At 70.5% G+C, this 57671-nt stretch carries 51 protein-coding genes (2 of these 51 running past the window's edge); 17 read left to right on the top strand and 34 right to left on the bottom strand.

What is annotated here, in order from left to right:
* The 5 genes in view from hisH to hisD are tightly spaced (at most 3 nt apart) and all read right to left on the bottom strand, a layout consistent with a single transcriptional unit that may run on beyond the window.
* On the bottom strand, window positions 1–536 hold the 5' portion of the coding sequence (hisH, locus tag ABZ855_RS33825) for an imidazole glycerol phosphate synthase subunit HisH (protein WP_360813337.1). 121 nt of this gene lie to the left of the window's left edge; 536 of the gene's 657 nt are visible here — the first part of the coding sequence; its start codon is at window positions 534–536; its stop codon lies beyond the left edge, outside the window.
* The gene (locus ABZ855_RS33820) at window positions 527–691 is read right to left on the bottom strand and encodes a hypothetical protein (RefSeq protein WP_360813336.1); all 165 of its coding nucleotides are present in this window, start codon (window positions 689–691) and stop codon (window positions 527–529) included. The genes hisH and ABZ855_RS33820 overlap by 10 nt, the downstream gene beginning before the upstream one ends.
* A gap of 3 nt (window positions 692–694) precedes the next feature.
* On the bottom strand, window positions 695–1288 hold the full coding sequence (hisB, locus tag ABZ855_RS33815) for an imidazoleglycerol-phosphate dehydratase HisB (RefSeq protein WP_006377508.1): 594 nt from the start codon (window positions 1286–1288) through the stop codon (window positions 695–697).
* On the bottom strand, window positions 1285–2394 hold the full coding sequence (locus ABZ855_RS33810) for a histidinol-phosphate transaminase (protein WP_360813335.1): 1110 nt from the start codon (window positions 2392–2394) through the stop codon (window positions 1285–1287). Before ABZ855_RS33810 ends, hisB begins: the two co-directional genes overlap by 4 nt.
* Entirely contained in the window at window positions 2391–3716 is a 1326-nt protein-coding gene (gene hisD, locus ABZ855_RS33805; RefSeq protein ID WP_360813334.1) for a histidinol dehydrogenase, read from the bottom strand. The genes ABZ855_RS33810 and hisD overlap by 4 nt, the downstream gene beginning before the upstream one ends.
* Window positions 3717–3924: 208 nt before the next feature.
* On the opposite strand from hisD, the gene ABZ855_RS33800 reads away from it, so the two are divergent.
* The 4 genes from ABZ855_RS33800 to ybaK all read left to right on the top strand — a co-directional run bounded on the left by ABZ855_RS33800 (window position 3925) and on the right by ybaK (window position 7979).
* Window positions 3925–5523: an oxidoreductase gene (locus tag ABZ855_RS33800; RefSeq protein ID WP_360813333.1), complete on the top strand. Its 1599-nt coding sequence runs from the start codon at window positions 3925–3927 to the stop codon at window positions 5521–5523.
* Window positions 5524–5632: 109 nt separating this feature from the next.
* Complete coding sequence (locus ABZ855_RS33795; RefSeq protein WP_360813332.1) at window positions 5633–6697, top strand: hypothetical protein; 1065 nt, start codon at window positions 5633–5635, stop codon at window positions 6695–6697.
* Window positions 6698–6708: 11 nt separating this feature from the next.
* Window positions 6709–7449, top strand: coding sequence for an LON peptidase substrate-binding domain-containing protein (locus ABZ855_RS33790; RefSeq protein ID WP_319199545.1), 741 nt, complete (start codon window positions 6709–6711; stop codon window positions 7447–7449).
* Window positions 7450–7460: 11 nt separating this feature from the next.
* A complete protein-coding gene (ybaK, locus tag ABZ855_RS33785) occupies window positions 7461–7979 on the top strand; it encodes a Cys-tRNA(Pro) deacylase (RefSeq protein WP_360813331.1) in 519 nt (172 codons plus the stop codon).
* 98 nt (window positions 7980–8077) lie between these two features.
* On the opposite strand, the gene ABZ855_RS33780 is transcribed toward ybaK, so the two are convergent.
* The 4 genes from ABZ855_RS33780 to ABZ855_RS33765 all read right to left on the bottom strand — a co-directional run bounded on the left by ABZ855_RS33780 (window position 8078) and on the right by ABZ855_RS33765 (window position 12087).
* Window positions 8078–8818 carry a hypothetical protein gene (locus ABZ855_RS33780; RefSeq protein ID WP_360813330.1) on the bottom strand — a complete coding sequence of 247 codons (741 nt, stop codon included), beginning with the start codon at window positions 8816–8818 and terminating at the stop codon, window positions 8078–8080.
* A 34-nt stretch (window positions 8819–8852) separates the two neighbouring features.
* Window positions 8853–9680 (bottom strand): ABC transporter permease, encoded by an 828-nt coding sequence (locus ABZ855_RS33775; protein ID WP_319199542.1) that lies wholly within the window; start codon window positions 9678–9680, stop codon window positions 8853–8855.
* Between the two features lie 103 nt (window positions 9681–9783).
* Window positions 9784–10755, bottom strand: coding sequence for an ABC transporter ATP-binding protein (locus tag ABZ855_RS33770; RefSeq protein WP_360813362.1), 972 nt, complete (start codon window positions 10753–10755; stop codon window positions 9784–9786).
* 111 nt (window positions 10756–10866) lie between these two features.
* A complete protein-coding gene (locus tag ABZ855_RS33765) occupies window positions 10867–12087 on the bottom strand; it encodes an NYN domain-containing protein (protein ID WP_360813329.1) in 1221 nt (406 codons plus the stop codon).
* 236 nt (window positions 12088–12323) lie between these two features.
* Between ABZ855_RS33765 and ABZ855_RS33760 the strand changes: the two genes are divergently transcribed.
* A complete protein-coding gene (locus tag ABZ855_RS33760; protein WP_319199540.1) occupies window positions 12324–12497 on the top strand; it encodes a hypothetical protein in 174 nt (57 codons plus the stop codon).
* Window positions 12498–12599: 102 nt separating this feature from the next.
* Here ABZ855_RS33760 and dnaE read toward each other — a convergent pair whose 3' ends face one another.
* Window positions 12600–16139 (bottom strand): DNA polymerase III subunit alpha, encoded by a 3540-nt coding sequence (gene dnaE / locus ABZ855_RS33755; RefSeq protein ID WP_360813328.1) that lies wholly within the window; start codon window positions 16137–16139, stop codon window positions 12600–12602.
* 236 nt (window positions 16140–16375) lie between these two features.
* Here dnaE and ABZ855_RS33750 point away from each other — a divergent pair, with 236 nt between their 5' ends.
* The 4 genes from ABZ855_RS33750 to ABZ855_RS33735 all read left to right on the top strand — a co-directional run bounded on the left by ABZ855_RS33750 (window position 16376) and on the right by ABZ855_RS33735 (window position 21266).
* Window positions 16376–17701: a DUF2252 domain-containing protein gene (locus tag ABZ855_RS33750; RefSeq protein ID WP_360813327.1), complete on the top strand. Its 1326-nt coding sequence runs from the start codon at window positions 16376–16378 to the stop codon at window positions 17699–17701.
* Window positions 17702–17785: 84 nt separating this feature from the next.
* Entirely contained in the window at window positions 17786–18487 is a 702-nt protein-coding gene (locus tag ABZ855_RS33745) for a hypothetical protein (protein ID WP_360813326.1), read from the top strand.
* Between the two features lie 120 nt (window positions 18488–18607).
* The gene (locus tag ABZ855_RS33740) at window positions 18608–19456 is read left to right on the top strand and encodes a thioredoxin domain-containing protein (protein ID WP_360813325.1); all 849 of its coding nucleotides are present in this window, start codon (window positions 18608–18610) and stop codon (window positions 19454–19456) included.
* 136 nt (window positions 19457–19592) lie between these two features.
* The gene (locus tag ABZ855_RS33735; protein ID WP_360813324.1) at window positions 19593–21266 is read left to right on the top strand and encodes an alkaline phosphatase D family protein; all 1674 of its coding nucleotides are present in this window, start codon (window positions 19593–19595) and stop codon (window positions 21264–21266) included.
* A gap of 19 nt (window positions 21267–21285) precedes the next feature.
* Here ABZ855_RS33735 and ABZ855_RS33730 read toward each other — a convergent pair whose 3' ends face one another.
* Entirely contained in the window at window positions 21286–21855 is a 570-nt protein-coding gene (locus ABZ855_RS33730) for a dienelactone hydrolase family protein (protein WP_360813323.1), read from the bottom strand.
* A 125-nt stretch (window positions 21856–21980) separates the two neighbouring features.
* On the opposite strand from ABZ855_RS33730, the gene ABZ855_RS33725 reads away from it, so the two are divergent.
* Window positions 21981–23081, top strand: a complete 1101-nt coding sequence (locus ABZ855_RS33725) for a mechanosensitive ion channel domain-containing protein (protein WP_360813322.1) — start codon at window positions 21981–21983, stop codon at window positions 23079–23081.
* Between the two features lie 97 nt (window positions 23082–23178).
* Here ABZ855_RS33725 and ABZ855_RS33720 read toward each other — a convergent pair whose 3' ends face one another.
* The 4 genes from ABZ855_RS33720 to ABZ855_RS33705 form a co-directional block, all read right to left on the bottom strand.
* Window positions 23179–23649, bottom strand: coding sequence for a GNAT family N-acetyltransferase (locus tag ABZ855_RS33720; protein ID WP_360813321.1), 471 nt, complete (start codon window positions 23647–23649; stop codon window positions 23179–23181).
* On the bottom strand, window positions 23646–24590 hold the full coding sequence (locus ABZ855_RS33715) for an RluA family pseudouridine synthase (protein ID WP_360813320.1): 945 nt from the start codon (window positions 24588–24590) through the stop codon (window positions 23646–23648). Before ABZ855_RS33715 ends, ABZ855_RS33720 begins: the two co-directional genes overlap by 4 nt.
* Window positions 24591–24656: 66 nt before the next feature.
* Window positions 24657–25229, bottom strand: coding sequence for a signal peptidase II (gene lspA, locus ABZ855_RS33710; protein ID WP_360813319.1), 573 nt, complete (start codon window positions 25227–25229; stop codon window positions 24657–24659).
* 63 nt (window positions 25230–25292) lie between these two features.
* A complete protein-coding gene (locus ABZ855_RS33705; RefSeq protein ID WP_360813318.1) occupies window positions 25293–26081 on the bottom strand; it encodes a TraR/DksA family transcriptional regulator in 789 nt (262 codons plus the stop codon).
* 581 nt (window positions 26082–26662) lie between these two features.
* Here ABZ855_RS33705 and ileS point away from each other — a divergent pair.
* Window positions 26663–29812, top strand: a complete 3150-nt coding sequence (ileS, locus tag ABZ855_RS33700) for an isoleucine--tRNA ligase (RefSeq protein WP_360813317.1) — start codon at window positions 26663–26665, stop codon at window positions 29810–29812.
* Window positions 29813–29977: 165 nt separating this feature from the next.
* Here the strand turns inward: ileS and ABZ855_RS33695 are convergent, their stop codons facing one another.
* The 16 genes from ABZ855_RS33695 to rsmH form a co-directional block, all read right to left on the bottom strand.
* Window positions 29978–31255 carry a DivIVA domain-containing protein gene (locus ABZ855_RS33695; RefSeq protein ID WP_319199527.1) on the bottom strand — a complete coding sequence of 426 codons (1278 nt, stop codon included), beginning with the start codon at window positions 31253–31255 and terminating at the stop codon, window positions 29978–29980.
* Between the two features lie 46 nt (window positions 31256–31301).
* Complete coding sequence (locus ABZ855_RS33690) at window positions 31302–31592, bottom strand: YggT family protein (RefSeq protein ID WP_319199526.1); 291 nt, start codon at window positions 31590–31592, stop codon at window positions 31302–31304.
* Between the two features lie 85 nt (window positions 31593–31677).
* Window positions 31678–32337 (bottom strand): cell division protein SepF, encoded by a 660-nt coding sequence (gene sepF, locus ABZ855_RS33685; protein WP_319199525.1) that lies wholly within the window; start codon window positions 32335–32337, stop codon window positions 31678–31680.
* 128 nt (window positions 32338–32465) lie between these two features.
* Window positions 32466–33185: a YggS family pyridoxal phosphate-dependent enzyme gene (locus ABZ855_RS33680; RefSeq protein WP_360813316.1), complete on the bottom strand. Its 720-nt coding sequence runs from the start codon at window positions 33183–33185 to the stop codon at window positions 32466–32468.
* A 6-nt stretch (window positions 33186–33191) separates the two neighbouring features.
* Window positions 33192–33929 carry a peptidoglycan editing factor PgeF gene (pgeF, locus tag ABZ855_RS33675; RefSeq protein WP_360813315.1) on the bottom strand — a complete coding sequence of 246 codons (738 nt, stop codon included), beginning with the start codon at window positions 33927–33929 and terminating at the stop codon, window positions 33192–33194.
* Window positions 33926–35119: a cell division protein FtsZ gene (ftsZ, locus tag ABZ855_RS33670; protein WP_360813314.1), complete on the bottom strand. Its 1194-nt coding sequence runs from the start codon at window positions 35117–35119 to the stop codon at window positions 33926–33928. Before ftsZ ends, pgeF begins: the two co-directional genes overlap by 4 nt.
* A 275-nt stretch (window positions 35120–35394) precedes the next feature.
* A complete protein-coding gene (locus ABZ855_RS33665; protein ID WP_360813313.1) occupies window positions 35395–36213 on the bottom strand; it encodes an FtsQ-type POTRA domain-containing protein in 819 nt (272 codons plus the stop codon).
* A gap of 25 nt (window positions 36214–36238) precedes the next feature.
* Window positions 36239–37330, bottom strand: a complete 1092-nt coding sequence (gene murG, locus ABZ855_RS33660; RefSeq protein WP_319199520.1) for an undecaprenyldiphospho-muramoylpentapeptide beta-N-acetylglucosaminyltransferase — start codon at window positions 37328–37330, stop codon at window positions 36239–36241.
* A gap of 6 nt (window positions 37331–37336) precedes the next feature.
* Window positions 37337–38707, bottom strand: a complete 1371-nt coding sequence (gene ftsW, locus ABZ855_RS33655; protein WP_360813312.1) for a putative lipid II flippase FtsW — start codon at window positions 38705–38707, stop codon at window positions 37337–37339.
* Window positions 38708–38885: 178 nt separating this feature from the next.
* Window positions 38886–40304, bottom strand: a complete 1419-nt coding sequence (murD, locus tag ABZ855_RS33650; protein WP_360813361.1) for a UDP-N-acetylmuramoyl-L-alanine--D-glutamate ligase — start codon at window positions 40302–40304, stop codon at window positions 38886–38888.
* Window positions 40301–41389: a phospho-N-acetylmuramoyl-pentapeptide-transferase gene (mraY, locus tag ABZ855_RS33645; RefSeq protein ID WP_360813360.1), complete on the bottom strand. Its 1089-nt coding sequence runs from the start codon at window positions 41387–41389 to the stop codon at window positions 40301–40303. Before mraY ends, murD begins: the two co-directional genes overlap by 4 nt.
* The gene (murF, locus tag ABZ855_RS33640; protein WP_360813311.1) at window positions 41389–42804 is read right to left on the bottom strand and encodes a UDP-N-acetylmuramoyl-tripeptide--D-alanyl-D-alanine ligase; all 1416 of its coding nucleotides are present in this window, start codon (window positions 42802–42804) and stop codon (window positions 41389–41391) included. The genes mraY and murF overlap by 1 nt, the downstream gene beginning before the upstream one ends.
* A 4-nt stretch (window positions 42805–42808) precedes the next feature.
* Window positions 42809–44482, bottom strand: coding sequence for a UDP-N-acetylmuramoyl-L-alanyl-D-glutamate--2,6-diaminopimelate ligase (locus tag ABZ855_RS33635; RefSeq protein WP_360813310.1), 1674 nt, complete (start codon window positions 44480–44482; stop codon window positions 42809–42811).
* Between the two features lie 31 nt (window positions 44483–44513).
* Window positions 44514–46466 carry a penicillin-binding protein 2 gene (locus ABZ855_RS33630; RefSeq protein ID WP_360813309.1) on the bottom strand — a complete coding sequence of 651 codons (1953 nt, stop codon included), beginning with the start codon at window positions 46464–46466 and terminating at the stop codon, window positions 44514–44516.
* A gap of 5 nt (window positions 46467–46471) precedes the next feature.
* The gene (locus tag ABZ855_RS33625) at window positions 46472–47086 is read right to left on the bottom strand and encodes a hypothetical protein (RefSeq protein WP_360813308.1); all 615 of its coding nucleotides are present in this window, start codon (window positions 47084–47086) and stop codon (window positions 46472–46474) included.
* 96 nt (window positions 47087–47182) lie between these two features.
* Complete coding sequence (gene rsmH, locus ABZ855_RS33620) at window positions 47183–48139, bottom strand: 16S rRNA (cytosine(1402)-N(4))-methyltransferase RsmH (protein WP_360813307.1); 957 nt, start codon at window positions 48137–48139, stop codon at window positions 47183–47185.
* Between the two features lie 381 nt (window positions 48140–48520).
* Here rsmH and ABZ855_RS33615 point away from each other — a divergent pair, with 381 nt between their 5' ends.
* The 4 genes from ABZ855_RS33615 to ABZ855_RS33600 all read left to right on the top strand — a co-directional run bounded on the left by ABZ855_RS33615 (window position 48521) and on the right by ABZ855_RS33600 (window position 54114).
* A complete protein-coding gene (locus ABZ855_RS33615; protein ID WP_360813306.1) occupies window positions 48521–49075 on the top strand; it encodes a carbonic anhydrase in 555 nt (184 codons plus the stop codon).
* 250 nt (window positions 49076–49325) lie between these two features.
* The gene (locus tag ABZ855_RS33610) at window positions 49326–50366 is read left to right on the top strand and encodes a MoxR family ATPase (RefSeq protein ID WP_319199511.1); all 1041 of its coding nucleotides are present in this window, start codon (window positions 49326–49328) and stop codon (window positions 50364–50366) included.
* Complete coding sequence (locus ABZ855_RS33605; protein ID WP_360813305.1) at window positions 50363–51730, top strand: DUF58 domain-containing protein; 1368 nt, start codon at window positions 50363–50365, stop codon at window positions 51728–51730. Before ABZ855_RS33610 ends, ABZ855_RS33605 begins: the two co-directional genes overlap by 4 nt.
* On the top strand, window positions 51727–54114 hold the full coding sequence (locus ABZ855_RS33600) for a DUF3488 and transglutaminase-like domain-containing protein (RefSeq protein WP_360813304.1): 2388 nt from the start codon (window positions 51727–51729) through the stop codon (window positions 54112–54114). Before ABZ855_RS33605 ends, ABZ855_RS33600 begins: the two co-directional genes overlap by 4 nt.
* 105 nt (window positions 54115–54219) lie before the next feature.
* Here ABZ855_RS33600 and ABZ855_RS33595 read toward each other — a convergent pair whose 3' ends face one another.
* The 3 genes from ABZ855_RS33595 to ABZ855_RS33585 form a co-directional block, all read right to left on the bottom strand.
* Entirely contained in the window at window positions 54220–54630 is a 411-nt protein-coding gene (locus ABZ855_RS33595; protein ID WP_318321074.1) for a DUF3040 domain-containing protein, read from the bottom strand.
* A 274-nt stretch (window positions 54631–54904) separates the two neighbouring features.
* Window positions 54905–55675, bottom strand: coding sequence for a methyltransferase (locus ABZ855_RS33590; RefSeq protein WP_360813303.1), 771 nt, complete (start codon window positions 55673–55675; stop codon window positions 54905–54907).
* A gap of 137 nt (window positions 55676–55812) precedes the next feature.
* On the bottom strand, window positions 55813–56382 hold the full coding sequence (locus ABZ855_RS33585) for an SAV_6107 family HEPN domain-containing protein (RefSeq protein WP_360813302.1): 570 nt from the start codon (window positions 56380–56382) through the stop codon (window positions 55813–55815).
* 176 nt (window positions 56383–56558) lie between these two features.
* Here ABZ855_RS33585 and ABZ855_RS33580 point away from each other — a divergent pair, with 176 nt between their 5' ends.
* Both ABZ855_RS33580 and ABZ855_RS33575 read left to right on the top strand, forming a co-directional pair.
* Entirely contained in the window at window positions 56559–57353 is a 795-nt protein-coding gene (locus ABZ855_RS33580; protein ID WP_360813301.1) for an ATP-binding cassette domain-containing protein, read from the top strand.
* Window positions 57325–57671, top strand: partial view of a YhgE/Pip domain-containing protein gene (locus tag ABZ855_RS33575; RefSeq protein WP_360813300.1) — the 5' end (the start) only. 1738 nt of this gene lie beyond the right edge of the window; the window shows 347 of its 2085 coding nt (coding positions 1–347); it begins with the start codon at window positions 57325–57327; its stop codon lies off the right edge, out of view. Before ABZ855_RS33580 ends, ABZ855_RS33575 begins: the two co-directional genes overlap by 29 nt.

Genomic DNA, 57671 nt, shown 5'->3' with positions numbered 1-57671 from the left:
GTGGACCAGGTGACCTTGGGGGCGCGCATCACGGGGTTCGCGGTCTCGAGGGACCAGTCGTGGACGGCGTACGAGTGGACGAAGTAGAAGCGCGCGTCGGCGTCCAGGCCCGCGAAGAGCTGGGAGTCCGCCGGGGCTTCGACGGTGTTCCAGCCCATGTGGGGCACGATGTCGGCCTGGAGCGGCTCGACGGAGCCGGGCCACTCGTCGAGGCCCTCGCTCTCGACGCCGTGTTCGATACCGCGCGCGAAGAGGATCTGCATGCCCACGCAGATGCCCATCACGGGGCGCCCGCCGGACAGCCTGCGCCCGACGATCCAGTCGCCGCGCGCCTCCCTGAGACCCTGCATACAGGCGGCGAAGGCGCCGACGCCCGGCACCAGCAGCCCGTCCGCGTTCATGGCCGTGTCGAAGTCACGCGTTATCTCGACGTCGGCACCCGCGCGCGCGAGAGCACGCTCGGCCGAGCGCACGTTCCCGAACCCGTAGTCGAAGACGACGACCTTCTTGGACGCCTTGGACGCGCTCAATTCCATACCTCCAGCCTCAGGACGCCGGCGACCAGACACATCGCGGCGCCTATCGAGAGCAGCACGATGAGGCTCATCGGCATCTTCTGCTTGACGAAGGAGTAGATCCCGCCGAGCAGGAAGAGGCCGAGGACGATCAGTACGGTGGACAGGCCGTTCATGCTCTACAGGGCGCCCTTCGTGGAGGGGAGGATGCCCGCCGCGCGCGGGTCGCGTTCGGAGGCGTAGCGCAGGGCCCGGGCGAGCGCCTTGAACTGGCACTCCACGATGTGGTGGGCGTTGCGCCCGTAGGGCACGTGCACGTGCAGCGCGATCTGGGCCTGGGCGACGAAGGACTCCAGGATGTGCCGGGTCATCGTGGTGTCGTACTCGCCGATCATCGGCGCCATCTTCTCGGGCTCGGTGTGCACGAGGTAGGGGCGGCCGGACAGGTCCACCGTCACCTGGGCGAGGGACTCGTCCAGCGGGACCGTGCAGTTGCCGAAGCGGTAGATGCCGACCTTGTCGCCGAGTGCCTGCTTGAAGGCGGCTCCGAGGGCGAGGGCGGTGTCCTCGATGGTGTGGTGCGAGTCGATGTGCAGGTCGCCCTCGGTCTTCACGGTGAGGTCGAACAGACCGTGCCGGCCGAGCTGGTCGAGCATGTGGTCGTAGAAGCCGACGCCCGTCGACACCTCGACCTTGCCGGTGCCGTCGAGGTCGATCTCGACGAGGACCGATGTCTCCTTGGTGGTGCGCTCCACGCGTCCGACGCGGCTCATGACTCGTCCTGCTCCTTCTTCAGTTCGCGTACCGCGTTCAGGAACGCGTCGTTCTCGGCGGGGGTTCCCGCGGTGACCCGCAGCCATCCCGGTACGCCGTTGTCCCGGACCAGGACGCCCTGGTCGAGGATGCGCTGCCAGGCCGCGTGGGAGTCGGCGAAGGTGCCGAACTGCACGAAGTTGGCGTCGGACTCGGTGACGTCGAACCCGATGGCGCGCAGTTCGGCGACGAGCCGGTCCCGCTCGGTCTTGAGCTGCTCGACGTACTTCAGCAGCGTGTCGGTGTGCTCCAGGGCGGCCAGGGCGGTCGCCTGGGCCACGGCCGACAGGTGATAGGGCAGTCGTACGAGCTGCACGGCGTCGACGACGGCCGGGTGCGCGGCGAGATAGCCGAGGCGCAGGCCCGCCGCCCCGAACGCCTTGGACATCGTCCGGGAGACGACGAGATTCGGCCGTCCCTCGAGCAGCGGCAGCAGTGAGTCGCCGTGGCTGAACTCGATGTACGCCTCGTCGACCACGACCATCGAGGGTCTGGCGGCCTGCGCCGCCTCGTACAGCGCGAGGACCGTCTCGCGCGGGACCGCGTTGCCGGTGGGGTTGTTGGGCGTGGTGACGAAGACGACGTCGGGCCGGTGCTCGGCGATGGCCTTCTCGGCCGCCGCGAGATCGATGGTGAAGTCCTCGTTGCGGGGGCCGGAGATCCAGCCGGTGCCCGTCCCGCGCGCGATGAGGCCGTGCATCGAGTACGAGGGCTCGAAGCCGATCGCGGTACGGCCGGGCCCGCCGAAGGTCTGGAGCAGCTGCTGGATGACCTCGTTGGAGCCGTTGGCGGCCCACACGTTGGCGAGGCCGACCTCGTGGCCCGAGGTGTCCGTCAGATACCTGGCGAGCCGCGTACGCAGCTCCACGGCGTCCCGGTCGGGGTAGCGGTTGAGGTTCCGGGCCGCCTCACGCACCCGCTCGGCGATCCGCTCGACGAGCGGTTCGGGCAGCGGGTAGGGGTTCTCGTTGGTGTTCAGCCGTACGGGGACGTCGAGCTGGGGCGCGCCGTACGGCGACTTGCCGCGCAGTTCGTCCCGTACGGGAAGATCGTCGATGCCGGTCACTTGCCCTGGGGAACCTTCCATCCGAACCTTGCCTTGACCGCCGCGCCGTGCGCGGGCAGGTCCTCCGCCTCCGCCAGCGTCACCACATGGTGTGCCACGTCGGCCAGTGCGTCGCGCGTGTAGTCGACGATGTGGATGCCGCGCAGGAAGGACTGGACGGACAGGCCGGAGGAGTGGCAGGCGCAGCCGCCGGTCGGCAGGACGTGGTTGGACCCGGCCGCGTAGTCGCCGAGCGAGACGGGCGCCCAGGGCCCGACGAAGATCGCGCCGGCGTTGCGCACCCGGTCGGCCACGGCCGCCGCGTCCGCGGTCTGGATCTCCAGGTGTTCGGCGCCGTACGCGTCGACGACCCGCAGGCCCTCCTCCACGCCGTCGACGACGACGATGGCGGACTGCTTGCCGGCCAGTGCCGGGGCGATCCGGTCCTCGATGTGCTTGGTGGCCGCGACCTGCGGTTCCAGTTCCTTCTCGACCGCGTCCGCGAGCGCCACTGAGTCCGTGACGAGGACGGCCGCGGCCAGCGGGTCGTGCTCGGCCTGGCTGATCAGGTCGGCGGCGACGTGCACCGGGTCGGCGGTGTCGTCGGCGAGGATCGCGATCTCGGTGGGGCCGGCCTCGGTGTCGATGCCGATCTTCCCCGCGAAGTACCGCTTGGCGGCGGTGACCCAGATGTTGCCGGGGCCGGTGACCATGTTGGCGGGCGCGCAGGACTCGGTGCCGTACGCGAACATCGCGACGGCGGTGGCCCCACCGGCCGCGTACACCTCGTCGACTCCGAGGAGGGCGCAGGCGGCGAGGATGGTGGGGTGCGGCAGCCCGTCGAACTCGGCCTGGGCGGGGGAGGCGAGGGCGATCGACTCGACGCCCGCCTCCTGCGCGGGGACGACGTTCATGATCACGGAGGACGGGTAGACGGACCGGCCGCCGGGCGCGTACAGCCCGACCCGGTCCACGGGCACCCACTTCTCGGTGACCGAGCCGCCGGGCACGACCTGGGTCGTGTGCGTCGTACGGCGCTGCTCGCGGTGGACGAGACGGGCGCGCCGGATGGACTCCTCCAGGGCCGCCCGGAGGGCCGGGGCGAGCTGCCCCAGCGCGTCGGTGAGAGCCTGGGCGGGCACGCGGACGGATTCCAGCCGGACTCCGTCGAACTTCTCGGCGAAGTCGATCAGCGCCGCGTCACCCCGATGATGCACGGCCTCGCAGATCGGACGCACCTTCTCCAGGGCGGCCGAGACGTCGAAGTCGGCTCGGGGCAGCAGGTCGCGCAGGGCGGGTCCCTCAGGGAGGGCGTCGCCGCGCAGATCGATTCGAGAGATCACGCGGTCAATTCTCTCAGACGTCGATCGGGCGACGTTCGCGTGTATCAGTGGCTGATACGGAGCGTTGCGAAGCGGCCTCGCGGGACCCGCGTGGGAACCCGGAAGATCACCTTCACGTTTTGCGTTCAGAGGGTTACCGAGCGGGCAGAACGGTTGTACTAAACCTGTTGGTAACACCTGGTGGCACGGGGAGGAGTGGGAAAACGTCGTGACAGAGCGTGGCGGAATCCGCGCGGGGGACTCGGGGACCACGGGGGAACCGCCGGACGATCTGAGCGCCGCCGAGGTCGGTATGTGGCAGGCCTTCCGCAACGGCAGTGTGTACGACCTGAGCAGCGGCGACACCGTCGTCGACGATCCGCACGGCGGCCATCCGTGGGGCGCCGACCGGACCGTGCGGGCCCGCATCGTGTGCTGGCTGCTCCTCGACGGCCCGCCCGCGCTCGCGGGGCGCGTGTCGTCCCTGAAGCTCACCGGCGTGCAGATCAACGGCACGCTCGATCTGGCGGGCGGCACGGTCGTGCCCTACGTCGAGCTGAAGGGCTGCCGGTTCGAGAAGGAGATCCTGCTGCCGGAGGCCCGCTTCACGACCGTACGCCTGGTGGACTGCTCGGTGCCCCGGCTGGAGGCGGCCCGCGTGCACACCGAGGGCGATCTGCATCTGCCGCGCTGCCGCTTCCACAACGGCGTCCGCCTCACCGACGCGCACATCGGTACGGATCTGCTGCTCAACCAGGCCGTCGTCTACCGGGACCGGCGCGGGCGCTCGCTGGTCGGGGACGGTATGCACGTCGGCCAGGACCTCCAGGCCGAGATGCTGGAGGCGCACGGTGAGCTGAGCCTGCGCGGGGCGACGATCGGTGTCTCGCTGAGCCTGCGCGGCAGCCGGCTCGCCAACCCGTACGGGAGACTCGCGCTCAACGCCCCCCAGCTGACCGTGGGCCGCACCCTGTACCTCACCCCGGCGGGCGTCTGGAACCCCATCCTGACCAGCGGCACGACCCCCGCGCACGGGACACGCATCCAGCGTTTCGAGTGCGAGGGCGGGATCCGCCTGGACGACGGCCGGTTCGGCGACGCCGTCGACCTGGAACGCGCCCGGCTGACCTTCACCGACGAGCAGTCGCTGTCGCTGCGCCGGGTGCAGACGCCCGAGCTGCGCTTCCTCGGGGAGCGGCCGGAGCGCGGCAAGGTGCTGCTGTCGGGTGCGAAGGTCGTCAACCTCGTGGACCGGGCGGGCAGTTGGCCAGGCCCTGGCAACCTGCACATGGGCGGCTTCGGGTACGAGAATCTCGTACCGCAGGGGCCGTTCCCGCCGACGGAGCGGCTGGCGTGGGTGGCGGCGGCGACCGCCGAGTACAGCCCGGAGCCGTACGAGCGGCTGGCCGCCGTGCTGCGCAACAGCGGTGAGGACGAGGACGCGCGCGAGGTGCTCCTCGCCAAGCAGCGCCGGCGCCGCGAAACCCTGCCGCCTGCGGCGAAACTGTGGGGATATGTGCAGGACTGGACGGTCGCCTACGGGTACCGGCCGGGCCGGGCCGCCGTGTGGATGGCGGTGCTGTGGGCGGCGAGTTCGGTGGCGTTCGCGCACGCGAGCCATCCGCCGCTGAAGAGCGGGGAGCACCCGCCGTGGAACCCCTCGCTCTTCGCCCTTGACCTGCTTCTTCCGTTGATCGATCTGGGTCAGGTCGGGTTCTGGCAGTTACGCGGGGGCTGGCAGTGGCTGGCGGCCGCGATCATCATGCTGGGCTGGATCCTGGCGACGACGGTGGCTGCGGGGGCGACACGGACGCTGCGCAGAAGCTGAGCTCGGCTCATTTTTCTTCACCATCCCCACACGCCAGGCCGTACAACTAAAAATAGGGTGCGCATTTGGTCTGGCGCGGCCCCGACCTGCGCCTTTCAATGGCGACACCATGGCTTCGCTGCGTGCGTTCCTCCGTGCCACCCGGGCGGAGCGGAACACTCCGCCGTCTCCACGCCTCGCCGCCGCCGGACTGCCCCCCGACGACGAGGTACTGCTCGACGCGCCCGACGCCCGGCTCGGCCCCGCGCTCGTCGCGGCGGGCCGCGGTGAGTACGGGGCGGCGGCCGAACTGCTGGCCGGCACCCGCGCCACGGGCGAGTGGGAGCACCGGGACCGTTACGTGGTCCGGCTGGCCGCGTTCGCGCACTCCCGCGCCGAGTGGCTCACGTCCTGGCGCGCCGCCGCCCCGGACGACCCGGACGCGCTGCTCGTCGCGGCCGAGCTGGCGGTGGCGAACGCCTGGGAGTCCCCCGCCCGGGCCGAACTCCTGTTGCAGACCGGCCCGTTGGTCGAGGCCGCCGAGGCGGGCGACCCGCGTGACCCGGTGCCCTGGCGGATCGCCCTGGACCGGGCCCGGGGCAGCGACGCGGACCACGGCGAGTTCGAGCGGCTCTGGGGCGAGGCCGTACGCCGCTCGCCGCACCACTACGGCTGTCATGTGGCGGCGCTGCAGTACCTGTCCACGGGCCCCTTCCGGTCCCCGGGCGGCAACGGCTCGTACCGCGAGTGCTTCGACTTCGCCGAGCGGGCCGCGCAGGACGCCCTGCCCGGCTCGCTCGTCCAGGCGCTGCCCCTGCACGCGGCCTTCATCTGCCTCACCCGGGGCGACGGCAGGACGGTGGTGGACCGGTACCGCCTGGACGCGGCGGCGGACACGGCAGCGGCCCTGTCGGCGACGTACCCGGCTGCGGCCCCGTGGCCGGCCGAACTGCGCAACCTGCTCACCTACGTCCTGATCGCGCTCGACCGATGGGAGGACGCCCTCCTCCAGGTGCGTCTGACCGGCCCGTACACCACGTCCTTCCCCTGGGACCGGTTCTCGGACGACCCCCTCGGGGGGTTCCTCGAAGCACGCGAGGAGATCCACCGGAACGTGCCCGCCGCCCGTTGCGCCAGCCGCGCCGCTGAGCCGGGGAGTGAGCACGACGGACGCGCACACTCCGGCGACCATTAGGCTTTCCCGTCGTGACCACCGTCCAACTGCCGCTCTTCCCGCTCAACTCGGTGCTGTTCCCGGGACTCGTGATCCCGCTGAACATCTTCGAGGAGCGCTATCGCGCCATGATGCGCGAACTTCTGAAGACCCCCGAGGACGAACCCCGCCGGTTCGCCGTCGTGACGATCCGCGACGGCCACGAGGTGGCACCCAGCGCCCAGGGCCTGCCCGACCAGACGGCGGTACCGGAACGCGGGCCCACGGCCGGCTTCGGCGACGACCCGGTCAAGGCCTTCCACTCCGTGGGGTGCGTGGCGGACGCGGCGACGATCAGGGAACGCGAGGACGGCACGTTCGAGGTGCTGGCCACCGGTACGACCCGGGTGCGGGTGCTGTCGGTGGACGCGTCTGGCCCGTTCCTGACCGCGGAACTGGAGGAGCTGGAGGAATCCCCCGGCGACGAGGCGGGCGCGCTGGCGGAGGGCGTCCTGAGGGCCTTCAGGCAGTATCAGAAGCGCCTGGCGGGCGCGCGGGAACGTTCCCTGTCGACGGGCGCCGACCTCCCCGACGAGCCGTCGGTGGTGTCGTACCTGGTGGCGGCGGCGATGATGCTGGACACCCCGTCGAAGCAGCGCCTGCTCCAGGCACCGGACACCTCGTCCCGGCTCCGCGAGGAACTGGTGCTCCTGCGTACGGAGACGGCGATCATCCGCAACCTCCCGTCCCTGCCCGCGTCGGAACTGACCCGCGCCCCGACAAGCCTGAACTGAGGGCAACCGAAATGGCGAAGAAGAAGCAGCAGCAGCAGTCGGGCGGAACCCCGGCGACGGTGGCCCTCACCGCGGCAGGCGTCCCCCACACGGTCCACGCGTACGAACACGACCCCGCGCACCCCTCGTACGGCGAGGAGGCCGCGGAGGCGATGGGGGTGTCACCGGAGCGCGTCTTCAAGACCCTGGTGGCGGACGTGGACGGGGTGCTGACGGTCGCGGTGGTCCCGGTGGCGGGCCAGCTGGACCTGAAGGCACTGGCGGCGGCGGTCTCGGGCAAACGCGCGTCCATGGCGGACCCCACCTTGGCGGAACGCACGACGGGCTACGTACGGGGCGGCATCTCCCCCCTGGGCCAACGCAAGAAACTCCGCACGGTCCTGGACACGTCGGCGGACACCCACCCCACCATCTGCGTCTCGGCGGGCCGCAGAGGCCTGGAGGTAGAACTCTCCCCCGAGGACCTGACGACCCTCACCCAGGCAACAAGGGCCCCCATCGCCCGCATTTCTAGCCCGTCCGGCGTTTGAGGACAAGGCCCGTCCAGGGCCGTAGCGGGGGTCTGGGGGCGGCAGCCCCCAGGAACGGGATGGGACGGGTAGGGGCGGCGGGGGCGAGGAAAAACCCCCTAAACCGGCGGAGCCACAACCTCTTCCGGATCCCGAGGCCCGAACAACCCCGTCAACCCCAGATGCACCACCAACGCCCCCACAGACCACACCAACAACGCCCCCTTCGCCCCCAACTTCAACGGCGCCGAAAACGTAACCCCCTTACCCACACCCTTCGCATGGGCGATCACATCCTGCGCGGGCCCGAGCCAGACCCCCAACCGCCAGGCCAGCACCGACCCCAGCACCCCACCCACCGTCAGCGCCACAACCAACGGCACACCCCCACGCCGCCGCACCAGGAACACCCCCAGCGCACTGACCGCCCCGAAGGCCAGAGCCAGCAGAGTAAACGTTCCGTCGACCCCGGCAGCCTGCTCGCCCTCGCTGTCCTTGACGTACACGACCCACCGGCTGTCGACGATGTCCCCGACGAGCGGCACCTTGGGCGCCAGCCACCACCACAGCAGCCCGAGCAGCACCCCGCCGAGCGCCAGCACCACCGTGACGACGGCGGCCTCCCGCAGTTCGGTCTTCATGCCGGGGCCGTCCTGCCCGTACGCGGGCGCGAACCCACTGCCCCCGGCCGGCTCGGGCCAGAACTGCCACGACCGGCTGTCCGGCCCCTGCTGGAGCGAGGGCTGCTGCTGCAAGGGCTGCTTGGGCTGCTGCTGGGGCTGCTTGTGCTGCGAAGCCTCGTCGCGTTCGTGCGAGGGCTCTTGGTGCGGCGGCGGAGGCGGAGTCAGCGGTGCGGTCACACCGACATCGTGCCAGGCCCGTCCGTGCGGCGCGTCACCGGACGGCCGCCCGACGGTACGCCCAGGTCGCCACGGCCAGCGAGACCACCCCGACGCCCGCGCACACGGCGAGATCACCGAACACGAAGGCCCAGTCCGGGTCGGGCCCGAAGGTCCGGGCGAAGGCCTCCACTCCGTACGTCGAAGGCAGCAGATCTCGCGCGAACCGCACCAGCCCCGGCATCCGCTCCGCCGGCAGCACGCCCAGCAGCAGCGCCGCCGACATGCCCAACTGCCCGAGCAGCGTGGCCAGTTCCGGGCGCGGCGCGAGCAGTCCGAAGGCGGCGCCGAGCCCGGCGAGCGCGGCTCCGGCGAGCGGGATCACCAGGGCGAGCACCCACAGATGCGCCAGCGGCAGCCCGTACAGCACGCACCCGAACACCGCGGTGACCACGGTCCCGGGCACGGTGAAGGAGGCGTACGCCCCCGCGGCCCCGAGCACCACGGCCGCCGGTGGTACCGGCAGGGTGGCGTAGTGGTCGAGCCCGCCGCTGGCCCGGAGCTGCCCGAAGTACTGGGCGAGCAGGTTCAGCGCGACGAAGGCCACGACCAGCACCGAGGCCCCGGCCACCACGGCCCGGGCCTCGCCGCCCCCATCCACGACCCCCCGCATCAGGATCATGATCCCGACGGACTGGAAGGTCGCCACGAACAGCAGCGGAATCCGCGCGACCCTGGCCCGGGACAGCTGCGCCCGGTACACCGCGACCAGCGCGGGCCACAGCCGCGCACGCGGCCCCAGCTCGGCCGTCGCGGGGCGCGCGGGCGTCTTCTCCACGGCCAGGGCGCTGCTCGGCAGCACCTCGGCGGGCACGAAACTCACGTCGAGCTGCTCCTCTTCGTCCCGGTCACGACAGCCGCCCTCTCCCCCGCAAGTCCCCGCACACACACCCGTACGGATCCGAAGCCGCCCACGCTCAGGCCGCTCACGCCTTCACCAGCCCCTGCACGTTCCCGCCGAGCGCCAGGTACACGTCCTCCAGGCTCGGCGTGGCCAGCGTGAAGTCGTCCAGCGCGGTGAAGGCGGCCCCACCGGTGACCGTGGCGACCGCCGCGCGTGCCTCCTCCGGAGCCAGCCGCAGCGTCCACCGGCGCCCCGACTCGACGGCCCGGTCGCGCAGCGCGGCGACCTCGGGGACGTGCAGTGGCGCCGACTCCCGCCAGACCAGGTCGACCCGGACCTCGCCCGCGACCTGCTCCTTCAGCCCTGCGGGCGTGTCACAGGCGATCACGCGTCCCCGGTCGAGGACGGCGACGCGGTCGAGGACCGTCTCCGCCTCGATCACGTTGTGGGTGACCAGCAGCACCGTCGTACCGCGCTCGGCGCGCCGCCGGTCCACCGCCGACCACACGGCCCGCCGGGCCACCGGATCCATCCCGGTCGTCGGCTCGTCGAGGACGAGCAGCGGCCGTTCGCCGACCAGCGCGGTGGCGAAGCAGGCGAGCCGCCGCTGCCCGCCGGACAGTTTGCGGATGGGCCGGGCGGCCAGTGCCGTGAGCCCGAGCTCCTCCAGGACTGCGTCCCGTTCGGCGCGCGCCTGCCGTACCTCCAGGCCGCGCAGTCGCGCGGTGGTCTCCACGGCGAGCGAGACGGTGAGTTCGTCGAGCGCGCTGGACTCCTGGCCGAGGTAGGCGAGGATGCGCGCGGCCCGCTCGGGGTGGCGCACGACGTCGTGGCCGAGGATCTCGACGCTGCCCCGGTCGGGGCGCATCAGGCCGGTGATCTGCCGTACGAGAGTCGACTTGCCGGCGCCGTTCGGCCCGAGCAGTCCGAAGATCTCCCCGCGTCGGACGTCCAGCTCGACGCCGTCGGTGGCCCGTACCTCGGGTGTTCCGGGGGCGCCGCGGCGGCCTCGTACCGCCGCATAGGTCTTGGTGAGATCGCGCACCGCGCACACGACATCGTCACCGTGTCGGGCTGTGTCTGCCGTGCGCGTACTCACGAAGGACGAGAGTACGGGGTGCCCGACTCCGCCTGAAATCCAACCCCCGTCCCGGCGCCCGCCCGCTCACTCCCCGGCGGGCGCGTGCTCCGCGGCCGTACGGACGTCGACCTCGCGCCAGAATCCGGCCCTGATCGCGTACCGGTCGTGCTCGTCGATCTGGTCGTCCTTGTGGGCGAGCAGTCCGAAGCGGGCGGCGTAGCGCAGCAGTTCGCCGTCGATGCGGTGCGGGATACGGGGGTACATCGTGGACAGTTTCTGCAGCTGGGCGGGGTCCGGAAGGCGTTCCATCCAGCGGCGCGCGAACACCTGTCCGACCTCGTACGGATCACCGCCGACCGTGGTGATGTCCTCCTCGCGGTCGGCCCAGCGCTGCTCGGCCGAGGTGAGCTGGGCCAGCGTCGGCATGGACGCGATCTCGGGGGGCTCGGAGGCCACGCCCGGCCGGTCGACCCAGCCCTTGTCGGAGGACCAGCGCAGGGTGGCGCTCGCGGGATGCTGGGCGGGCTGGGCTCCGGGGGCCCGCAGCGCGGCCAGGTCCTTGGGGGTCGGTACGCCCTTGGGCGCGGTCACGCGCTCCTGTGCGCCGTTCTGCGCGTCCGGCGCCGCCGCGTGCTCCTGCTGCTCGTCCGCGGCCCGTTCGGCGCCCTGCCCGAGCGACGACTCGGGCAGCGGGGCGGAGAGGATCGCGGCGATCTCGGGCCGGGGCGCGGGCTGCGGCGCGCAGATCCCGCCGAGTTCCTTGGCCCGTACGGCCTTGGTGATCCACGTACGGTCGAGGACGCGCCGCTCGTCGGCCTCGGCGACCAGGTCCTCGGACTGGTTGTAGTCGCCGTCCGCAGCCTGCACGGCCCACAGGTGTACGGCGACTCCGTGCTCCTTGGCGGCCATCATGCCCGGCAGCAGATCGCCGTCGCCGGTGACGAGGACGATGTCGGAGCAGGCGCGGTTGCGGGCCAGCTCGGTCAGCTCGGCGTGCATGGCGGCGTCGACGCCCTTCTGGGCCCACCGTCCGTCGCTGCGGGTCAGGGCGCCGAGCCGGACGGTGACCCGGGGCATCACGCGCAGCCTGCGATGCTCGGGCTGGGGCACCCGGTCGGGGGCGCCGTCGAACCAGTAGATGCGCAGCAGTGGCCGTTCGGTGTCCGACTCGGCGCGTTCTCGCAGGCCCTGGATGAGGGCGGTGTGGTCGACGGTGATCCGGGACCGCGAGGGCTCCCCGGCGAGAAGACTCGCCGCGGCCCCGAGCAGATACCCGGCGTCCACCAGGACGATGCAGCGGTCCACGCGATCCACCCTCTTTCCGGGAGGTTTGCTTTGGGCTTCCTTCGAGTCTGCCCGACCGCGCGGAGGTTAACGGCCCGAACTCGATCTTCGGCGTGGCGTTTCGCTCGTCGGCGGCGGGTCCCGCCGCACGGCCGCCCTTATTACGCACGGTAATTCTCCGACATGCACGCTTTGTCGGGCCGTGTGAATCTGAACTCGGTCCTGGCCCCTAGATCCCCCTCAGGAGGAAGATCACCATGGCCAAGAACAAGAAGCAGAGTCGCCCGCAGACACAGGCGTCCCAGGCCGAGCGCGGTGCCGAGCAGGCGAAGTCCTCCTCGATGGAGTCGCAGGCCGAGCAGCGCATCAGCCAGGTGACTCCCGGTGACATGGCGCGCAAGGGCCGGCAGAAGCGCTTCGGCCACAACTGAGCCCGCTCGAGTACCACGGGCATCCGCACGACGGGCTGTTGAAGCCCGGGCACAGCGAGGGGCGCACCCGTTCAGGGCGCGCCCCTCGCTCACGTCAGTTGCTCAGCCGGCCAGACAGGACGGTCCGAGCAGCACCTTCAGGTCGCCGAAGAGGGCCGGGTCCGGCTTCACCCGGTGGCGGTCGAGCCGCAGGACCGTCGTCTTGCTCGGTCCCTGGAGCCGGATGCGGACCTCGCTCTCGCCCTTGTGATGGCTGAGGATCTCGCCGAGCCTGCTGATCATCGGCGGGGTGACCTTCAGGGCGGGGATGGTGAGGATCACCGGCGCGTTGGTGCCCGCGTTGGACAGGTCCGGGACCTGGAGTTCCATCGCGACCAGCCGGGGCACGTCCTCCCGCTTGTCGAGGCGTCCCTTGACGAACACGACGGCGTCCTCGACGAGTTGGGTGGACACCAGCTGGTAGGTCGCCGGGAAGAACATGCACTCGATGGAACCGGCGAGGTCCTCGACGGTGGCGATGGCCCAGGCGTTGCCCTGCTTGGTCATCTTGCGCTGCAGACCCGAGATGATGCCGCCGATGGTGACGACCGCGCCGTCCGCGTGCTCGCCGCCGGTGAGCTGGGCGATACCGGCGTCGGCCTTGTCGGACAGGACGTGTTCGAGGCCGAAGAGCGGGTGGTCGGAGACGTACAGACCGAGCATCTCCCGCTCCTGGGCGAGGAGGTAGGCCTTGTCCCACTCGTCGGTGGTGAACTCGACGTCGAGACCGAAACCGGGCTCGCTGGTGTCCTCGTCGCCCATGCCGCCGAAGAGGTCGAACTGGCCCTCGGCCTCTTTCCGCTTCACCGCGACCACGTTGTCGATCATGGGCTCGAAGTGGGCGGTGAGGCCCTTGCGGGTGTGCCCCATGCTGTCGAACGCGCCGGCCTTGATCAGCGACTCCGTGGTCCGCTTGTTGCAGACGACGGCCTCGACCTTGTCGAGGTAGTCGGGGAAGGACGCGTACTTCCCCTTGGCGTTGCGGGACCTGATGATCGAGTCGACGACGTTCGTACCGACGTTGCGCACCGCGGACAGGCCGAAGAGGATCACATCGTCGCCCTGGGCGGCGAAGTTGGACATCGACTCGTTGACGTTGGGCGGGAGCACCTTGATGCCCATGCGCCGGCACTCGTTCAGATAGATCGCGGACTTGTCCTTGTCGTCCTTGACCGAGGTGAGCAGACCGGCCATGTACTCGGCCGGGAAGTTCGCCTTCAGATAGGCGGTCCAGTAGGAGACCAGACCGTAGGCGGCCGAGTGTGCCTTGTTGAAGGCGTATCCGGCGAACGGGACCAGGACGTCCCACAGGGCCTGGATCGCCTCGTCGCTGTAGCCGTTCTTCTTGGCGCCGGCCTGGAAGATGGTGAAGTTCTTGGCCAGTTCGTCGGGCTTCTTCTTGCCCATCACGCGGCGCAGGATGTCGGCCTCGCCGAGCGAGTACCCGGCGATGATCTGGGCGGCCTTCTGCACCTGCTCCTGGTAGACGATCAGACCGTAGGTGACCGCGAGGACCTCCTCGAGAGGCTCCTCCAGCTCCTTGTGGATCGGGGTGATCTCCTGGAGCTTGTTCTTGCGCAGCGCGTAGTTGGTGTGCGAGTCCATGCCCATCGGGCCGGGACGGTAGAGCGCGGAGACGGCGGAGATGTCCTCGAAGTTGTCGGGCTTCATCAGCCGCAGCAGCGAGCGCATGGGCCCGCCGTCGAACTGGAACACCCCGAGGGTGTCGCCGCGCTGGAGGAGTTCGAAGGTCGCCGGGTCGTCCAGCGGCAGGGCCAGCAGGTCGAGTTCGACGCCCTTGTTGGCCTTCACCATCTTGACGGCGTCGTCCATGATGGTCAGGTTGCGCAGGCCCAGGAAGTCCATCTTGAGCAGGCCGAGCGACTCGCACTGCGGGTAGTCCCACTGTGTGATGGTCACACCGTCGGTGTGCCGCACCCACACGGGAGCGTGGTCGACGATGGGCTCGCTGGACATGATGACGCCGGCCGCGTGCACACCCATCTGCCGGACCAGGCCCTCGACGCCCTTGGCGGTGTCGATGACCTTCTTGACGTCCGGCTCGTTCTCGTACATCGCCCGGATCTCGCCGGCCTCGCTGTAACGCGGGTGCGAGGGGTCGGTGATGCCGTTGAGGTCGATGCCCTTGCCCAGGACGTCGGCGGGCATGGCCTTGGTGAGCCGGTCGCCCATCGCGTACGGGTAGCCCAGCACGCGCGCGGAGTCCTTGATGGCGTTCTTCGCCTTGATCTTGCCGTACGTGCCGATCATGGCGACCTTGTCGGCGCCGTACTTCTCGGTCACGTAGCGGATCACCTCGACGCGCCGGCGTTCGTCGAAGTCGATGTCGACGTCGGGCATGGAGACGCGCTCGGGGTTGAGGAACCGCTCGAAGATCAGACCGTGCGGGATCGGGTCGAGGTCGGTGATGCCCATGGCGTACGCGACGATCGAACCGGCCGCCGAACCACGGCCGGGGCCCACCGCGATGCCCTGGCTCTTGGCCCACATGATGAAGTCGGCGACGACGAGGAAGTACCCCGGGAACCCCATCTGGATGATGACGTCCATCTCGTACTCGGCCTGCTTCTGGCGGTCCTCGGGGACACCGCCGGGGAAGCGGCGGGCCATGCCGCGGCGGACCTCCTCCTGGAACCAGGTGATCTCGGTGAAGCCGTCCGGGATGTCGAACTTCGGCATGAGGTTCTTCGCCTCGAACATGCCGGAGGTGTCGATCTGTTCGGCCACCAGGAGGGTGTTGGCACAGCCCTGCTGCCACGCGTCGGAGGAGTCGACGGCGTACATCTCGTCCGTGGACTTCAGGTAGTAGCCGGAGCCGTCGAACTTGAAGCGGTCCGGGTCGGAGACGTTCTTGCCGGTCTGGATGCACAGCAGCGCGTCGTGCGCGCCCGCCTCGTGCGGGTACGTGTAGTGCGAGTCGTTCGTCACCAGGGGCGGGATGCCGAGCTTCTTGCCGATCTCCAGGAGACCGTCACGGACCCGGTGCTCGATCTCGATCCCGTGGTCCATCAACTCCAGGAAGTACCGGTCCTTGCCGAAGATGTCCTGGTACTCGGAGGCCGCCTTCAGCGCCTCGTCGAACTGGCCGAGGCGCAGCCGGGTCTGGAGCTCACCGGAGGGGCAGCCCGTGGAGGCGATGAGCCCCTCGGACCACTGCGAGATGGTCTCCTTGTCCATGCGCGGCCACTTCTGCAGCCAGCCCTCCGCGTAGGCGTCCGAGGAGAGCCGGAACAGGTTGTGCAGGCCCGTCGCGTTGGCCGCCCAGATCGTCTTGTGCGTGTAACCACCCGAACCGGACACGTCGTCGCGCTTCTGGTGCGGCTGGCCCCAGCGGATCTTGCGCTTGTTGCGCCGCGACTCCGGCGCCACATACGCCTCGATGCCGATGATCGGCGTGACGCCCGCCTTCTTGGCGGTGTGGAAGAAGTCGTACGCCCCATGGAGGTTGCCGTGGTCGGACATGGCGATATGGGTCATGCCCATCTCGTTGCACGCGTTGAACATGTCCTTGAGCCGCGCGGCACCGTCCAGCAGCGAGTACTGGGTGTGGACGTGCAGGTGCGTGAACGGCGGCTTTGACACGGCGTGGCCTCCATGGAAAACACTCGGCGACAGGCTGCGGGCAGTCCGGGGGGACAGCGACGAAGTCTATGCCTCGGCACTGACAGCGGGAGGCTGCTCCCCCTACCTTCGTGGGCGGGTCGCGGGCACTGGGGCGTACCTTCGGACGTTGGAGGGACGACGGCATCGTCCGTCCCGCCGGGCGGCCCGTCCGGCCCCATTCGTCACGCATCACCCGCACCAGGAGGCACCCAGCGATGTCGGTCCCGAAGCTCAGCGCCGAGCACCGCGGCGAGGAGATCCTCACCGTCTTCGACACCGCGTTCGGCGAGCTCCTGGCCGCCGATCCGGCCGCGTTCCGCGTGAAGTTCCGCAAGATGGCGGCTTCCGCGTTCGCGTTCTACCGGGGTACGGCGTGCCTCTTCTACCACGACCTGGACGCGGACCGGCGGGGCGGACCGTACCTGGACGACCGCACCTCGCGCGTGTGGATCCACGGCGACCTGCACGCGGAGAACTTCGGCACGTACATGGACGCGCAGGGCCGATTGATCTTCAACGTCAACGACTTCGACGAGGCGTACGTCGGCCCCTTCACCTGGGACCTCAAGCGCCTCGCCGCCTCGCTGGCCCTCATCGGGTACGCGAAGGCCCTCTCCGACGAGCAGATCACCGCGCTGGTGCGCACGTACGCGGGCGCGTACCGCGAGCGCATCCGGGCGCTGGCCACCGGCGCGAAGAGCGACGAGGTGCCGCCGTTCACCCTGGACACCGCTCAGGGGCCGCTGCTGGACGCGCTGCGTGACGCGCGCTCGCTGACCCGGTTCGGACTGCTCGACTCGATGACGGAGATCCGCGACTTCGAGCGCCGCTTCGCGCCGGGCGGCGGCTCCATCGAGCTGGACGCGGCCACGCGTTACAAGGTGCTGGCCGCCTTCGACGGCTACCTGGAGACGCTGCCGGAGTCGTCGCTGACCCGCCCGGACTCCTACCGGGTGAAGGACGTCGTGGGCCGCCGGGGCATCGGCATCGGCTCGGCCGGGCTGCCCTCGTACAACATCCTTCTGGAGGGCGCCACGGACGCCCTGGAGAACGATGTGGTGATCTACATCAAGCAGGCCCAGACCCCGGCCGTCTCCCGGCACATCACCGACCCGGCCATCCGCGGCTACTTCCAGCACGAGGGCCACCGCACGGTGATCTCGCAGCGCGCCCTCCAGGACCACGCCGACCCGTGGCTCGGCTGGACCGAGCTGGACGGGCGCGGCCAGCTGGTCGCCGAGGTGTCCCCGTACGCCGTGGACCTGGACTGGGGCGACATCGACGACCCGGCGGAGATCGCGGCCGTCGTCGCCGACCTGGGCCGGGCCACGGCCACGATGCACGCGGCGGCGGACGACCAGTCCGGCGAGTCCCTGGTGCCCTTCTCCACGGAGCGGGCCATCGACGCGGTGATCGCGGCCGACGAGGCGGGCTTCGCGGACGTCCTGGTGGACTTCGCCCACGAGTACGGCGCACGCGCGCGTCGCGACCACCAGATCTTCGTGGACCTGTTCCGCAACGGCCGGATCCCGGGCCTCTAGAGGTTCCGTCATCGGAGCGTGCACGGGTTCACAGGGACTTTTTAGGGGCCTCTTACGAGAGTCCATGACACACTCTCCTCCGCTATGGACATATCCGGGACCCACCTCAGAGCCGTACGCGCGGCGCTGTTCACGGCACTCGTCGTGACGCTCAGCAGCGCGTCGCACGTGCTGCTGTCCAGGGTCCCGCTGCCGATGGGGACGGTGGCGGTGATCGCCGCCGCCGTCTTCGTCGTCGCGTACGCGCTGGCCGGCCGCGAGCGCGGCTTCGCCCGGATCGCGGCTCTGCTGGTCCCGCTGGAACTGGCCGCCGACACGGTCTTCACCACCGGTCAGACGGTCTGTTACGGCCGGGCGGGCGGCCCGGTCGCCGGTCCGCTGCGCTCGGTCGGCTTCGACGTGCTGTGCGCCGGTGACGGCGTGGGCACCCCGCTGTCCCGGGTGACGGGCGCCGACACCGACCGGGTGACGGCCCTGCTCGCCCACGCGGGCCCCTCCACCGCGTGGCTGCTGCTGGCCGCGCACGTCGGCGTGGGGCTGCTGGCCGCCGCCTGGCTGCGCCGGGGCGAACGGGCCCTGGCCCAGTTGCTGGACTCGCTCACCGCCTCCACCTTCCGCCCGCTGCTGCTGGCCGCCGCCGCGGTCACCGTCCGGTCCGCCCCGGCGGTACGCCGCCTGCCGCGACCGGCTCGCCGCGTCGCCACCCTCCGCACGCGCCTGTTCGTCCACTCCCTGGGACGACGAGGGCCGCCGAGCCCGGGCCAGAGCCCGCTCGCCTTCGCCTGAGCGGCGCCCCCGGCCCGAGCGACAGCGCGGAGCGACGCGCACCGGCAACACCCTCATTCGTTCATTCGTTTCCGCGTACGACGCCCATGACGCGTACGCGTTCCCAGGGAGATCACCAGCATGAGCAAGCGGAACAGCCAGGCGTCCAAGAGCGCGGCACGTGAGCGGCTTCGCGAGGAGCGCGAGCGCCAGGCCAAGCGCGACAAGGCCAAGCGGCAGGTCATCGTGGCCGGTGCCGTCGTCGCCGTCCTCGCGATAGCCGGCGGTATCGGCTACGCGGTCGTGCAGAACAACAAGCCGGGCTACTGGGACGCGGCGAAGGACGAGAAGATCGTCGCGCCGGCCAACACCACGGGCACCGACGGCACGACGGTGATCCTCGGCAAGAGCACCGCGAAGAAGACCCTCAAGCTGTACGAGGACCCGCGCTGCCCGATCTGCGCCCAGTTCGAGGAGACGGTCGGCCCGACGCTGAAGGCGGACTTCGACGCGGGCAAGTTCAAGATCCAGTACATCGGCGGAACGTTCCTCGACGGCGACACCGACGACAACGGGAAGATCGCGATCGGCTCCCGCGGCGAGGGCTCCAAGAACGCGATGAGCGCCATGGGCGCCGCGCTGAACGTGAGCCCGGAAGCGTTCCTCGAGTACAAGACCGCCCTCTACTCGACGAAGTACCACCCCGAGGAGACGGACGACAAGTTCAAGAGCGACGACTACCTGATCAAGGTGGCGGACACGGTCCCCGCGCTCAAGAACAACACGAAGTTCCAGACCGCCGTCAAGAACGGCACGTACGACGCCTGGGCACTGGCGATGTCCCAGACGTTCAACACCAACAAGGACGGCGTCAACGGCACGCCGAGCCTGGTGATGGACGGCAAGAAGCTCACGGCCCCGGGCAGTGACAACGCGCCCATGTCGGTCACCGACTTCAACACCGCGATCGATGCCGCGCTGAAGGCCTGAGCAGCGGGTTCCGGGGCGTTCCCGGCGCCTGTCGTACGGTCCGCCGCTCGGTCCCGGTGGACGATCAGCCGAAGAGCGGGCGAACTTTTGACGTTCGCCCGCTCTTCGGCCTTACCGGTCAGTAATCTCAGCGCCCGTGACCAGTCGACGTTCTTCCTCCGAGTCCATGGGCGCCCGGGTCAACTCCCTCGCCCCACGCCGCCGTACGGTCGTCAAGGCCGCCGCCGCGACCGCGGTGCTGGCCGGGCCGCTGGCCGCCGCGCTGCCCGCCCGCGCCGCCGCCGAGACCCCTGCCTTCCTGCACGGGGTCGCCTCCGGCGATCCGCTGCCGGACGGCGTCCTGCTGTGGACGCGCGTGACGCCCACCGCCGAGGCGATACCCGGGTCCGGGATCGGCCCGGACACCGAGGTGAGCTGGATCGTCGCCCGCGACAAGGCGTTCACGAACATCGTCTCCAAGGGGTCGACGACCGCCACGGCGGCCTCCGACCACACCGTCAAGGCGGACATCCGGGGCCTCGCGCCCGCCACGGACTACTGGTTCCGCTTCTCGGCCGGCGGCACCGACTCCCCCGCCGCCCGCACCCGCACGGCGCCCGCCGCCGACGCCGCCGTGGCAGGACTGCGTTTCGGTGTGGTCTCCTGCGCCAACTGGGAAGCCGGCTACTTCTCCTCGTACCGCCATCTCGCGGCCCGCGGCGACCTGGACGCCTGGCTGCACCTCGGCGACTACATCTACGAGTACGGCACCGGCGGTTACGGCACCCGCGGCACCGTCGTACGCCCGCACTCCCCCGCCCACGAGATCCTCACGCTCGCCGACTACCGCGTACGCCACGGCCGTTACAAGAGCGATGCTGACCTGCAGTCCCTCCACGCGGCGGCTCCCGTCATCGCCATCTGGGACGACCACGAGTTCGCCAACGACGCCTGGTCCGGCGGCGCCGAGAACCACACCGAGGGCGCGGAGGGCACCTGGTCGAGCCGCCAGGCCGCGGCCAAGCAGGCCTACTTCGAGTGGATGCCGGTCCGCCCGGCGATCGCGGGCACCACCTACCGGCGCCTGCGCTTCGGCAAGCTCGCCGACCTGTCCCTCCTCGATCTGCGTTCCTTCCGCTCGCAGCAGGTGTCCACGGGCAGCGGTTCGGTCGACGATCCGGCGCGTACGATCACCGGCCGGGCCCAACTGGACTGGCTGAAGGCCGGGCTGAAGGCCTCGGACACCACCTGGCGGCTGGTCGGGAACTCGGTGATGATCTCGCCGTTCGCCATCGGCTCCCTCACCGCCGACCTCTTCAAGCCCCTCGCCGAGCTGCTCGGCCTGCCCAAGGAGGGCCTCGCCCTCAACACCGACCAGTGGGACGGCTACACGGACGACCGGCGTGAACTCCTCGCCCACCTCCGCGCGAACGCCATCCGCAACACCGTCTTCCTGACCGGCGACATCCACATGGCGTGGGCCAACGACGTGCCCGTGGACGCCGGCACCTACCCGCTGTCCCCCTCGGCGGCCACGGAGTTCGTCGTCACGTCGGTCACCTCCGACAACCTCGACGACATCCTCAAGGTCCCCGAGGGCACCGTCACCGCACTCGCCGCGCCGATCATCCGCGCGGCGAACCGGCATGTCCACTGGGTCGACACCGACCGCCACGGCTATGGCGTCCTGGACATCACCGCCGACCGCGCGCAGATGGACTACTACGTACTGTCCGACCGCACGAAGCCGAACGCCACCTCGGCCTGGTGGCGCTCGTACCGCACGCCCAGCGGCACCCAGCGGATGGAGCGGACGTACAACCCGGTGTAGTACCTACGGGCTGCAGTGCCTACAGGCTGTCGAGGAAGCCGAGCGCCACCCGCCAGGTGGCCTCGGCCGCCTCCTCGTCGTAGTCCGGCAGTTCCGGGTCGGTGTAGAGGTGACCGGCTCCGGCATACCGGTAGACCTCGACATCGGCGCCCACCTTGCCCATCTGGAGATACCAGGAACTCAGCCAGTCGTCGGTCTCGAACGCGTCCGGCTCGGCCACATGCAGCTGGACCGGCAGCTCGTCCACCGACGCCGTCTCGGCGATGTCGGACGTGCCGTGCAGCAGCAACAGCCCGCGCGCCCTGTCGTCGCCCAGCGCCAGCGTCTGCGCGGTCGCGGCACCGAAGGAGAACCCCGCGTACACCAGACCGCGCCCGGAGTAGGGCGCGGCGGCCAGGATCGCCCGCTTGAGCAGCTCGTCCTTGCCTATGGAGTCCTTGAATGCCATGCCCTCCTCGACGGTCTCGAAGGTGCGCCCTTCGAAGAGGTCGGGGGTCCACACCTCGTGTCCGGCCGCCCGCAGCCGGTCCGCCGCGCCACGCACGGCGGGGCGAAGCCCGTAGGTCGAGTGAAAGAGCATGACGTTCATGCACACATCGTGCCAGCCACCACTGACAACGACCCCACCGGCAACGGCCTCCCCAACCGGCATGTGTGCCAGCACACCCGGGGCCACATGTTCATGACCGCCCTTCTACGGTTACGTTCTCCGGCATGGAGAACGTACTGCGCCCGTTGATCGTCCTGGGTGGCTCGGTCGTGCTCACGCTGCTCATCGGCTGGGTCACGGACCGTCTGCTGCGCAAGGCGGACGAACGACAGACCGAGACCCCGTTGTGGGGCCTGCTGCGGCGGGGCCGCGTGCCCTACCAGCTCCTCCTGTGCGCGGCGCTGCTCAGAGGGTCGTACGACCAGGCCGATCTGCTCCCCGGCCACGAGGTCAGCGTCGCCCGGGCCCTGACGCTGGTCCTGATCGGCTCGGCGGCGTGGCTGATCGTGCGCATCTCGGCGGCGATCGTGGACACCACGTACTCCCGTTACGCCCGTGCCCACCGCGACCCGGCCAGGGTCCGCCGGGTCCGTACCCAGGTGTCGCTGATCATGCGGGTGGTCACGGCGGTCGTGGGCGTCGTGGCGGTGGCGGCGATGCTGCTGACGTTCCCGGCGATGCGCGCGGCCGGCGCCTCCTTGCTGGCCTCCGCCGGTGTCCTGGGCATCGTCGCCGGTGTGGCGGCCCAGTCGACGCTGAGCAACATGTTCGCGGGGTTCCAGATCGCCTTCGGCGACATGGTGCGCATGGGCGACACGGTCGTGGTGGACGGCGAGTGGGGCACGGTCGACGAGATCACGCTGACGTTCCTGACCGTGCGCACCTGGGACGAGCGCCGCATCACGATGCCGGTCTCCTACTTCACCTCGAAGCCCTTCGAGAACTGGTCGCGGGGCGGTGCCCAGATGACCGGCATCGTCTTCTGGCACCTGGACCACACCGCGCCCATGGAGGCGATGCGCGAGAAGCTCCGGGACCTGCTGCGCGAGTGCCCGGCCTGGGACGGCCGCGCCTGCGACCTGTCCGTCACCGACTCCACCCCGAGCACCATGGAGGTACGCGCGCTGGTGACGGCGAAGGACGCGGACGACGTCTGGAAGGTCCGGGTGCACGTCCGCGAGGGCATGATCCGCTGGCTGACCGAACAGCACCCGTACGCCCTCCCCCGAGTAAACACGGCGGACGCGACCCCACCCCCGGGCACGCACTTCACCCACCAGACCCGCAGGGCCTACGAAACCCCCCGGGTAGCAGGCCGAACCTGACCCCAACCGGGTAGCCGCCAACGAAGAAGCACCCCCACAGGAGAGCCCCACCCCTCAACGAACTGGAAACGGGCGGTGCGCGGGCGGGAGAAAAACCCTAAAAAAGGCGGCGCATCCCAAGATGCGCAATCCCCGCCTCGAAGAACTCGCCCCCGTACCCCACATAACCGAGCCGCTCGTAAAACCCCGCCGCAGCGGTCTGCGCATGCAGATCCACCGCACCGAGCCCCAGCTCACGAGCCGCCCCCTCGATCCCCCGCACAAGAGCGACCCCCACCCCCGACCCCCGCGCTTCCTTCCGCACCGCGAGCCGCCCGAGCGCCCCCACGGACAGATCACCCCCGGTCCGCCCGGCCGCCGCCGCCCCGTACAGCAACCGCCCCGTACCGAGCGCCACCCCGTCCTCCCGGACGGCCAGCACATGCAGCGCGCCCGCGTCGAACTCGTCGTACTCCAGATCCTCCGGCACACCCTGCTCGACGACGAAGACCTCCTTGCGCACCGCGAAACAGGCCTCGCGGTCGGCGGGGTCCCCGGCGACCCGCACCACGTACGACGGGAGGGTCATCCGTACGTCTCCTCACGCACCCGCTCCAGGGCGGTGGCCAGGTCGTCGGGGTAGTCGCTCTCGAACTCGACCCATGTCCCGTCCCCCGGGTGTTCGAAGCCGAGGCGTACGGCGTGCAGCCACTGGCGGGTCAGGCCGAGCCGCTTGGCGAGCGTCGGGTCCGCGCCGTAGGTGAGGTCGCCGACGCAGGGGTGGCGGTGGGCGGCCATGTGGACGCGGATCTGGTGGGTGCGGCCCGTCTCCAGCTTCACATCGAGCAGGGAGGCCGCGCGGAACGCCTCGATGAGGTCGTAGTGCGTGACGGACGGCTTGCCCTCGGCCGTGACCGCCCACTTGTAGTCGTGCTGGGGGTGCCGGCCGATGGGCGCGTCGATCGTGCCGCTCATCGGGTCGGGGTGGCCCTGGACCAGCGTGTGATAGCGCTTGTCGACCGTGCGCTCCTTGAACTGGCGCTTGAGCGACGTGTACGCGCGCTCCGACTTGGCGACCGCCATCAGGCCGGAGGTGCCGACGTCGAGCCGGTGCACGATGCCCTGGCGCTCGGCGGCACCGGAGGTGGAGATGCGGTAGCCGGCGGCGGCGAGCCCGCCGATGACGGTCGTCCCGGTCCAGCCGGGCGACGGGTGCGCGGCCACGCCGACGGGCTTGACGATCACGACGATGTCGTCGTCGTCGTGCACGATCTCCATGCCCTCGACCGGCTCGGCCACCACCTGCACGGGCGCGGGCGCCTGCGGCATCTCGACCTCGAGCCAGGCACCGCCGTGCACCCGCTCCGACTTGCCGACCACCGAGCCGTCGACCATGACCTTCCCGGCTGCGGCCAGCTCGGCTGCTTTCGTACGGGAGAAGCCGAACATCCGGGAGATGGCGGCGTCGACGCGCTCGCCCTCCAGGCCGTCCGGCACGGGCAGGTTGCGGATCTCGGGAATCGTACTCACCTGTCGAGTATGCCGGACGGGCCCGGCACCCCCGACCGGGCCTGTGGACAAACCCCTCCCGGGCCCTCAGTCCTTGTGGACGGTCCCGTCCGGGTCGAGGCCCTTGAAGGACAGCAGGACGATCAGGATGCCACCGCAGACGATCGCCGAGTCGGCGAGGTTGAAGACCGCGAAGTGCTTGGGCGCGATGAAGTCGACGACCGCGCCCTCGAAGACGCCCGGCGAGCGGAAGATCCGGTCGGTCAGGTTGCCCAGCGCGCCGCCGAGCAGCAGACCGAGCGCGATCGCCCAGGGCAGGCTGTAGAGCTTGCGGGCCAGACGGGCGATCACGACGATCACCGACGCCGCGATGACCGTGAAGATCACGGTGAAGGCCTCACCCATGCCGAAGGCGGCGCCCGCGTTGCGGATCGCCTCGAACTTCAGCCAGTCCCCGATGATCTCGATCGGCGCGTGGTGCTCCAGCTTGGCGACCACGATCATCTTGCTGACGAGGTCCAGGGCGTACGCCAGCGCGGCGACCGTGAACAGGACGAGGATCCGGCGCCTGCCCCGGGGCCGCTCGTCCGGGGTCTCCGGTTCGGCTCCCGCCGCCTCTGGGATGTCCGGCGTACCGATGATGCGCTCCGCCTCTGCCACGTGAGTCCCTCAACCTAGGTTCCTGACTGAGGACGAGAGTACGACACGCCTCCCGGGAAGCGGTCAGTAGCGTCGCTCCTGCTTCTGCTTGCACTCGACACACAGCGTCGCGCGCGGGAAGGCCTGCATACGCGCCTTGCCGATCGCGTTGCCGCAGTTCTCGCACAGGCCGTACGTGCCCGCGTCCAGCCGTTCCAGGGCCCGCTCGTCCTGGACCAGCATCTCGCGCGCGTTGGCCGCCAGTGCCATCTCCCCCTCGCGCGTGATGTTCTTGGTGCCGGTGTCCGCCTGGTCGTCGCCCGCGCCGTCCCCCGAGTCCCGCATGAGACCGACGAGCGACTGCTCCGAGGTCGCGATCTCGGCGCGCAGCCGCACCACCTCGGACTGCAGCTCGGCGCGCGCCTCCGCCACCTCCTCGGGAGTCCACGGGTCCTCACCGGGGCGTACGGCGAGCTCGCCCGGTTCCGCCGCCCCGACGATCCGCGCCTTGGGTACCGCGCTGGGCTTCTTGGCCGCCGTGGCCGTGCCAGAACTCTTCTTCGCAACCACTGTCGTGGCTCCCGTCTTCGTCGCGGCCTCCGCCGCGCCCGCCTTGTTGGCCGTGCTCTTGGCCGTGCTCGTGGCCGTGCTCGTGGCCGTGGTCTTCGTGGAGGTGCGTTTCCTGACGACGGCCTTCTTGGCGGCCGATTTCCCCGCCACCGCCTTCGCGGCCGTCGTCTTCTTGGCGGCGCCCTTCCCGATGGCGCTCTTCTTCCCGTCCGTGCCCTTGCCACCGCCGGAGGCCCCCGCGGCCGTGGATCCCGTGGAACTGCTGGACGCCGACTGCTGTACGGCGGTCTTTTTCGCCACCATGGCCGCGGCCCCTTCACATATTGGGATCTTGCACGCGAATCGTGCTGGGACGATAAATCGACTTGAGTCCCGCGGCAACGGGGCACGTCACCCGATCCGCCCACCCCACCGCTCCCGCGGGGCGAGCCTGCAAGCGTTGTGCCCAGCTCTCCGCCGGGTAATCCGCCGGGCCGGACGTCCCGGAATCCGGACACCCGGACGCGTGCCGTTCGGGTGGCGGGAAAACCGGTCGGCCGCTGTCGGTGGGGCGCCGTACACTGGGCGGAGCGAGAAGCGTGGATGGGGACGAGTAGCGGCGTACGCAGCCCAGAGCGACCCGGGGACGGTGGAAGCCCGGGGGTGAGCGCGACGCGAAGATCACCCCGGAGCCGCCGGAAGAAAGCCGCAGCGAGGCGAACAGCCACCGCCGAGGCCAGTAGACCCGGTATCGCGACCCCAATGAGGGGGCTCAACGGTGCGCACGAGGCACCGGGGGGCCAAGGAGGGTGGTACCGCGGGAGTACGCCGTACACGGCGTCCGGAGAATTCCGGCTCTCGTCCCTCCGACGGAAGGCAGAAAGTCCGCCGGAGGAAGCTCGCTGATGACAACGCCGACGTACCGCCAGGTGCCCGCCCAGGTCGACCTGCCCGCCCTCGAGCACGCCGTGCTCGAGTTCTGGCACGAGCAGAAGATCTTCGCCAAGAGCCTCGAGCAGTCCGAGGGCCGCCCCGAATGGGTGTTCTACGAGGGCCCGCCCACCGCCAACGGCATGCCCGGCGCCCACCACATCGAGGCCCGCGTCTTCAAGGACGTGTTCCCCCGCTTCCGCACCATGCGCGGCTACCACGTGGCCCGCAAGGCCGGCTGGGACTGCCACGGCCTCCCGGTGGAACTGGCGGTCGAGAAGGAGCTCGGCTTCTCCGGCAAGCAGGACATCGAGGCGTACGGCATCGCCGAGTTCAACGCCAAGTGCCGCGAGTCGGTGACCCGTCACACCGACGCCTTCGAGGCGCTCACGACCCGCATGGGGTACTGGACCGACCTCCACGACCCCTACCGCACGATGGACCCCGAGTACATCGAGTCGGTGTGGTGGTCGCTGAAGGAGATCTTCAACAAGGGCCTGCTGACCCAGGACCACCGCGTAGCCCCCTGGTGCCCGCGCTGCGGCACGGGCCTGTCGGACCACGAGCTGGCCCAGGGCTACGAGACGGTCGTCGACCCGTCCGTGTACGTCCGTTTCCCGCTCACCTCCGGTCCCCTGGCCGGCGAGGCCGCACTCGTCGTCTGGACCACGACGCCCTGGACCCTCGTCTCCAACACCGCGGTCGCCGCCCACCCCGACGTCACCTATGTCGTGGCGACGGACGGCACCGAGAAGCTGGTCGTCGCCGAGCCGCTGCTCACCAAGGCGCTCGGTGAGGACTGGCAGCCCACCGGCCAGACCTTCACCGGCGCCGAGATGGAGCGCTGGTCCTATCAACGTCCGTTCGAGCTGGTGGAGTTCCCGGCGGACGTCCCCACCCACTACGTGGTCAACGCGGAGTACGTGACGACCGAGGACGGTACGGGTCTGGTCCACCAGTCCCCCGCCTTCGGTGAGGAAGACCTCAAGGTCTGCCGCTCGTACGGCCTGCCGGTCGTCAACCCCGTCCGCCCGGACGGTACCTTCGAGGCGGACGTCCCCCTCGTGGGCGGCGTCTTCTTCAAGAAGGCCGACGAACAGCTCACCGAGGACCTCCAGCAGCGCGGCCTCCTCTTCAAGCACATCCCGTACGAGCACAGCTACCCGCACTGCTGGCGCTGCCACACCGCGCTCCTCTACTACGCGCAGCCGTCCTGGTACATCCGCACCACCGCCGTCAAGGACCGTCTCCTCCAGGAGAACGAGAAGACCAACTGGTTCCCGGACACGGTCAAGAACGGCCGTTACGGCGACTGGCTGAACAACAACATCGACTGGGCGCTCTCCCGCAACCGCTACTGGGGCACCCCGCTCCCGATCTGGCGCTGCGAGGAGGACCACCTCACGGCCGTCGGCTCCCTCGCGGAGCTGACCGAGCTCACGGGCACCGACCAGTCGGGCCTGGACCCGCACCGCCCGTTCATCGACGCGGTCACCTTCGCCTGCCCCCAGGGCGGCTGCGGACAGACGGCCACGCGCGTGCCGGAGGTCATCGACGCCTGGTACGACTCGGGTTCGATGCCGTTCGCGCAGTGGGGATACCCGTACAAGAACAAGGAACTGTTCGAGTCCCGTTACCCCGCGCAGTTCATCAGCGAGGCCATCGACCAGACCCGCGGCTGGTTCTACACGCTGATGGCGGTCGGCACCCTGGTCTTCGACAAGTCGTCCTACGAGAACGTGGTGTGCCTCGGCCACATCCTCGCCGAGGACGGCCGCAAGATGTCCAAGCACCTGGGCAACACCCTGGACCCGATCCCCCTGATGGACCGCCACGGCGCGGACGCGGTGCGCTGGTTCATGGCGGCCGGCGGTTCCCCGTGGGCGGCCCGCCGCGTCGGACACGGCACCATCCAGGAGGTCGTCCGCAAGACGCTCCTCACCTACTGGAACACGGTCGCCTTCCAGGCCCTGTACGCGCGTACGTCGAACTGGGCGCCGTCGGCGGCGGACCCGGCCCCGGCCGACCGCCCGGTCCTGGACCGCTGGCTCCTGTCCGAACTGCACGCGCTCACCGACCAGGTGACGCAGTCCCTGGAGGCGTACGACACCCAGCGCGCCGGCAAGCTCCTGTCGGCGTTCGTCGACGACCTGTCCAACTGGTACGTCCGCCGGTCCCGGCGCCGCTTCTGGCAGGGCGACAAGGCCGCGCTGCGCACCCTGCACGAGGTCGTCGAGACGGTCACGCAGCTGATGGCCCCGCTGACCCCGTTCATCACCGAGCGGGTCTGGCAGGACCTGGTGGTGCCGGTGACGCCGGGCGCCCCGGAGTCCGTCCATCTGACGACGTGGCCCGAGGCGGACCTGTCCGCGATCGACCCGGAACTGTCGAAGCAGATGGTGCTCGTACGACGGCTGGTCGAGCTCGGCCGTGCCACGCGCGCGGAGTCGGGCGTGAAGACCCGGCAGCCGCTGTCCCGCGCGCTGGTCGCGGCGGCCGGCTTCGACAGCCTCGACCGGGAACTGCACGCGCAGATCACGGAGGAGCTCAACGTCACCTCCCTCGCGTCCCTGTCCGACGTCGGCGGCTCGCTGGTCGACACCACCGCCAAGGCCAACTTCCGCGCCCTGGGCAAGCGGTTCGGCAAGCGCGTCCAGGACGTGGCGAAGTCCGTCGCGAACGCCGACGCGGCCGAGCTGTCCCTCGCTTTGCGCGCGGGCACGGCGTCGGTGGAGGTCGACGGCGAGACGGTCACGCTGGCCCCGGACGAGGTCATCATCACGGAGACCCCCCGCGAGGGCTGGTCGGTGGCGTCCGACTCGGGCGCGACGGTCGCCCTCGACCTGGAGATCACGGAGGAGCTGCGTCAGGCGGGCCTCGCCCGTGACGCGATCCGGCTGATCCAGGAGGCCCGCAAGAACAGCGGCCTCGACGTGGCGGACCGCATCGCACTGCGCTGGTCGTCCACGGACCCGGCGGTCACCGCGGCCCTGGCCGAGCACTCGGGCCTGATCGCCGACGAGGTCCTGGCGACGGACTTCGGCGGGGGTGAGGCGGACGACACCTACGGGGACCCGTTCACCGACGAGGGCCTGTCGCTGACGTTCCGCCTGCGCAAGGCGTAACGGCCGCACGGAGAGCGCGTACGAGGGCCCGGTCCCGCCAGAACCTGGCGGCACCGGGCCTTCGGCGTCCTCGGCGGGCGAGGGGCCACGCAAAAGGGCGGGGCCCCGGAAAAATCCGGGGCCCCGCCCTGAACGCCGACGACGCCTAAGGCGTACTAGAGGCCGTCAGTTGTCGTCCTCGTCGATCAGGAAGCCACGCATCGGTGAAGGAGCCTGACCCATGGGAGACGGGCCCTGCGGCCGGACCGGAGCCATGGGCTGGGTCATGGCCGGGGACATCTGCTGCTGGCCGCCGTAGGACGGGGCAGCAGGGCCGGGACCACCCATGCCCTGGTTACCGCCGTACGACGGGGCACCGGCGCCGGCCGGAGCCATCGAGGGCGCCGGGGACGGCGGCAGGGAGGCCGTGGCGGGAGTGCGCGGCGGGGCCAGCGAGTCGTCGGCCTGGGTCTCCAGCTGACGCAGCTGCGACTCCAGGTAGGACTTCAGGCGGGTGCGGTACTCGCGCTCGAAGCCACGCAGATCCTCGACCTTGCGCTCCAGGGTGGCGCGGGCGGACTCCAGGGAGCCCATCGCGACACGGTGCTTCTCCTGGGCGTCCCGCTCAAGAGCGTCGGCCTTGGCACGGGCGTCGCGCTCCAGGCCCTCGGCGCGGCTGCGTGCCTCGCCGACGATCTTGTTGGCCTCGGAACGAGCCTCGGCGATCGCCTGGTCGGCGGTCTGCTGGGCCAGCGAGAGAACACGCGCGGCGCTGTCGCCACCGGGACCCTGACCGGGGCCGCCCATCGGGCCACCCATGGGACCGCCCATCGGGCCGCCCATCTGCTGCATCTGGCCCTGCATCTGCTGACCGGGCATCTGCTGCATCTGGCCGGGCATGCCGCCCTGGCCCATCTGACCCTGCATCGGACCCTGGCCCATGGGGCCCTGACCCATCTGTCCCTGCATCGGGTTCTGGCCCATGGGGCCCTGACCCATCGGGCCGGGACCCTGCGGACCGCCCTGGCCACCGGGGCCGGGGGGCAACTGCGGCGCACCGCTGGGCAGCTGGGGCGGGCCACCCATGGGGCCACCCATCTGCTGCTGCGGCGGGCCCGATATTCCGGCGGGCACCGGGCCGCCCGGGCCTCGCATGCCCTGCTGCGGCATTCCCTGCTGAGGCATGCCTTGCTGGGGCATGCCCTGTTGCTGCATACCCTGTTGCTGCATGCCCTGCTGGTCCTGCTGTTCCGGAGGCTTGCGCATGCCCTGCTGCTGGTTCTGTGCAGCGGCGCGCGTGGCAGCGGCCAGCTTGGCGCGCAGGTCCTCGTTCTCGCGGAGCAGGCGGGTCAGTTCGGCTTCGACCTCGTCGAGGAACGCATCGACCTCGTCCTCGTCATAGCCTTCTCGGAGGCGGACGGTCGTGAACTGCTTGTTCCGCACATCCTCGGGGGTCAATGGCATCTCTTCACCTCAACGTAGTCGTCGGCATTCGGCAAGACCGTATCGTTCACACCAACACCGACCTGACGACGGTGATCAGGATGTACACGATGATCATCAGTACGAAGAAGGACAGGTCAAGCGCCACGCCCCCGAGACGCAACGGCGGGATGAACCGCCGCAGAAGCTTGAGCGGTGGATCGGTGACAGTGTAGGTGGCCTCCAGAACGACCACCATCGCCTTGCCGGGCTGCCATGAGCGGGCGAACTGGAAGACGTAGTCCATGACCAACCGGAAGATCAGCACGATGAGGAAGCACATCAGCGCGATGTAGAGAACCTGTCCAACCACGCTCATGATCCGCGCTTACCTCTCCCCTGTTTCCATGCTGCTGGGTACTACTACTGGTATTGCCTGATTACTGCTGTTCCGGTCGTGCGTCTCAGCTCTGATTGAAGAACCCGCCCTCTGCGATGCGGGCCTTGTCCTCCGCCGTGACATCGACGTTAGCAGGCGACAACAGGAACACCTTCTGCGTCACCCGCTCGATGCTGCCGTGAAGACCAAACACCAAACCGGCCGCAAAGTCGACAAGTCGCTTCGCATCTGTGTCATCCATCTCAGTGAGATTCATGATCACAGGGGTGCCCTCACGGAAGTGTTCCCCGATGGTACGGGCCTCGTTGTACGTCCGGGGGTGAAGCGTGGTGATCCGGTAAGGCTCTCGTTCCGACACGACCTTGGGCATGATCACCGGTGCGTTCTTCTCCAGGCTCTGGCGTTCTTGTGTGATGGACGCCACGGGCGCGATCCGCGCCGGACGCCCGGAATCCGCACCGAGCGAAGCGGAATGAGGCACCGGATCACGCGGAGCGGACGGCTGCACCACTCGTACCGATTCGTCCCTTTGTGACTGGTGCGGCTGGTGGGACTGATGCGAACCGTGCGGCTGGTGCGAGGGCTCACGCCGCCGCAGGTCGCGCTCGGGCTCCGGATCGAGTTCGGGCTCGAAGTCGTCATCGGGGTCGAATCCCCGGCCGTCGTACCCATCGTCCTCCACGAGGCCGAGGTAGACCGCCATCTTGCGCATCGCGCCGGCCATGCTCTGAGTCCTCCGCTCTGTGGTGGATCGACTGACGAATGCCAAGTGCCCGCGATCCACGAGGTCGTTATGCCGCCTCTCGGCGGTAATGACCATATTTTCTGCTGTGGTCCGACTTCCTGGCGACGTTACCCGAGCCTGGGACGGACTCCGAGTACCGCACTGCCGACGCGTACATGTGTCGCCCCGGCCGTCACGGCCTTTTCGAGGTCCGCACTCATCCCTGCGGACACCATGTTCGCAGCCGGATGCCTGCGGCGCATAGCAGTCGACAAATCCATCAGCCGCTCGAACGCCTCAAGTTCACGTCCGGCGTACGGTCCGGTCAGCGGTGCGACCGTCATCAGCCCGTCGAGTCTGAGCCCCTCGGCCCCGGCGACGAGGTCGGCCAACTCCTCGATCCCGCCCGGCCCCACGCCCCCGCGCTCCCCCCGGCCGCTCTCCCCGGCGTCCAGCGCGACCTGGATCAGACAGCCCACCTCGCGCCCCGCCCGTACGGCCTCCTTGGACAGCCCGGTGACCAGCCGGTCGCGGTCGACGGACTGCACGACACCGGCGTAACCGACCACGGAACGCACCTTGTTGGTCTGCAACTGACCCACGAAGTGCCAGGTGAGCGACAGATCCGCGCATTCCTGGGCCTTGGGTGCCGCGTCCTGGTCACGGTTCTCGGCCACATGCCGCACACCGAGCTCCCACAGGATCCGCACATCGCTCGCGGGGTAGGTCTTGGTGACGACGATCAGCGTCACCTCCTCCCGCTTGCGGCCCGCGGCCGCGCAGGCCCCCGCGATACGCTCCTCGACTGCCGCCAGATTTGCGGCGAGTTCGCCCTTACGGTCCGTCATGTCCTATCAGTCCAGCCAGACATAGCCTGCGAGCCGCCCGGTCGTGCGGTCTCGGCGGTACGAGAAGTGGTCGGCGGACTCCCGCGTGCACACCGGCGACTGCTGCCGGTCGCGCACCCCGAGCCGCTCCAGCTGCGCGTGCACCCCCGCGACCACGTCGACGGCCGGGGTGCCCCAGCTGGTCTCGGCGGCCGCGGCGGGCTCGACGGCGGCGACATCGGCGCGCATCTCCCGCGGAACTTCGTAGCACCGGCCGCAGACCGCCGGGCCGGTGCGGGCGACGATACGGGCGGGGTCGGCGCCCAGCGACTCCATGGCCTCCACGGCGGCGGGGACGATCCCGGCGACCAGGCCGGGCCGGCCCGCGTGGGCCGCGGCGACCACCTTGGCGACCGGGTCGGCCAGCAGCACCGGGACGCAGTCGGCGGTCAGGACGGCGAGGGCGAGACCACTGGTCGCGGTGACCAGGCCGTCGACGGGCGGGACGGGCCGGCCGGCCCACGGCCCGTCGACCTCGGCGACGTCGTTGCCGTGCACCTGGTTCATCCAGACCACCCGCTCCGGGTCGAGACCCAGGGACTTGGCGGCCAGTTCACGGTTGGTGCGGACGGCGGCCGGGTCGTCGCCGACCGCGCCGCCGAGGTTGAGCTCCTCGTACGGAACGGCGCTCACTCCGCCCCACCGGTCGGTGAAGGCGAAGTGCGCGCCGCTCGTGTCGCTCGTTTCGGAGCGCTGCCCTATCACTTCAGGAAGTCCGGCACGTCCAGTTCCTCGGCCGCGCTGTCCGAGTAGGACCGGGACGGCGGGACCGGCGGGGAGACCGGGAGTTCGTTGACCGGCTCCGGGGCGGGCGCCGGGGCCTCCCTCGGGGTGACGCTGCCGAGCGACCCGAAGGACGGACGGCTCTCGGCGGAGGACCGGACCGGCGTCGGTTCGTCGCGCTTGGCGCCGGCCGAGCCGAGGATGTTGTCGCGCTTGGCCGGGGGCTGGCCCCCGTCGAAGCCGGCCGCGATGACCGTGACCCGGACCTCGTCGCCGAGCGCGTCGTCGATGACCGCGCCGAAGATGATGTTGGCCTCGGGGTGCGCGGCCTCGCTGACCAGCTGTGCGGCCTCGTTGATCTCGAACAGGCCGAGGTCGGAGCCGCCGGAGATGGAGAGCAGGACGCCCCGGGCGCCGTCGATGGAGGCCTCGAGCAGCGGCGAGGAGATCGCCATCTCGGCCGCCGCCACCGCGCGGTCGTCGCCACGGGCGGAGCCGATGCCCATGAGGGCCGAACCGGCCTCGGACATCACGGACTTGACGTCGGCGAAGTCGAGGTTGATCAGACCGGGGGTGGTGATCAGGTCGGTGATGCCCTGGACGCCGGAGAGCAGGACCTGGTCCGCCGACTTGAACGCGTCGAGGACCGAGACCTGGCGGTCCGAGATGGACAGCAGCCGGTCGTTGGGGATGACGATGAGGGTGTCGACCTCTTCGCGGAGTTCCGCGATGCCGTCCTCGGCCTGGTTGGCGCGGCGCCGTCCCTCGAAGGTGAACGGGCGGGTGACCACGCCGATGGTGAGGGCGCCGAGGTTGCGGGCGATGTTGGCCACGACGGGCGCGCCGCCGGTGCCGGTGCCGCCGCCCTCGCCGGCCGTCACGAAGACCATGTCGGCCCCCTTGAGGACCTCCTCGATCTCCTCGCGGTGGTCCTCTGCCGCCTTGCGGCCGACGGCCGGGTTGGCGCCGGCGCCGAGTCCGCGGGTGAGTTCGCGGCCGACGTCGAGCTTGACGTCGGCGTCGCTCATCAACAGCGCCTGAGCATCGGTGTTGATGGCGATGAACTCGACGCCCTTCAGACCGACCTCGATCATCCGGTTGATGGCGTTGACACCACCGCCGCCGACACCGATGACTTTGATGACTGCGAGGTAGTTCTGCGGTGCTGCCACGTCGAAGGCCTCTCGCCTCGAGTTACGTGTCGCCGTTCGCGGTGCGGCGAACGGACAACTCATGCCGAAGTGGGACGGTCCGAACGCCGACCCGAACCCTAACGTTGAAGTTTAGGGTTACCAGTGTGTCTGTTCCTTGGACTCTTCCGAACAGGACACTAAGTCGACAAGTGGCGCACGTTCAACGAACACGCCGAACCTCCCGTTTTTCTTTTCACCCTATGTGATCAGCCATAGCGATGCCCAACCAGGGTGCTGGCCTGCGCCGACAGACGTCAACTCCCTGATGACGCGGGGGCGGTGGGGACGCTCACGTCGAAGTGCCGCGCACCGGGAGCCGCTTTCATCAGAGCGGTGAGCGCACGGGCCTTCGCCCCGCCCCTCTCGCCGCTCCCCCACGCGACGGTCCGGCCGTCGCCCAACTCCAGCGAGATGGAGTCGTACGAGCGGACCTTGACCGCCTTGACGGCGCGCGCGACGGCACTCGGCAGATCGCCCGCCACCCGCACCGCCTCGCGCACCAGCCGGTCGCTGCCGAAGCGGCGCAGACTGGCGGTCTGCGATCCGGTCCCGGACAGCGTCAATTGCAATGCGGGTACACCTTCCGGGGCAACTGAAACCGTCGCGAATCGCACGCCTTTCGCGTCCACTTCGACATACTTGCCCCCTTTACCGGTGCTTTCGACAATCAGGACAGGGGTGCGTTCGACCACTTTCAGCCCGATTCCGTGCGGCCAGGACCGAGTGACCTCAACCGAGTCAATTCGGGGCAATTTCCTGAGCAGTCGGGACTCAATGGCGTCCACGTCGACGGAAACAAGCGGTTTCCCGACGGGCACGTCGGCTGCTTCGCGCACCTGCGCCTGCGTCAGAACGTCGGTTCCCGACACCGACACGCGCTCCACATGGGTCCACCGGGATCCGTAGAGCACCCAGAGGGCGCCCCCGCCGAGGAGGACCAGGGCGAGGGCCAGGATGACGATCATACGAAGCCTGCGTGGGCCCAACCGGCGGACGAGGCCCGGCAGGCGGGGCGGGCGGGAGGGGTCCTGCTGTCGTTCGCCGCGTTCGGCGGTCGTCGCTCCTCCGGCCACGCCTGCCTGCCTTCCTCTTCGTCGCCTAGCGGTGGCGTGAGGCGATCGCCTCGTACACCATGCCGACGAGCAGCTCGTCGGCGTCCCGGCGCCCGAACTCGCTGGCGGCGCGGGACATCTCGTACAGCCGGTGCGGGTCGGCGAGCACGGGAAGGACCTGCCGCTGCACCCACTCGGGGGTCAGTTCCGCGTCGTCGACCAGGAGTCCGCCGCCGGCCTTGACCACCGGCTGGGCGTTCAGCCGCTGTTCGCCGTTGCCGATGGGCAGCGGGACATAGGCGGCCGGGAGTCCCACGGCGGAGAGTTCGGCGACGGTCATCGCGCCCGCGCGGCACAGCATCATGTCGGCCGCGGCGTACGCGAGGTCCATCCGGTCCACGTACGGTACCGGGATGTAGGGGGGCATCCCCGGCATCTGGTGGACCTGCGGCAGTTCGTTCTTCGGGCCGACCGCGTGCAGCACCTGGATGCCGGCCTGCTGGAGGTAGGGCGCGACCCGCTCGACCACCTCGTTGAGGTGCCGGGCGCCCTGTGAGCCGCCGGAGACCAGCAGCGTCGGCAGGCTCGGGTCGAGCCCGAACGCGGCCCGCGCCTGTGGCCGTACGGCGGCCCGGTCGAGGGTGGCGATCGAGCGGCGCAGCGGGATGCCGATGTAGCGGGCGTCGCGGAGCTTGCTGTCCGGGGTGGAGACGGCGACCTGCGCTGCGTACCGCGAGCCGATCTTGTTGGCGAGGCCGGGCCGGGCGTTCGCCTCGTGGACGACGATCGGCACGCCGAGGCGCTTGGCGGCGAGGTAGCCGGGCAGGGCCACATAGCCGCCGAAGCCGACGACCGCGTCCGCCTTGGTGCGCTCCAGGATCTGCTCGGCGGCCTTGATCGTGCCGCGCAGCCGCCCGGGGACGGTGATCAGCTCGGGGGTGGGCTTGCGCGGCAGCGGGACCGCCGGGATCAGCGCCAGGTCATAGCCCCGCTCGGGAACGAGCCGGGTCTCCAGACCGCGTTCCGTGCCCAGGGCCGTGATCCCCACGGTGGGATCCTGCCTGCGCAGGGCGTCCGCGAGGGCGAGCGCGGGCTCGATGTGGCCGGCGGTCCCCCCACCGGCGAGTACGACATGCACCGAAATTCACCGCTCTCCGGACGTACGCGCCGCCGAGGCACGCCGTCTCATCGTGTTCCATCTCCGGGGGCTCCGATCGGACACCGGACCCCCGGCCCCCCGCTTTCTACCAAAGCGGGGTTGCCGCAACGAAAGCGCCGCCCGCGCACCCGGTTCGTCGCGGGCGAAGGCGATCAGCAGTCCCACGGCGAACATGGTCGGCAGCAGGGCGGAACCCCCGTAGGAGAACAGCGGGAGCGGGACACCGGCGATCGGCAGCAGGCCGAGCACCGCACCGATGTTGATCACCGCCTGAGCGGTGATCCAGGTGGTCACACCTCCCGCGGCGTACCTCACGAAGGGGTCCTCCGTGCGTCCGGCCACGCGGATACCCGCATAGCCTAGAGCCGCGAAGAGGGCGAGCACCGACAGCGTCCCCGCCAGGCCCAGTTCCTCACCGGTGACGGCAAAGATGAAGTCGGTGTGCGCTTCGGGGAGTTGCCCCCATTTTTCCATACTCGCGCCGAGGCCCGAACCGAACAGGCCACCGGAGGCGAGGGCGTAGATTCCGTGCACCGCCTGCCAGCAGGAGTTGGCCCCGGTGCCCGGTTCGGTGGCGCCGATGCACTGGAAGCGGGCCATGCGGTTGGGGCTCGTCTTGATGAGGACGAGCCCGATGAACGCGGCGACGGACAGCACCCCCACGAACAGTCGCGTGGGCGCCCCGGCGAGCCACAGCAGGCCGAACAGGATGGCCGTGAGGATGATCGCCGTCCCCATGTCGCCGCCGAGCATGATCAGGCCGAGCAGCATGAACGTCACCGGGACCAGCGGCACCAGCATGTGCTTCCACTGCGTGAGCAGCCGCTTGTCCTCCTTGCGGGCGATCAGGTCGGCGCCCCACAGCACCAGGGCGAGCTTGCCGAACTCGCTCGGCTGGATCTGGAAGGAGCCGCCCAGCGAGATCCAGTTCTGGTTGCCGTTGATGGACAGCCCTATCCCGGGCACCTGGACGAGGACCATCAGAAAGACGGACCCGGCGAGGATCGGGTAGGCGAGCGCCCGGTGCAGCTTCACCGGCATGCGCGAGGCCACGAACAGCAGCACGCCGCCGATCGTGGCGGCGAGGAACTGCTTGCGGAAGAAGTAGGACCCGGGCAGCGACAGCTGGAGCGCCTTGATCTGGGAGGCCGAGTAGACCATCACCAGCCCGAGCACCGTGATCAGCAGCGAACCGCCGAGGATCACGTAGTACGCGGTCAACGGCCGGTCCCAGGCCCGCTGGACGCGCGCGTGGAGGCGTTTTACAGGGTTGTCACGGGGCGGCCGGGGACTGGCGGGCCTACGAACCCGCACAGCCCCTTGAACGGGCGCCCGCCCGGTACGACTACTCGGCATCAGAGCCTCCCGCACTGACGAGAGAGGCGCACAGGGACGCACCCAAGGGGCGCGGGGAACTGCGCGACCAGCCCCCACGCGCCCGCAGCAGACGAACCACCGACAGTTTCCCGAGCCATATCCGACCTCACGCGTCCCTCCAAGGCGACCGAAAGGCACGACGGCCGAAGACCGACCGTCAGGTCCCCTCACCGAGTTCGCGAACCGCCTGCGCGAACGCGTCACCGCGTTTGTTGTAGTTGGCGAACATGTCCATGGAGGCACAGGCCGGGGCCAACAGCACCGTGTCGCCCGGCGCAGCCAACCGCCGGGCCTCCTGAACAGCCGCTCGCATCGCCCCAGTGTCGGTCCGGTCGAGGTCGACGACGGGTACTTCCGGCGCGTGTCGCGCGAGCGCTTCGCGGATCAGCGCACGGTCGGCACCGATCAGCACCACCCCGTGAAGTCGCTTTGCCGACTTGGCGACGAGTTCGTCGAAGGTCGCGCCCTTGGCGAGTCCGCCGGCGATCCACACGATCGACTCGTACGACGCCAAGGAGGCCTCGGCCGCGTGGGTGTTGGTCGCCTTGGAGTCGTCGATGTACGCGACGCCGTCCACGTCGGCCACGTGCGCGATGCGGTGCGCGTCCGGGGTGAAGGCCCGCAGGCCGTCCCGGACCGCCTTCGCGGGCACCCCGAAGGCACGGGCGAGGGCAGCCGCGGCAAGGGCGTTGGCGATGTTGTGCGGGGCGGGCGGGTTGACGTCCGAGATCTCGGCCAGCTCCTGGGCGTTCCGCTGCCGGTTCTCCACGAACGCGCGGTCGACCAGGATGCCGTCCACGACGCCGAGTTGGGACGGTCCGGGCGCACCGAGCGTGAACCCGATGGCACGGCACCCCTCCTCGACGTCCGCGCCGCGCACCAGGTCCTCGGTCGCCTTGTCGGCCACGTTGTAGACACACGCGACCCGATTGCCCTCGTAGATACGGCCCTTGTCGGCGGCGTACGCCTCCATGGAGCCGTGCCAGTCGAGGTGGTCGGGGGCGAGGTTGAGGACGGCGGCGGAGTGGGCGCGCAGGGAGGGCGCCCAGTGCAGCTGGTAGCTGGAGAGTTCGACGGCCAGGACGTCGTACGGCTCGTCGCCGAGGACGACGTCGATGATCGGCGTGCCGATGTTGCCGACGGCGGCCGTACGCAGGCCTGCCGCGCGCAGGATCGACGCGAGCATCTGGGTGGTGGTCGTCTTGCCGTTGGTGCCGGTGATCGCCAGCCAGGGAGCGGCATCGGGGCCGCGCAGCCGCCAGGCGATCTCGACGTCGCCGACCACGTCCACGCCCGCCTCGGCCGCCGCCGCGAAGAGCGGTGAACTCGGCTTCCAGCCGGGCGAGGTGACGACGAGCTCGGTGCCCTCGGGCAGGGCCTCCGCGTCCCCGAGGCGTACCTCGACGCCTTCCAGGGCCGCCGCGCGTTCCCGGTGGGCCTCGGAGTCCCCGCCGTCCACGACGGTGACCCGGGCGCCGAGGGCGGCCAGGGCGCGGGCGGCGCTGATGCCGCTCACGCCGAGGCCCGCGACGGTGACCCGCATGCCTTCCCAGTCGCCACCCTGCCCGGAGGTCACTTTCCGGCCGCCCATCCCGCGTAGAAGATGCCCAGTCCGACGATCACGCAGATGCCCTGGATGATCCAGAAGCGGACCACGACAAGGACTTCGGACCACCCCTTGAGTTCGAAGTGGTGCTGGAGCGGCGCCATGCGGAAGACGCGCTTGCCGGTCGTGCGGAACGAGCCGACCTGGATGACCACCGACATGGTGATCAGGACGAACAGGCCGCCGAGGAGCGCCAGCAGCAGTTCCGTACGGGAGCAGATCGCGAGGCCGGCCAGCGCGCCGCCCAGGGCCAGCGAACCGGTGTCGCCCATGAAGATCTTGGCGGGTGACGTGTTCCACCACAGGAAGCCGAGGCAGGAACCCATCAGGGCCGAGGCGACGACGGCGAGGTCGAGTGGATCTCGTACCTCGTAACAGGCGGAGGGGTTGGTCAGGGTCTGCGCGTTGGCGCAGGACTCCTGGAACTGCCAGACGCCGATGAACGTGTACGCGCCGAAGACGAGGACGGAGGCGCCGGTGGCGAGGCCGTCCAGACCGTCCGTCAGGTTCACGCCGTTCGACATCGCCAGGATCATGAAGAGCGCCCAGACGACGAACAGCACCGGGCCGATCGTCCAGCCGAAGTCCTGGACGAAGGAGAGCTTCGTCGAGGCCGGCGTGTTGCCGCGGTTGTCGGCGAACTGCAGTGACAGGACGGCGAAGGCGATACCGCCGCCGAGCTGGCCCGCCATCTTCGCCTTGGCCCGCAGGCCGAGCGAGCGGCGCTTGACGATCTTGATGTAGTCGTCCAGGAAGCCGACCAGGCCCATGCCCGCCATCAGGCCGATCACCAGCACGCCCGAGAAGGTCGGCGGGGGCGTGTCGGCCTCTCCCAGGCCGGTGAAGACCTTGGAGAGGAAGTACGCGGCGATCGTCGCCAGGATGAAGGCGATACCGCCCATCGTCGGCGTACCGCGCTTGGCGTGGTGCTCGCGCGGGCCGTCGTCGCGGATGTACTGACCGTAGCCCTTGCGGGCCAGGAGCTTGATCAGCAGCGGGGTGCCGATCAGGGTCAGGAAGAGGCCAATGACTCCTGCGAACAGGATCTGCTTCATCATCGGGCGGAAACCTCACCCTCGGCACCGGTCGCCAGAAGCGCCTGCGCCACGCTTTCCAGCCCGACCGACCGGGACGCCTTCACGAGCACGACATCCCCCGGGCGCAGCTCGCTGCGCAACAGGTCGACAGCCGCCTGTGCGTCGGACACGTGCACCGACTCCTCACCCCACGAACCCTCGTTATATGCGCCCAGTTGGAGCCAGGACGCTTCCCTGCCCCCGACCGCGACGAGCTTGCCGACATTGAGCCGGACGGCCAGCCGTCCGACCGCGTCGTGCTCGGCGAGCGCCTCGTCCCCGAGCTCGGCCATCTTGCCGAGCACCGCCCACGTACGACGCCCCTGACCCATGGCGGCAAGCGCGCGCAAAGCCGCTCGCATGGACTCGGGGTTCGCGTTGTAGGCGTCGTTGACGATCGTCACGCCGTCCGGGCGCTCGGTGACCTCCATCCGCCAGCGGGAGAGGGAGCCCGCCTCGGAGAGCGCGGTGGCGATCTCGTCTGCGGACATGCCCAGCTCATGGGCGACGGCGGCGGCGGCGAGCGCGTTCGACACGTGGTGCTCACCGTACAGGCGCATGGTCACGTCGCTTGCACCGGAGGGTGTGTGGAGCCTGAAGGCGGGCTGTCCCCTGTCCGTGAGTCGCACGTTCTCGGCGCGTACGTCCGCTTCGCCGGACTCTCCGAAGAAGATCACCTTCGCCTTTGTTCGAGCCGCCATGGCCCGTACGAGGGGATCGTCCGCGTTGAGGATCGCGGTGCCGCCGTCGGCCTCGGCGGGGAGCGCCTCGACGAGTTCACCCTTCGCCTGTGCGATCTGTTCACGGCCGCCGAACTCGCCGATGTGGGCGGTGCCCACGTTGATGACGAGGCCGATCCGTGGAGGCGTCAGCTCGGTGAGATAGCGGATGTGACCGATTCCGCGGGCGCCCATCTCCAGGACCAGGAACCTGGTCTCCTCGGTGGCGCTCAGCGCGGTCAGCGGCAGCCCGATCTCGTTGTTGAGCGAGCCGGGTGTGAAGACCGTCGGCGCCTTGTGCCGCAGCACCTGGGCGATCAGGTCCTTGGTGCTGGTCTTGCCCGCGGAGCCGGTGAGGGCCACGAGGGTCGCGCCGAGCTTGCGCACCACGTGCCGGGCGAGGGCGCCCAGCGCCCGCTGGACGTCGTCCACGACGATCGCGGGCACGCCGACCGGCCGGGAGGCCAGTACGGCGACCGCGCCCGCCTCGACGACCGCGGCCGCGAAGTCGTGGCCGTCGACGCGCTCGCCGGCGAAGGCGACGAAGAGGCTGCCGGGTTCCACCTCACGGGAGTCCCTGACGACCTGTCCGGTGACCTGGACCGACGGATCCGGTATGTCGTGCGTCTGCCCGCCGACGACTGCTGCGATCTCGGCGAGAGAGAGGGCGATCACAAGTTCATCCCTGGGTCTGCTGGATAGCTTCGCGAAGCACCTGGCGGTCGTCGAAGGGACGAACCACCCCGGCGATGTCCTGGCCCTGTTCATGGCCCTTGCCGGCGACCAGCACGGTGTCCCCGGGCCGCGCGCGGGCCACGGCGGCGGCGATGGCCGCGGCCCTGTCCTCGAACACCTGGACCTCGCCACGCTCGTGGGCGGGCACGGAGGCCGCCCCCTGGAGCATGGTCGCGAGGATCGCGAGGGGGTCCTCGGAACGGGGGTTGTCGGAGGTCAGTACGGCGGTGTCGGCGAGCCTGGCCACGGCGGCGCCCATCGGGGCGCGCTTGGTCGTGTCCCGGTCGCCGCCACAGCCGAGCACCACGTGCAGGCTGCCCTCGGTGACCTTGCGCAGCGCGCGCAGCACCGATTCGACGGCGTCCGTCTTGTGCGCGTAGTCGACGACCGCGAGATACGGCTGGCCCACGTCCACCCGTTCGAGGCGTCCCGGCACTCCCGGTACGGCGGCGATGCCGTCGGCGGCGGTCTGCGGGTCGAGCCCGGCCTCGGCGAGGGCGACGATCGCGGCGAGGGTGTTGGCGACGTTGAAGGTGCCGGCGAGCGGCGCCCGCGCGCCGATCCGCTGGTCCTTGGGGCCGACGACCGTGAACGTCGAGTCCATCGGGCCGACCTGGACGTTCTCGGCGCGCCAGTCGGCGTCCGGGTGGCCCTCGGCGGAGAAGGTGACGACCGGGACGGTGGCCTCCTGGGCGAGGCGTCGGCCGTAGGGGTCGTCGTAATTGACGACGCCGAGTTTGCTGCGTTCGGGAGTGAACAGCTGCGCCTTGGCCCGGAAGTAGTCCTCCATGTCGGAGTGGAACTCCATGTGTTCCGGGCTGAGGTTGGTGAACACGGCGATGTCGAAGACGCAGCCGTCGACCCGGCCGAGGACCAGCGCGTGGCTGGACACCTCCATGGCGACCGCCTCGACCCCGCGCTCGCGCATCACCGCGAACAGGGCCTGGAGGTCGGTGGCCTCGGGTGTGGTGCGTTCGGACTTGATGCGCTCGTCGCCGATGCGGGTCTCGACCGTGCCGATCAGTCCGGTGGCCCGGTCCGTCTTGAGGCCGCCCTCGACGAGGTAGGCGGTGGTGGTCTTGCCGGAGGTGCCGGTGATGCCGATCTGGAGCAGGTCGCGCCCCGGGCGGCCGTAGATCGTGGCCGCCAGTTCGCCCATCCGCGCGCGCGGGTCGTCGGCCACCAGCACCGGAAGTCCGGTGGCGGCGGCGCGTTCGGCGCCCGTGGGGTCGGTCAGCACGGCTGCGGCGCCGAGGCCGGCGGCCTGCGTCACGAAGTCGGCGCCGTGCAGCCGGGCGCCCGGGAGGGCGGCGTACAGGTCGCCGGGGCGCACGGCGCGGGAGTCGTGCGTGATGCCCGTGATTCCGGCGTCCTGGGTGGTCTGGGGCCGCGGGGCACCCAGTTGTCCGGCGAGTTCCGCGAGGGGTGTGGCGGAGACGCGAACCGGCCTTGGCGGCCCCGGATATGTCACAGGAACGCCCTTCTGGGTGGTTTGGTACTGATCAGCGTGTGGCACGGCGGTGAGCGTACCGGGCGCACCCCCGGACGAGCGAAGTGAGGGCGCGGGCGGGGTGTGCGCCGGGGTGCTGTGCCCCGGGTCGGGTGAGTTCGTCGTCACGAGCAAGTTTCCTGGCTGGTTTCCGTGCTGATCAGGGTGTGAAGGTCACGGGGAGATTCGCGGCCTTGGCCCCGGTGGGCGGCACCTGAAGGGTCTTCAGGGCGAACTCCATGACCTCCTTGTAGATGGGGCCACAGATCTGACCTCCGAAGTAGCTGCCTCTGGTGGCGTTCTGGATGGCGCAGTAGACGGTGATGCGCGGGTTGTCGGCGGGGGCGAACCCGGCGAACGACGACGTATAGCCGTGGTAGCGGCCGGTGGCCGGATCCACGCGGTTCGCCGTACCCGTCTTGCCCGCCACCCGGTAGCCGGGGATGCGCGCCTTGGTGCCGGTGCCCTCCTCGTCGTCCACGACGGACTCCAGCATCTTGGCGAGGGTCTTCGCCGTCGTCGCACTGACGACCCGCGTCTTCTTGGGCGCGGCGGCGGGGGTGAACCTGCCGTCGGCGCCCTTGGTGCCCCGGATCAGGGTCGGCTCCACGCGGACGCCGCCGTTGGCGATCGTCGAGTACACGGAGGCCGCCTGCATCGCGTTGAGGGAGACGCCCTGGCCGAAAGGAATCGTGAACTGCTGGGAGGTCGACCACTGGTCGGGCGGCGCGAGGATGCCCTTGGTCTCGCCGGGGAAGTCCAGTCCGCTGTAGCTGCCGAGGCCGAACTTGCGCAGGTAAGAGTAGAGGACCTGGTTGGACTGCGCCTGCGTCTTGCCGAGTTGGCCGGTGGCCAGGATGGTGCCGATGTTGCTGGACTTGGCGAGCACGCCGTTGAGCGTGAGGTACCAGGTCGGGTGGTCGATGTCGTCCTTGAAGAGCCGGTCGCCCCGGTGCAGCCGGTTGGGCACGACGACATGTGTCGCGGGCGTCGCGACGTTCTCCTCGATCACGGCGGCCATCGACATGACCTTGGCCGTGGAACCGGGCTCGTAGGCGTCCTGGAGGGCCGCGTTGCCGAGCGCGTCCGGGTTCGCCCTGGTGAGGTCGTTGGGGTCGAAGCCGGGCGAGTTGGCCATGGCCAGGATCTGGCCGGTGCGGGTGTCCTGCACTATCACGTACCCGCGGTCCGCCTTCGACTCCTTCACCTGCTCGGTGATGGCGTTCTGGGCGGCCCACTGGATGTCGCGGTCGATGGTCAGTTCGACGTCGGAACCGGGCACGGCGGGTGTCTCGGTGGAATCGGCGGTGGGCACCTGCCGTCCCCCCGACTGCGCGTACCGGATCTTGCCGTCCTTCCCCGCCAGTTCCCCGTTCAGCTGCTGTTCGAGGCCGCCGCCGCCCTTGCCGTCGGCGCTGACCCACCCCAGCAGTCCGGCGGCCAGTCCGCCGTTCGGATAGACACGCTTGCTCGCGGGCACGGCCAGCACACCGGCGAGGACGTTGACGGTGGTCGGGTCGGTTGCGGACTTGGCGGCCAGAGTGGACTTCAGGTCCTTGATCTGCGTCCACACCTGCGGGGTCCGGCGGTGCGCGAGCAGCGTGTAGCGCGTGTTCGGCGTCTTCAGCTTCTTGGCGACGTCGCCCGCGTCCTGCCCGAGGATCGGGGCGAGGAGAGCGGCGGCCTGCTCGGGGGCGTCGCGCAGTTTCGTGCTCTTCGGCGTGAACATCGTCGGGTCGGCGGTGATGTCGTACGCGTCCACGCTGGTCGCCAGTTCGACGCCGTTGCGGTCGGTGATCTCGCCGCGTTCGGCGGCCAGGGTGCGGCCGACATACCGGTTCTGCTCGGCCATGGCGGCGTACACGCTCGCGTCGACGGCCTGCACCTGGAGCAGCCGTACGACGAAGGCGATCATCACCAGGGCGAGCCCGAGGCTGACCATGCGCAGCCGGGGCCGGGGGCTGCCGAGCCGGATGACCTTCGGCCCGGTGGGGCGGCCGGCGACGGGACGACGGGCGGGGCGGGCGCCTGGGCCCGGACGCCGGGGGGCTCCGGGGCGGGCGGACCTGGCCGGGGCGGGCACCCGGCGGCGCGGCGGTTCCCTGTCGGACACTTCCGTCACCTGCCGGGGGTCGTGGAGGAGAGAGCGGGGGCGCCTGCGGGCACCGGCGCCGGGGACACCGACGCGGAGGGGGTCGGCGTGGGTGTCGTCGGCTGAGCGGCCGGCGTCCCGGGGGCGGCGGACGGGGTGGAGCCAGGGGCCGGCGAGGCAGTCGGGGTGGAGGTGGGCGTCGGGCCGAGCGCCGGCTCGGGGGTGTTCACCTGCGGCGGGATCAGCTCCGGGATCCTCAGTGCGGCCTGTTCCGCCTGCTCCGCCGCCTCCGGGACGCCCCTGACGGTGCCGTCGGGGTCGAGGAAGGCCGGGTCGCCGCCGGGCACCATGCCGAGCTGCTTGGCCCGGCGCTGCAGGGCGTCGGGCGCGGCGTAGGCGTCCACGTCCCGCTGGAGCGCCTGTTCCTCGTCGGTGAGGCTCTTGGTGTCCTTCTGGAGGTCGTCGAGCCGGAACCCGCCTTCGCTGAGCGCGGAGTTCAGTACGAGGAGCCCGATGAGTCCGCCGCCCAGCAGGAAGACGACGAGCAGGACGAAGGGGGTACGGGCGGCCTGTCCCGGTCCCGCGGGGAAGAGCCTGGCGAGTCGGGCGGCCCGGCCCCTGAGTTCGGGTCTGCTACTCACTCACCCTCCCCGCGAGTCGGTTCTTCCCACGCGCCTGCCCGCTCACCGCCCGGCGACTCCGGGTCTCCCGCTCCCCCGCCGTCCCCTCCGTACGTCTCACTCGGCGTCCTCCCTGATGCGCTGAGCCCCGCGCAGTCGCGCCGGGGCGGCTCGCCGGTTCTCGGCGACCTCTTCCTCGGTGGGAAGTTCGGCACCACGGGTGAGCAGCTTGAGCCGGGGCTGGTAGCGCTCGGGCACGACCGGCAGTCCGGGGGGCGCCGTGTTGGCGGCGCCGGCCGCGAAAACCTGCTTGACCAGCCGGTCTTCGAGCGAGTGGTACGACAGGACGGCGATCCGGCCGCCGACCGCGAGCGCCTTCACCGCGGCCGGGATCGCCCTTTCCAGGACGGTCAGTTCACCGTTGACCTCGATGCGCAGCGCCTGGAAGGTGCGCTTGGCGGGGTTGCCCCCGGTGCGCTTGGCGGCCTGCGGCAGCGAGTCGCGGATCAGTTCGACGAGCCGGGCGCTGTTGCTGAAGGGCTCCTTGTCGCGTTCGCGCACGACCGCGGAGACGATGCGCTTGGCCTGCTTCTCCTCGCCGTACGCCCGCAGGATCCGGACGAGTTCACCGGCGGGGTAGGTGTTGAGGACCTCGGCGGCGCTGATGCCGGTCGTCTGGTCCATGCGCATGTCGAGGGGCGCGTCCTGGGCGTAGGCGAACCCGCGGTCGGCCTCGTCGAGTTGCATGGAGGAGACGCCGAGGTCGAACAGGACTCCGTCGACCTTGGACAGGCCCAGCCGGTCGAGTACGTCGGGCAGTTCGTCGTAGACCGCGTGCACCAGGTCGGCCCGCGCGCCGAAGGGGGCGAGTCGCTCCCCGGAGAGGCGCAGGGCCTCCTTGTCACGGTCGAGGGCGACCAGCCGGACCTCGGGGAAACGGGCGAGCAGTGCCTCGCTGTGGCCGCCGAGGCCGAGGGTGCAGTCGACGACGACCGCATCGGGCCGCTCCAGTGCGGGGGCCAACAGGTCCAGGCACCGCTGGAGCATCACCGGGACATGTCGACTCTGGCTCAAGGGGCCCTCTCAGGTCGGGCCGGCCGTTACGCACCACCGGATCCCGGGCCGCTCGAAGAAGGCGGGCCCGCCGGCGCCAAAAGCGTCAGCCGACCGGGAGCGGGAGGAGGCCGAGCCGTACGTACGCGCCGCGCACGCGGGGGATCAAACAATCCAGCAGGGAGTCTCGGCTCCCGCTTCGCGTCACTTTAGTCCACGGTGTCGCGCGGTCAATCAACCGGCCTGCGCGTCGGACGGCCCTGCCCGGCAAGCCGCAATTCCGCCACAATCACCCGTAGGGGCACACTCACACCACCCGTGTGGGTTACCTCACAACAACACTCATTGATGTTCTTTGTCCCCTCTCACAGCGGGCCCGGAACGGGCGTGACCAGTACCGTCATGCCTATGACGACTTCCGCATCAGTTCCCATCGGACCCGAAGGCGCCATAGCCACCACCGACAGCGTCATCGACCGCCTCGTCGACGCGAACGGGCAGTACGCGGCCGCTTTCACCGACCCGGGGATGGACGCCCGCCCGGTGCTCAAGGTGGCGGTCGTGGCCTGCATGGACGCCCGTCTCGACCTGCACGCCGCGCTCGGCCTGGAGCTCGGCGACTGCCACACCATCCGCAACGCGGGCGGCGCGGTCACCGACGACGTGATCCGCTCCCTCACCATCAGCCAGCGGGCGCTCGGCACCCGCAGCGTCATACTCATCCACCACACCGGCTGCGGCCTGGAGTCCCTCACCGAGGACTTCCGGCAGGAGCTGGAGGCCGAGGTCGGACAGCGTCCGGCGTGGGCGGTTGAGGCCTTCCGCGATGTCGACCAGGACGTCCGCCAGTCGATGCAGCGCGTGCGCACCAACCCCTTCCTCCTGCACACCGACGACGTCCGCGGCTTCGTCTTCGACGTGAAGTCGGGCCTGCTGCGCGAGATCGATCCCGCCTGACCGAACCGGACCGCCCATCCGTACGTATGTCTCTACGAAATTTACCCTTCACTTCAGGGCTGAAAAGCCCTGAAAATCAGACATACCCCTGCCAGTTATCCACAGGCGAGTGACACGAACCGGTAACGGCAACAAGAATGCGGGTGTGGCGTCGCGCGGAACTTTTTCCGTGTGGTGTCCGTGTTTCGGGGTGGGCCGGTCCGCATTCGCAGGCGTCGGCCCGGAGAAAGAACGGGCCGAGGAGGGCCGTGTGACGACCTATGACGATCGAGCGAGCCTCACTGATCTGACCGCCACTGTGGAACGAGTCCGCAGTTCGGTGGAGGGAGTGATCGAGGGCAAGCCTGAGGTCGTACGGCTTTCGCTGACCGTGCTGCTCGCCGAGGGGCATCTTCTGATCGAGGATGTCCCCGGCGTCGGCAAGACCATGCTGGCGAAGACGCTGGCCAAGTCCATCGACTGTTCCGTGCGGCGCATTCAGTTCACGCCGGACCTGCTGCCCTCGGACATCACCGGTGTGTCCATCTGGGACCAGCAGCGCCGCGACTTCGAGTTCAAACCGGGGGCGATCTTCGCGCAGATCGTGATCGGCGACGAGATCAACCGTGCCTCGCCGAAGACCCAGTCCGCGCTTCTGGAGTCCATGGAGGAGCGCCAGGTCACCATCGACGGCCAGACCTACGAGCTGCCCAGCCCGTTCATGGTGGTGGCCACCCAGAACCCGGTCGAGATGGAGGGCACCTACCCGCTCCCGGAGGCACAGCGCGACCGCTTCATGGCCCGCGTGTCCATCGGCTACCCCAGCGCGGAGGCCGAACTCCAGATGCTGGACGTGCACGGCGGCATCTCCCCGCTGGACGACCTCCAGCCGGTGGCCCACGCGCACGACATCGTGAAGCTCGTCGAGGCCGTCCGCAACGTGCACGTCGCGCAGGCGGTCCGGCGGTACGCGGTGGACCTGGTCGCCGCCACGCGCACCCACCCCGATCTCAGACTCGGCGCCTCACCGCGCGCCACCCTGCATCTTCTGCGCGCCGCGAAGGCCTCCGCCGCCCTCAGCGGCCGGGACTACGCGCTGCCGGACGACGTCCAGGCCCTCGCCGTGGCCGTCCTGTCCCACCGTCTGCTGCCCACCGCGCAGGCCCAGCTCAACCGCCGGACCTCCGAGCAGGTCGTCCAGGAGATCCTGCAGCGCACCGCGGTGCCCGCGGCGCCCCAGCAGCAGAGCGGCTTCGGCATGGGCCGCTCCGCGCCCGACTTCGGCCAGCAGCCGCCGCGGAGGCTTGGATGAGCGCAGAGGCGCCGGGGCACCCCGAGGACGACGACCAGAGCGACAAGGGCGGCGTGCGTACGGCGCTGGCCGGCCTCACCACCCGAGGGCGCTCCTTCCTGGCCGCCGGGGTCGCCGCCGCCATCTGCGCGTACGTCCTGGGGCAGAGCGATCTGCTGCGGGTGGGCGTGCTGCTCGCCGTACTCCCGCTGGTCTGCGCGACCGTCCTGTACCGCACGCGCTACCGGGTGGCCGGCAGCCGCCGGCTTTCCCCCGCGCGCGTGCCCGCCGCCGCCGAGGCCCGCGTCCATCTCCGGATGGACAACGTCTCGCGGCTGCCCACGGGCCTGCTGATGCTCCAGGACCGGGTGCCGTACGTGCTCGGCCCGCGTCCGCGTTTCGTCCTCGACCGGGTGGAGGCCGGCGGGCGCCGCGAGGTGTCCTACCGGGTCCGCTCCGACCTGCGGGGACGCTATCCGCTGGGCCCGCTCCAGCTGCGCCTGACCGACCCGTTCGGCATGTGCGAACTGACCCGCTCCTTCTCCACGTACGACACCCTGACGGTGATCCCGCGCGTGGAGACCCTGCCGCCGGCGCGGCTGACCGGCGAGGCCAAGGGGTACGGCGAGGGACGGCACCGCTCGCTGGCACTGGCCGGCGAGGACGACGTGATCCCGCGCGGGTACCGCTACGGCGACGACCTGCGCCGCGTGCACTGGCGCTCCACGGCCCGCTACGGCGAGCTCATGGTGCGCCGCGAGGAGCAGCCGCAGCGCGCCCGCTGCACGGTGCTCCTCGACACCCGGGGCATCGCCTATCTGGGCGCGGGCCCGGACTCGGCCTTCGAGTGGGCGGTGTCGGGCGCCGCGTCCGTCCTGGTCCACATGCTCGAACGGGGCTTCTCCGTACGGCTGCTGACGGACACGGGCAACTCCGTGCCCGGTGAGGGCGCCGAGGGTTTCGCGGGCGCCAGCCAGGAGTCGGCGGACGCGGCCGGACTGATGATGGACACGCTCGCGGTGATCGACCACTCGGACGGCACGGACATCTCCCGCGCGTACGACGTGCTGCGTGCCGGCGGCGAGGGGCTGCTGATGGCGTTCTTCGGCGATCTCGACGAGGAGCAGGCCGCGGTGGCCGCCAAGATGCGCCAGCGCAGCGGCGGGGCGATCGCCTTCGTGCTGGACAGTGAGACCTGGGTGCGGGAGCCCCATGATGTGCCGGGTCCCGAGGACCCGGGCGAGGAGTCGCTGCGGATGCTGCGCGAGGCGGGCTGGACGGCGGTGCGGGTACCGCGAGGGGCCGCGATGAGCGACCTGTGGCGCCAGGCGGACCGGGAACGTTCCGGTCTCGGTGCCCTCAGCGGCGGGGAGGGACGGTCATGAGCGGGCGCGCACGACTGGCGCTGTGCGCCTGGGTGGCGACGATGCTGGCGGCGTGTGCCCTGCTGCCGTTGGTCGAGGACGTGAGCTGGCTGCTCCAGGTGGCCTTCCTGCTGGGCATCCAGACGGTCGTCGGCGCGGGGGCCCGTCGGGTCCCGCTGGCCTGGCCGCTGACGGTGGCGGCGCAGCTTCTCGTCTCCCTCGTCCTGCTGACCCTGGTCTTCGTCCGCGAGGAGGCCTTCTTCGGTCTGATCCCGGGCCCGGACGCCTTCCAGCAGTTCGGCACCCTGCTGCAGAGCGGCGCGGACGACGTCGGGCGGTACGCGATTCCCGCGCCGCTGTCCGACGGCATACGGCTGATGCTGGTCGGCGGTGCGCTGCTGATCGGGCTCATGGTGGACACCCTCGCGGTGACGTTCCGCAGCGCGGCTCCGGCCGGGCTGCCGCTTCTCGCGCTGTACTCGGTCGCTGCGGGGCTGGCCGACGGCGGCGGCGCCTGGGTGTGGTTCCTGCTGGCCGCGGCGGGCTATCTGATGCTGCTGCTGGCCGAGGGCCGGGACCGGCTCTCCCAGTGGGGCCGGGTCTTCGGCGGCGCACCACGCGCCCCCGGCGAACAGTCGGCGGGCGGCGCGATCGCCCCCGTCCGCACGGGGCGGCGGATCGGCGCGGTCGCGCTGGGCGTCGCCCTGGTGGTGCCGCTGGCACTGCCCTCGCTCGACGGCGGACTGCTGGGCGCCGCGGGCGGCGGTGTGGGTTCTGGCAGTGGGAACGGCGGCACGATCTCCGCCGTGAACCCGCTGGTGTCACTCCGCGACAGTCTGAACGTCAACGAGGACCGCCAGGTCATGTCCGTGCGCAGCAGCAGCGAGGACACCCAGGACATGTACCTGCGGATCGTCTCGCTGGACTCCTTCGACGGCACCGCGTGGAAGCCGTCCCAGCGGCACATCCAGGACGTGCCCAAGACGTTCCCGACGCCGGTCGGCCTGCGGGTGGACGTACGGCGCACCGAGATCACGACGTCCATCTCGGCGGCGGACTGGTACGCCCAGGACTGGCTCCCGATGCCGTACCCCGCGACCGGTGTGAAGATCGACGGCAGTTGGCGCTTCGAGCCCGTGGGCCGCACTCTCGTCGGTGACCACGGTCAGAACACCCGCGGCGCGCAGTACACGGTGACGAGCCTGGACGTGCAGCCGACGGCGCAGCAGCTCGCCGAGGCACCGAAGCCGGACCCGGCGCTGGTGCGCGAGTTCACCCAGGTCCCGGAGTCGCTGCCGTCGATCGTGGCGCGCACCGCGCGCGAGGTCACCGCCGGTTCGGTGAACGCCTACGAGCAGGCGGTCAAGCTGCAGGACTACTTCGCGGTGAGCGGCGGCTTCCGGTACGACACCCAGGTGCAGGTCGGCAGCGGCTCCAACGCGATCGCGCGGTTCCTGAGGGACAAGGAGGGCTTCTGCGTCCACTTCTCCTTCGCGATGGCCTCGATGGCCCGCACGCTGGGCATCCCGGCCCGGGTCGCGGTGGGCTTCGCGCCGGGCACCCCGCAGCCGGACGGCACGATCTCGGTGGGGCTGCGCGACGCGCACGCCTGGCCGGAGCTGTACTTCGAGGGCGTCGGCTGGACCCGTTTCGAGCCGACCCCGACCCGTGGTTCGGTGCCGGAGTACACGCAGTCCCAGACGCCCAGCACCATCCCGAACCCGGACGAGCCCTCCCAGCAGGCGACCGTCGCGCCGTCCGACTCCGCTTCGGCGAGCGAGACCTGCACGGCGGCGCAGCGGCGGCTGGACGGTGGCTGCGCGAGCGAGTCCGCGCAGACGGCACTGGGTCAGGACGAGGACAGCGGCTGGTGGTCCCCGGAACTGGGGTGGACGCTGGGCGCGCTCGCCGTGCTGGCGCTCCTGCTGCTGCCGATGCTGTGGCGGCTGCGGATCCGTGGCGTACGGCTCGGGGCGCACGGCCGCGCCGACGCCGACGCGACGGTGCACGCGCTCTCGGCCTGGCAGGAACTGACCGACACCGCCTGGGACTTCGGCATCAGCCCGGAGGAGTCCCAGACGCCCCGCAAGGCGGCGGCCCGGATCGTGCGCCTCGGCGCTCTCGATCCGGCGGCGGCGGAATCCGTGCACCGGGTGGCGGACGCCGTGGAGCAGGTCCTGTACGCGCCGACTCCCCGTCCGACGGCGGGGCTCTCGGAGGACGTGCGCCGGGTCACGGACGCCCTGCGCGCCTCGGTGGGCCGGGGCACGCGGCTGCGGGCGTTGTTCGTCCCGCGTTCGACCGTACGTGTGGTGTGGGCGCTGTCGGCGCGCTGGTCCGCGCTCGGTGAGCGGGTCGTGGCGGCGAGGCCGGCCCTGCGCAAGCCGTGGGGCCAGCAGAGCTGACGGCACGGCGGCCGAACACGGCGGTGGCCCGGAACCCTTGAGGGTTCCGGGCCACCGCCGTTTCACGTCCTGCGGTCACAACTCGGGGAACTGCGGCCCGAAGGGCTACTGGCCACCCTGCTGTTCGTCGCGCCGGCGCTGCCAGCGCTCCTCGATGCGGTCCATCATGGAGCGCCGCTGCCGACCCTGTCGGCGAGCGTGCGGGGCTCCGGGGGCGGCACCCGCGGCGGGCTGTTCACCCGGTTTGGGAGCCTTGCGCCAACCCGTCACAGCCAATACCGCACAGCCCAGCATGACGAGGAACCCCACCACGCTGACCCAAATCTGCTGTGCGACCATTCCGGCCATGAGGAGCGCGATACCTACGAGGAAGCCCGCGACCGCCTGGTAGACCCGTCGCCGGGTGTACGTGCGCAGCCCGCTTCCCTCAAGCGCTGTCGCGAACTTGGGATCTTCGGCGTACAGCGCTCGCTCCATCTGCTCGAGCATTCGCTGCTCGTGCTCCGAGAGCGGCACGGAGTCCTCCTCATTCGTGCAGTCGCCGGGGCGACCGGGGGTCCCCTTCAGGATAGGCAGGGAATCGCCCCCGTGAAACCCGCCCCTCTACGCCAATTGGCAACCGGAATCCGCCATGGCCGTCCGGCTCACTGAGGCCTTCATTCCCCAGCAACCCGGCCGTCATGCGGGCGGTCTCCCTCGATCATACGGCTCCGGGCGTCCGATCGGGGGGCCTGTGGCGTACTCCATCTGCGGCCGAGCCCCTGATCAGCGCTCCGCCACCGGAGGTGACTCACGCCTCGATGGCCCCCGGCGTCTCACCGAGCACATGAAGCTGGGTGGCCACGGAGTGGAACGCGGCCTGTTCGGCCGCCGCGGCCTCCAGCTTCAGCAGCGCGTCCAGGGCGCCGGGCTCGGTGTCCACGAGGACGCCGGGCACCAGGTCGGCGAAGATCCGTACGCCGTGCACGGCGCCCACGCGCAGACCGGCGCTCTCGACCAGCCCGGTGAGCTGTTCGGCGGTGAAGCGGTGGGGCACGGGGTCACTCTCGCCCCAGCGGCCGTTCGGGTCGTCGAGGGCCTGCCTGGCCTCCTTGAAGTGCCCGGCGAGGGCCCGGGCCAGCACGGCGCCGCCCAAACCGGCGGCGAGCAGGCTGAGGACGCCCTCGGAGCGCAGGGCGGCCACCGCGTTGCGGACGCCCTCGGCGGGGTCGTCCACGTACTCCAGGACGCCGTGGCAGAGCACCGCGTCGTAGCCACCGCGTTCGACCACGTCGAAGAGGCCGTGCGCGTCGCCCTGGACGCCGCGGACGCGGTCGGCGACTCCGGCCTCGGCGGCCCGGCGCTCCAGCGCGAACAGCGCGTTGGGGCTGGGGTCGACGACGGTGACGCGGTGGCCGAGGCGGGCGACGGGCACCGCGAAGTTGCCGCTGCCGCCGCCGGTGTCGAGGACGTCCAGCGACTCGCGCCCCGTGGCTTTGACGCGGCGTTCCAGGGCGTCCTGGAGGACCTCCCAGACGACTGCGGTACGGAGAGAGGCGCGGGGGCGAGTCGGGTTCGACACGGCAGGTGACTCCTCGGCGCGGCGCCGCCTGGTCGGGGCGGAGGGAACGGGGCGCCTCCCCGGCCCCGGTGGGCTGCGGAAAGGCTGCGACTTCCCCACCACCCTATTGCCTCCGGTGACGTACCCGGGCATCCGCCTCAGCCCGCGTCAGGGACGTCCCGGTCCCTGTCCCGGGCCGTCCCCGGGGGCCTGTCCGGGTCGTGGCGCGGCTGGGGCAGCACCGGCTGGAGGACGAGCATCCGCTCGACGAGGCGCAGGAACATCGCCACGTCGCGGATCAGGTCGTCGGCGTCGCGGCTGCTCGCGGCGCCCTGGATGCCGGCCTCGGCGCGGGCGCGGCGGCGGGCACCGGAGGCGAACAGCGCGCTCCACTCGGCGAGTTCGGGAGCTATCTCGGGGAGCACCTCCCAGGCGCTGCGGATGCGTGCCCGGCGCCTTGGGGTGGGTTCGGGGCGGCCCCGGGCGGCGAGTACCGCGGCCGCGGTGCGCAGGGCGGCGAGATGGGCGGTGGCGTACCGCTCGTTCGCGGTCTCCAGGACGGCCGCCTCGTCGAGTCCGGCGCGGGCCTGGGCGAGCAGGTCGAGGGCCGCGGGCGGGGCCGTGGCCCGGCGGAGCACGGGGTGCACGTCTCCCGCCGGCCCGGTCAGTGAGGGGGCAGGGCCGGGGGCGCGGCGCCGTGGGGCGGCGGCTGCGTTCGAGCTGGCCATGACGAACCTCCTGTCGTCTGTGTGACGGCACGTCCCGACGGGAGGTGCCGTATGTGCCCATCGTGCGGTATGCCACTGACAATCCGTTCTGACCTGGTCTTTTGCTTCGATCGAAGGTTCGAGCTATCTTTTGCACTGACCAGTCAGTTCAAAGAATTCACGAGGGAGACGGACACGTGGAGAGTCCCCACGGACTCGGGGTGACCGCCCGGGCCTTCGGGCTCAAGGGGCCTCGCGGCTGGGTCTTCCGTGAGGTGTCCTTCGACGCGGAACCCGGTTCGCTGATCGCGCTGGAGGGGCCGTCCGGGTCCGGACGCACCTGCCTGCTGCTCGCGCTCACGGGCCGGATGAGGGCCACCGAGGGCTCGGCCGAGGTCGGCGGGTGGAGCCTGCCCAAGCAGTTGGCGGCGGTGCGCCACGCGAGCGCGCTCGCGCACGTGCCCGGGATCACCGACCTCGAACCCGCCCTCACCGTCGGGGAGCACCTGCGCGAACGGGCGCTGCTCCAGCGCCGGTTCGGCGGTTCCCTGCGGGGGCTGCTGCGGCCACGGGCGGAGCGGCTGGCCGAGAACAGGCAGCGGGTCACCACCGCGTTGACGGCGGCAGGGCTCGACCTGGAGGCCCTGCCCAAGGGCTCCCGGACGGCCGTACGCGATCTGGAACGGCTGGAGGCGCTGCGGCTGTCCGTGGCGCTGGCGCTGGTCGGCGGGCCCCGGCTGCTGGGCGTGGACGACACGGACCTCAAGCTGTCGGACACCGAACGGGCCGAGGTGTGGGCCATGTTGCGGTCGGTCGCCGAGGCCGGGACGACCGTCGTCGCCGTGTGCAGCGAGGCGCCCGAAGGGGCCGTCGCCGTATCGACCGTGTCGGCGTTCCCGCGCGCGCGGGAACCGCACGAGACCGGAACCCACGAGATCGGGACTCAGGAGAAGGAGACGGTGGATGCGCTCCCCGAGACTGGCCGCGCTTGAGCTCAGGCGCTTCCGCCGGGGCAGGCTCCCACGAGCCGCCCTGGCCTCGCTCCTGCTGCTGCCGCTGCTCTACGGCGCCCTGTACCTGTGGTCCTTCTGGGACCCGTACGGCAGGCTCGACCGCATCCCCGTGGCGCTCGTGAACGACGACCGGGGGGTGAGCGTCTCCGGGAAGAAGCTCACCGCCGGGGCCGACATCGTGAAGGGGCTGCGGGACAGCGACACCTTCGAATGGCACGAGGTGAGTGCGGCCGAGGCGCGCAAGGGCGTCGAGGACGGCACGTACTACCTGTCGCTGACCATGCCGGCCGACTTCAG

The organism is Streptomyces sp. NPDC047042, assembly GCF_040644035.1.
In the GTDB taxonomy this organism is placed as follows: Bacteria; Actinomycetota; Actinomycetes; order Streptomycetales; family Streptomycetaceae; genus Streptomyces.
The sequence above is the reverse complement of the archived record's forward strand: the minus strand, read 5'-3'. Positions and strand labels throughout refer to the sequence as shown.

Bases quoted from the DNA above. Each gene is read 5' to 3' on its own strand.
- ileS (WP_360813317.1), top strand. From the start codon at position 26,663: ATGACAACGCCGACGTACCGCCAGGTGCCCGCCCAGGTCGACCTGCCC.
- ABZ855_RS33695 (WP_319199527.1), bottom strand. From the start codon at position 31,255: ATGCCATTGACCCCCGAGGATGTGCGGAACAAGCAGTTCACGACCGTC.
- ABZ855_RS33750 (WP_360813327.1), top strand. From the start codon at position 16,376: ATGTCGGTCCCGAAGCTCAGCGCCGAGCACCGCGGCGAGGAGATCCTC.
- ABZ855_RS33730 (WP_360813323.1), bottom strand. From the start codon at position 21,855: ATGAACGTCATGCTCTTTCACTCGACCTACGGGCTTCGCCCCGCCGTG.
- sepF (WP_319199525.1), bottom strand. From the start codon at position 32,337: ATGGCCGGCGCGATGCGCAAGATGGCGGTCTACCTCGGCCTCGTGGAG.
- ABZ855_RS33705 (WP_360813318.1), bottom strand. From the start codon at position 26,081: ATGGTGGCGAAAAAGACCGCCGTACAGCAGTCGGCGTCCAGCAGTTCC.
- ABZ855_RS33720 (WP_360813321.1), bottom strand. From the start codon at position 23,649: ATGACCCTCCCGTCGTACGTGGTGCGGGTCGCCGGGGACCCCGCCGAC.
- ABZ855_RS33680 (WP_360813316.1), bottom strand. From the start codon at position 33,185: ATGACGGACCGTAAGGGCGAACTCGCCGCAAATCTGGCGGCAGTCGAG.
- ybaK (WP_360813331.1), top strand. From the start codon at position 7,461: ATGGCGAAGAAGAAGCAGCAGCAGCAGTCGGGCGGAACCCCGGCGACG.
- hisB (WP_006377508.1), bottom strand. From the start codon at position 1,288: ATGAGCCGCGTCGGACGCGTGGAGCGCACCACCAAGGAGACATCGGTC.
- ABZ855_RS33585 (WP_360813302.1), bottom strand. From the start codon at position 56,382: ATGGCCAGCTCGAACGCAGCCGCCGCCCCACGGCGCCGCGCCCCCGGC.
- ABZ855_RS33600 (WP_360813304.1), top strand. From the start codon at position 51,727: ATGAGCGGGCGCGCACGACTGGCGCTGTGCGCCTGGGTGGCGACGATG.
- ABZ855_RS33615 (WP_360813306.1), top strand. From the start codon at position 48,521: ATGCCTATGACGACTTCCGCATCAGTTCCCATCGGACCCGAAGGCGCC.
- mraY (WP_360813360.1), bottom strand. From the start codon at position 41,389: ATGAAGCAGATCCTGTTCGCAGGAGTCATTGGCCTCTTCCTGACCCTG.
- ABZ855_RS33820 (WP_360813336.1), bottom strand. From the start codon at position 691: ATGAACGGCCTGTCCACCGTACTGATCGTCCTCGGCCTCTTCCTGCTC.
- ABZ855_RS33725 (WP_360813322.1), top strand. From the start codon at position 21,981: ATGGAGAACGTACTGCGCCCGTTGATCGTCCTGGGTGGCTCGGTCGTG.
- ABZ855_RS33760 (WP_319199540.1), top strand. From the start codon at position 12,324: ATGGCCAAGAACAAGAAGCAGAGTCGCCCGCAGACACAGGCGTCCCAG.
- ABZ855_RS33605 (WP_360813305.1), top strand. From the start codon at position 50,363: ATGAGCGCAGAGGCGCCGGGGCACCCCGAGGACGACGACCAGAGCGAC.
- ABZ855_RS33690 (WP_319199526.1), bottom strand. From the start codon at position 31,592: ATGAGCGTGGTTGGACAGGTTCTCTACATCGCGCTGATGTGCTTCCTC.
- ABZ855_RS33745 (WP_360813326.1), top strand. From the start codon at position 17,786: ATGGACATATCCGGGACCCACCTCAGAGCCGTACGCGCGGCGCTGTTC.
- ftsW (WP_360813312.1), bottom strand. From the start codon at position 38,707: ATGCCGAGTAGTCGTACCGGGCGGGCGCCCGTTCAAGGGGCTGTGCGG.
- ABZ855_RS33795 (WP_360813332.1), top strand. From the start codon at position 5,633: ATGGCTTCGCTGCGTGCGTTCCTCCGTGCCACCCGGGCGGAGCGGAAC.
- ABZ855_RS33740 (WP_360813325.1), top strand. From the start codon at position 18,608: ATGAGCAAGCGGAACAGCCAGGCGTCCAAGAGCGCGGCACGTGAGCGG.